This window comes from Methylobacterium sp. GXS13 (assembly GCF_001455965.1).
Lineage (GTDB): Bacteria > Pseudomonadota > Alphaproteobacteria > Rhizobiales > Beijerinckiaceae > Methylobacterium.
In genome coordinates this window covers 1-55228 of sequence record NZ_LKKO01000026.1, presented here as the reverse complement: position 1 = coordinate 55228, position 55228 = coordinate 1, and the positions used below count along the sequence as shown (strand labels likewise).

Annotated in this window: 58 protein-coding genes and 1 pseudogene (1 of these 59 cut by a window edge); 41 read left to right on the top strand and 18 right to left on the bottom strand. The window is 69.5% G+C overall.

Features of this window, described 5'->3' with window-relative positions; translation table 11 throughout:
• From AO398_RS09865 to AO398_RS09835, 7 genes are all read left to right on the top strand, one after another.
• On the top strand, positions 1-202 hold the end of the coding sequence (locus tag AO398_RS09865; RefSeq protein ID WP_058191883.1) for a CvpA family protein. Its footprint begins 407 nt before the window's first position; only the last 202 of its 609 coding nucleotides appear in the window; the start codon falls outside the window, past its left edge; it ends in the stop codon at positions 200-202.
• 132 nt (positions 203-334) lie between these two features.
• Entirely contained in the window at positions 335-1804 is a 1470-nt protein-coding gene (gene purF, locus AO398_RS09860) for an amidophosphoribosyltransferase (protein WP_058191882.1), read from the top strand.
• Positions 1805-1968: 164 nt separating this feature from the next.
• Positions 1969-2718, top strand: coding sequence for an SDR family NAD(P)-dependent oxidoreductase (locus tag AO398_RS09855; protein ID WP_058191881.1), 750 nt, complete (start codon positions 1969-1971; stop codon positions 2716-2718).
• Between the two features lie 63 nt (positions 2719-2781).
• Positions 2782-3192, top strand: coding sequence for a dihydrofolate reductase (locus AO398_RS09850; protein WP_058191880.1), 411 nt, complete (start codon positions 2782-2784; stop codon positions 3190-3192).
• Positions 3193-3233: 41 nt separating this feature from the next.
• Positions 3234-3482 carry a type II toxin-antitoxin system prevent-host-death family antitoxin gene (locus AO398_RS09845; RefSeq protein ID WP_058191879.1) on the top strand — a complete coding sequence of 83 codons (249 nt, stop codon included), beginning with the start codon at positions 3234-3236 and terminating at the stop codon, positions 3480-3482.
• A complete protein-coding gene (locus tag AO398_RS09840; RefSeq protein WP_058191909.1) occupies positions 3479-3901 on the top strand; it encodes a type II toxin-antitoxin system VapC family toxin in 423 nt (140 codons plus the stop codon). Before AO398_RS09845 ends, AO398_RS09840 begins: the two co-directional genes overlap by 4 nt.
• 69 nt (positions 3902-3970) lie before the next feature.
• Positions 3971-5089 carry a carboxylate-amine ligase gene (locus AO398_RS09835; protein WP_058191878.1) on the top strand — a complete coding sequence of 373 codons (1119 nt, stop codon included), beginning with the start codon at positions 3971-3973 and terminating at the stop codon, positions 5087-5089.
• A 134-nt stretch (positions 5090-5223) separates the two neighbouring features.
• Here AO398_RS09835 and der read toward each other — a convergent pair whose 3' ends face one another.
• The 3 genes from der to AO398_RS09820 all read right to left on the bottom strand — a co-directional run bounded on the left by der (position 5224) and on the right by AO398_RS09820 (position 8033).
• Entirely contained in the window at positions 5224-6573 is a 1350-nt protein-coding gene (gene der, locus AO398_RS09830) for a ribosome biogenesis GTPase Der (RefSeq protein WP_058191877.1), read from the bottom strand.
• A 31-nt stretch (positions 6574-6604) separates the two neighbouring features.
• Positions 6605-7315 (bottom strand): tetratricopeptide repeat protein, encoded by a 711-nt coding sequence (locus AO398_RS09825; RefSeq protein ID WP_058191908.1) that lies wholly within the window; start codon positions 7313-7315, stop codon positions 6605-6607.
• A gap of 109 nt (positions 7316-7424) precedes the next feature.
• Positions 7425-8033: an NnrU family protein gene (locus AO398_RS09820; RefSeq protein WP_058191876.1), complete on the bottom strand. Its 609-nt coding sequence runs from the start codon at positions 8031-8033 to the stop codon at positions 7425-7427.
• Positions 8034-8139: 106 nt separating this feature from the next.
• Between AO398_RS09820 and AO398_RS09815 the strand changes: the two genes are divergently transcribed.
• From AO398_RS09815 to AO398_RS09800, 4 genes are all read left to right on the top strand, one after another.
• Entirely contained in the window at positions 8140-9540 is a 1401-nt protein-coding gene (locus AO398_RS09815) for a hypothetical protein (RefSeq protein WP_244498714.1), read from the top strand.
• Positions 9541-9645: 105 nt separating this feature from the next.
• Positions 9646-10278: a pyridoxamine 5'-phosphate oxidase family protein gene (locus tag AO398_RS09810; RefSeq protein ID WP_058191875.1), complete on the top strand. Its 633-nt coding sequence runs from the start codon at positions 9646-9648 to the stop codon at positions 10276-10278.
• Between the two features lie 92 nt (positions 10279-10370).
• A complete protein-coding gene (locus AO398_RS09805; RefSeq protein WP_244498713.1) occupies positions 10371-10658 on the top strand; it encodes a hypothetical protein in 288 nt (95 codons plus the stop codon).
• Positions 10659-10781: 123 nt separating this feature from the next.
• Complete coding sequence (locus AO398_RS09800) at positions 10782-11042, top strand: hypothetical protein (RefSeq protein WP_058191874.1); 261 nt, start codon at positions 10782-10784, stop codon at positions 11040-11042.
• A 14-nt stretch (positions 11043-11056) separates the two neighbouring features.
• Here the strand turns inward: AO398_RS09800 and AO398_RS09795 are convergent, their stop codons facing one another.
• The 4 genes from AO398_RS09795 to AO398_RS09780 all read right to left on the bottom strand — a co-directional run bounded on the left by AO398_RS09795 (position 11057) and on the right by AO398_RS09780 (position 16131).
• The gene (locus AO398_RS09795) at positions 11057-11731 is read right to left on the bottom strand and encodes an SOS response-associated peptidase (RefSeq protein ID WP_058191873.1); all 675 of its coding nucleotides are present in this window, start codon (positions 11729-11731) and stop codon (positions 11057-11059) included.
• 79 nt (positions 11732-11810) lie between these two features.
• On the bottom strand, positions 11811-13289 hold the full coding sequence (locus tag AO398_RS09790) for a PAS domain-containing methyl-accepting chemotaxis protein (RefSeq protein WP_058191872.1): 1479 nt from the start codon (positions 13287-13289) through the stop codon (positions 11811-11813).
• 392 nt (positions 13290-13681) lie between these two features.
• Positions 13682-14863: an L-dopachrome tautomerase-related protein gene (locus AO398_RS09785; protein WP_058191871.1), complete on the bottom strand. Its 1182-nt coding sequence runs from the start codon at positions 14861-14863 to the stop codon at positions 13682-13684.
• A gap of 92 nt (positions 14864-14955) precedes the next feature.
• Positions 14956-16131 carry a zinc-dependent alcohol dehydrogenase gene (locus AO398_RS09780; RefSeq protein WP_058191870.1) on the bottom strand — a complete coding sequence of 392 codons (1176 nt, stop codon included), beginning with the start codon at positions 16129-16131 and terminating at the stop codon, positions 14956-14958.
• A gap of 346 nt (positions 16132-16477) precedes the next feature.
• Here AO398_RS09780 and AO398_RS09775 point away from each other — a divergent pair, with 346 nt between their 5' ends.
• Positions 16478-17590 carry an alkene reductase gene (locus tag AO398_RS09775; RefSeq protein ID WP_058191869.1) on the top strand — a complete coding sequence of 371 codons (1113 nt, stop codon included), beginning with the start codon at positions 16478-16480 and terminating at the stop codon, positions 17588-17590.
• 269 nt (positions 17591-17859) lie between these two features.
• On the opposite strand, the gene AO398_RS09770 is transcribed toward AO398_RS09775, so the two are convergent.
• A complete protein-coding gene (locus AO398_RS09770; RefSeq protein WP_058191868.1) occupies positions 17860-19188 on the bottom strand; it encodes a nucleotide disphospho-sugar-binding domain-containing protein in 1329 nt (442 codons plus the stop codon).
• 468 nt (positions 19189-19656) lie between these two features.
• On the opposite strand from AO398_RS09770, the gene AO398_RS28245 reads away from it, so the two are divergent.
• From AO398_RS28245 to AO398_RS09760, 3 genes are read left to right on the top strand one after another with little or no spacing between them, the layout of a single operon-like run.
• Complete coding sequence (locus tag AO398_RS28245; protein ID WP_152997477.1) at positions 19657-20235, top strand: hypothetical protein; 579 nt, start codon at positions 19657-19659, stop codon at positions 20233-20235.
• A gap of 8 nt (positions 20236-20243) precedes the next feature.
• Positions 20244-21134 carry an efflux RND transporter permease subunit gene (locus AO398_RS09765; protein WP_082643221.1) on the top strand — a complete coding sequence of 297 codons (891 nt, stop codon included), beginning with the start codon at positions 20244-20246 and terminating at the stop codon, positions 21132-21134.
• Positions 21110-21619: a hypothetical protein gene (locus AO398_RS09760; protein WP_058191867.1), complete on the top strand. Its 510-nt coding sequence runs from the start codon at positions 21110-21112 to the stop codon at positions 21617-21619. The genes AO398_RS09765 and AO398_RS09760 overlap by 25 nt, the downstream gene beginning before the upstream one ends.
• A gap of 39 nt (positions 21620-21658) precedes the next feature.
• Here the strand turns inward: AO398_RS09760 and AO398_RS09755 are convergent, their stop codons facing one another.
• Genes AO398_RS09755 through AO398_RS09745 form a run of 3 tightly spaced genes read right to left on the bottom strand, consistent with a single transcriptional unit; the run spans position 21659 to position 23738 of the window.
• Positions 21659-22291: a TPM domain-containing protein gene (locus AO398_RS09755; protein ID WP_058191866.1), complete on the bottom strand. Its 633-nt coding sequence runs from the start codon at positions 22289-22291 to the stop codon at positions 21659-21661.
• Entirely contained in the window at positions 22281-23102 is an 822-nt protein-coding gene (locus AO398_RS09750; RefSeq protein ID WP_058191865.1) for a TPM domain-containing protein, read from the bottom strand. The genes AO398_RS09755 and AO398_RS09750 overlap by 11 nt, the downstream gene beginning before the upstream one ends.
• Entirely contained in the window at positions 23103-23738 is a 636-nt protein-coding gene (locus tag AO398_RS09745) for a LemA family protein (RefSeq protein ID WP_058191864.1), read from the bottom strand.
• Between the two features lie 208 nt (positions 23739-23946).
• Here AO398_RS09745 and AO398_RS09740 point away from each other — a divergent pair, with 208 nt between their 5' ends.
• The 5 genes from AO398_RS09740 (at position 23947) to AO398_RS09720 (ending at position 29102) form a co-directional block, all read left to right on the top strand.
• Positions 23947-24357: a hypothetical protein gene (locus AO398_RS09740; protein WP_058191863.1), complete on the top strand. Its 411-nt coding sequence runs from the start codon at positions 23947-23949 to the stop codon at positions 24355-24357.
• Positions 24358-24359: 2 nt separating this feature from the next.
• Positions 24360-25280: a LysR family transcriptional regulator gene (locus AO398_RS09735; RefSeq protein ID WP_152997476.1), complete on the top strand. Its 921-nt coding sequence runs from the start codon at positions 24360-24362 to the stop codon at positions 25278-25280.
• 105 nt (positions 25281-25385) lie between these two features.
• Positions 25386-26579 (top strand): CaiB/BaiF CoA-transferase family protein, encoded by a 1194-nt coding sequence (locus tag AO398_RS09730; RefSeq protein ID WP_058191861.1) that lies wholly within the window; start codon positions 25386-25388, stop codon positions 26577-26579.
• Positions 26576-27499 (top strand): hydroxymethylglutaryl-CoA lyase, encoded by a 924-nt coding sequence (locus AO398_RS09725; protein WP_058191860.1) that lies wholly within the window; start codon positions 26576-26578, stop codon positions 27497-27499. Before AO398_RS09730 ends, AO398_RS09725 begins: the two co-directional genes overlap by 4 nt.
• A 277-nt stretch (positions 27500-27776) precedes the next feature.
• Entirely contained in the window at positions 27777-29102 is a 1326-nt protein-coding gene (locus AO398_RS09720) for an MFS transporter (RefSeq protein ID WP_058191859.1), read from the top strand.
• Positions 29103-29217: 115 nt separating this feature from the next.
• Here AO398_RS09720 and AO398_RS09715 read toward each other — a convergent pair whose 3' ends face one another.
• From AO398_RS09715 to AO398_RS27415, 3 genes are all read right to left on the bottom strand, one after another.
• Positions 29218-30114 carry a helix-turn-helix domain-containing protein gene (locus AO398_RS09715; RefSeq protein ID WP_348272355.1) on the bottom strand — a complete coding sequence of 299 codons (897 nt, stop codon included), beginning with the start codon at positions 30112-30114 and terminating at the stop codon, positions 29218-29220.
• A gap of 443 nt (positions 30115-30557) precedes the next feature.
• Positions 30558-31517, bottom strand: a complete 960-nt coding sequence (locus AO398_RS09710) for a helix-turn-helix domain-containing protein (protein WP_058191857.1) — start codon at positions 31515-31517, stop codon at positions 30558-30560.
• 38 nt (positions 31518-31555) lie between these two features.
• Entirely contained in the window at positions 31556-32131 is a 576-nt protein-coding gene (locus AO398_RS27415) for a helix-turn-helix transcriptional regulator (protein ID WP_082643220.1), read from the bottom strand.
• Positions 32132-32382: 251 nt separating this feature from the next.
• Here AO398_RS27415 and AO398_RS09700 point away from each other — a divergent pair, with 251 nt between their 5' ends.
• Both AO398_RS09700 and AO398_RS09695 read left to right on the top strand, forming a co-directional pair.
• Positions 32383-32796 carry a MucR family transcriptional regulator gene (locus tag AO398_RS09700; protein WP_058191904.1) on the top strand — a complete coding sequence of 138 codons (414 nt, stop codon included), beginning with the start codon at positions 32383-32385 and terminating at the stop codon, positions 32794-32796.
• Positions 32797-32811: 15 nt separating this feature from the next.
• Complete coding sequence (locus AO398_RS09695; protein ID WP_058191856.1) at positions 32812-33039, top strand: hypothetical protein; 228 nt, start codon at positions 32812-32814, stop codon at positions 33037-33039.
• A 105-nt stretch (positions 33040-33144) separates the two neighbouring features.
• On the opposite strand, the gene AO398_RS09690 is transcribed toward AO398_RS09695, so the two are convergent.
• Complete coding sequence (locus tag AO398_RS09690) at positions 33145-34692, bottom strand: inorganic phosphate transporter (protein WP_244498712.1); 1548 nt, start codon at positions 34690-34692, stop codon at positions 33145-33147.
• A gap of 614 nt (positions 34693-35306) precedes the next feature.
• Here AO398_RS09690 and AO398_RS09685 point away from each other — a divergent pair.
• The 4 genes from AO398_RS09685 (at position 35307) to AO398_RS09670 (ending at position 41103) form a co-directional block, all read left to right on the top strand.
• A complete protein-coding gene (locus tag AO398_RS09685; protein ID WP_244498718.1) occupies positions 35307-38456 on the top strand; it encodes an autotransporter domain-containing protein in 3150 nt (1049 codons plus the stop codon).
• 160 nt (positions 38457-38616) lie between these two features.
• Complete coding sequence (locus AO398_RS09680; protein WP_058191853.1) at positions 38617-39765, top strand: ceramide glucosyltransferase; 1149 nt, start codon at positions 38617-38619, stop codon at positions 39763-39765.
• 26 nt (positions 39766-39791) lie between these two features.
• Positions 39792-40478 carry a DUF1045 domain-containing protein gene (locus tag AO398_RS09675; protein WP_058191852.1) on the top strand — a complete coding sequence of 229 codons (687 nt, stop codon included), beginning with the start codon at positions 39792-39794 and terminating at the stop codon, positions 40476-40478.
• Complete coding sequence (locus AO398_RS09670) at positions 40471-41103, top strand: chloramphenicol acetyltransferase (protein ID WP_058191851.1); 633 nt, start codon at positions 40471-40473, stop codon at positions 41101-41103. The genes AO398_RS09675 and AO398_RS09670 overlap by 8 nt, the downstream gene beginning before the upstream one ends.
• 196 nt (positions 41104-41299) lie before the next feature.
• Here the strand turns inward: AO398_RS09670 and AO398_RS09665 are convergent, their stop codons facing one another.
• The gene (locus AO398_RS09665) at positions 41300-41674 is read right to left on the bottom strand and encodes a nuclear transport factor 2 family protein (protein ID WP_160329323.1); all 375 of its coding nucleotides are present in this window, start codon (positions 41672-41674) and stop codon (positions 41300-41302) included.
• A gap of 163 nt (positions 41675-41837) precedes the next feature.
• Here AO398_RS09665 and AO398_RS09660 point away from each other — a divergent pair, with 163 nt between their 5' ends.
• The 5 genes from AO398_RS09660 (at position 41838) to phnE (AO398_RS09640) (ending at position 46113) form a co-directional block, all read left to right on the top strand.
• Complete coding sequence (locus tag AO398_RS09660; RefSeq protein ID WP_058191849.1) at positions 41838-42191, top strand: helix-turn-helix domain-containing protein; 354 nt, start codon at positions 41838-41840, stop codon at positions 42189-42191.
• 236 nt (positions 42192-42427) lie between these two features.
• Complete coding sequence (phnC, locus tag AO398_RS09655; RefSeq protein WP_058191848.1) at positions 42428-43276, top strand: phosphonate ABC transporter ATP-binding protein; 849 nt, start codon at positions 42428-42430, stop codon at positions 43274-43276.
• A 134-nt stretch (positions 43277-43410) separates the two neighbouring features.
• Positions 43411-44340, top strand: a complete 930-nt coding sequence (gene phnD, locus AO398_RS09650) for a phosphonate ABC transporter substrate-binding protein (RefSeq protein WP_058191847.1) — start codon at positions 43411-43413, stop codon at positions 44338-44340.
• A 25-nt stretch (positions 44341-44365) separates the two neighbouring features.
• Positions 44366-45247, top strand: coding sequence for a phosphonate ABC transporter, permease protein PhnE (gene phnE / locus AO398_RS09645; RefSeq protein WP_058191846.1), 882 nt, complete (start codon positions 44366-44368; stop codon positions 45245-45247).
• Positions 45244-46113 carry a phosphonate ABC transporter, permease protein PhnE gene (gene phnE, locus AO398_RS09640; RefSeq protein ID WP_058191845.1) on the top strand — a complete coding sequence of 290 codons (870 nt, stop codon included), beginning with the start codon at positions 45244-45246 and terminating at the stop codon, positions 46111-46113. The genes phnE (AO398_RS09645) and phnE (AO398_RS09640) overlap by 4 nt, the downstream gene beginning before the upstream one ends.
• Before the next feature lie 39 nt (positions 46114-46152).
• On the opposite strand, the gene phnF is transcribed toward phnE (AO398_RS09640), so the two are convergent.
• Entirely contained in the window at positions 46153-46896 is a 744-nt protein-coding gene (gene phnF, locus AO398_RS09635) for a phosphonate metabolism transcriptional regulator PhnF (RefSeq protein ID WP_058191844.1), read from the bottom strand.
• A gap of 79 nt (positions 46897-46975) precedes the next feature.
• On the opposite strand from phnF, the gene phnG reads away from it, so the two are divergent.
• The 9 genes and pseudogenes from phnG (at position 46976) to phnN (ending at position 53764) form a co-directional block, all read left to right on the top strand.
• Positions 46976-47443, top strand: coding sequence for a phosphonate C-P lyase system protein PhnG (phnG, locus tag AO398_RS09630; protein WP_082643219.1), 468 nt, complete (start codon positions 46976-46978; stop codon positions 47441-47443).
• Between the two features lie 2 nt (positions 47444-47445).
• The gene (phnH, locus tag AO398_RS09625) at positions 47446-48033 is read left to right on the top strand and encodes a phosphonate C-P lyase system protein PhnH (RefSeq protein ID WP_058191843.1); all 588 of its coding nucleotides are present in this window, start codon (positions 47446-47448) and stop codon (positions 48031-48033) included.
• 3 nt (positions 48034-48036) lie between these two features.
• The gene (locus tag AO398_RS09620; RefSeq protein ID WP_058191842.1) at positions 48037-49137 is read left to right on the top strand and encodes a carbon-phosphorus lyase complex subunit PhnI; all 1101 of its coding nucleotides are present in this window, start codon (positions 48037-48039) and stop codon (positions 49135-49137) included.
• Positions 49138-49298: 161 nt separating this feature from the next.
• Positions 49299-50144 (top strand): annotated as a pseudogene (locus AO398_RS09615) (alpha-D-ribose 1-methylphosphonate 5-phosphate C-P-lyase PhnJ); the annotation flags it as partial.
• On the top strand, positions 50141-50617 hold the full coding sequence (locus tag AO398_RS09610; RefSeq protein WP_058191840.1) for a GNAT family N-acetyltransferase: 477 nt from the start codon (positions 50141-50143) through the stop codon (positions 50615-50617). The pseudogene AO398_RS09615 and the gene AO398_RS09610, both read left to right, overlap by 4 nt.
• On the top strand, positions 50614-51387 hold the full coding sequence (gene phnK / locus AO398_RS09605; RefSeq protein WP_058191839.1) for a phosphonate C-P lyase system protein PhnK: 774 nt from the start codon (positions 50614-50616) through the stop codon (positions 51385-51387). The genes AO398_RS09610 and phnK overlap by 4 nt, the downstream gene beginning before the upstream one ends.
• Positions 51384-52088, top strand: coding sequence for a phosphonate C-P lyase system protein PhnL (gene phnL / locus AO398_RS09600; RefSeq protein ID WP_058191838.1), 705 nt, complete (start codon positions 51384-51386; stop codon positions 52086-52088). Before phnK ends, phnL begins: the two co-directional genes overlap by 4 nt.
• A 9-nt stretch (positions 52089-52097) precedes the next feature.
• A complete protein-coding gene (locus AO398_RS09595) occupies positions 52098-53234 on the top strand; it encodes an alpha-D-ribose 1-methylphosphonate 5-triphosphate diphosphatase (protein ID WP_058191837.1) in 1137 nt (378 codons plus the stop codon).
• Entirely contained in the window at positions 53234-53764 is a 531-nt protein-coding gene (gene phnN, locus AO398_RS09590; protein ID WP_058191836.1) for a phosphonate metabolism protein/1,5-bisphosphokinase (PRPP-forming) PhnN, read from the top strand. The genes AO398_RS09595 and phnN overlap by 1 nt, the downstream gene beginning before the upstream one ends.
• Positions 53765-53926: 162 nt before the next feature.
• Here phnN and AO398_RS09585 read toward each other — a convergent pair whose 3' ends face one another.
• A complete protein-coding gene (locus AO398_RS09585) occupies positions 53927-54790 on the bottom strand; it encodes a porin family protein (protein WP_058191835.1) in 864 nt (287 codons plus the stop codon).
• Between the two features lie 311 nt (positions 54791-55101).
• On the opposite strand from AO398_RS09585, the gene AO398_RS27410 reads away from it, so the two are divergent.
• Positions 55102-55228 (top strand): GTP-binding protein (locus AO398_RS27410; RefSeq protein ID WP_244498717.1); only part of this gene is annotated, 127 nt, incomplete at its 3' end.

Genomic DNA, 55228 nt, shown 5'->3' with positions numbered 1-55228 from the left:
GCAGGCGCGCACGCGCCCGATGCTGGAGAAATCCGGCGACGCCCTGGTGGCCCAGCTGCCTGAGAATCCGGAGGGCTTCCTGAAGCAGTTCAAGAAGCCGAAGGCCGTCACGCCGCCCAACGAGGCGGCCGACGCGCCTGCCGAGACCGATCCGGCGCCCCAGCGCCGCACCGAGACCGCGCCGAGCCCGACGCGACGCTGATCTGCGGCACGCGCCGTTGGTCGGTCTACGCGGAGCGCCTAGATAGCGGTTCCGGAACCGATCGGATGATATCCGCGACGACCGGCGCGCGGGCCCGTCGCCGCCGGGACTCGTGAAGTGATCGATCGCAGCATGTCCCACTCCGACGCTTATGCCTCCGATTTCGACCTCGACGGCGATACGCTGCGCGAGGAGTGCGGCGTCTTCGGCATCTTCGGGCACCCGGAGGCTTCGGCCATCGTGGCGCTGGGCCTGCACGCCCTGCAGCATCGCGGGCAGGAGGCGGCCGGGATCGTCTCCTTCGACGGCTCGGTGTTCCACTCCGAGCGCCGCCCCGGTCTCGTGGGCGATTCCTTCTCGGACGGCGACACCATCGCCCGGCTGAAAGGTCGTGCCGCCATTGGGCACGTCCGCTACTCGACCACCGGCGGGACCATCCTGCGCAACGTGCAGCCGCTCTTCGCCGAGCTGGCCAGCGGCGGCCTCGCCGTCGCCCATAACGGCAACCTCACCAATGCCCTGTCGATCCGGCGCGACCTCGTGCGCGACGGCGCGATCACCCAGTCGACCTCCGACACCGAGGTGATCCTCCACCTGGCGGCCCGCTCGCGGAAGCCCCGGATCGTCGAGCGCTTCATCGACGCCCTGCAGGCGATCCAGGGCGCGTATGCGATCGTGGCGCTCACCAACAAGAAGCTGATCGGCGCCCGCGACCCTCTGGGCATCCGCCCGCTGGTGCTCGGCGAGCTCGACGGCCGCTACATGCTGGCCTCCGAGACCTGCGCCCTCGACATCATCGGCGCCCGCTACGTCCGCGACATCGAGAACGGCGAGGTCGTGGTGATCTCCGAGGAGGGCGTCGAGTCGATCCGCTTCGCCGATGCCGTGCCGATGCGCCCGTGCATCTTCGAGTACATCTATTTCGCACGGCCGGATTCCGTGGTGAACGGCAAAAGCGTCTACGCGGTGCGCAAGGCCATCGGCCACGAACTCGCCCGCGAGGCCGCCGTCGCGGCCGATATCGTCGTGCCGGTGCCGGATTCCGGCGTGCCCGCGGCGCTCGGCTTCGCGCAGGAGACCGGCATCCCCTTCGAGATGGGGATCATCCGCAACCACTATGTCGGCCGGACCTTCATCCAGCCGACCCAGTCGGTGCGCGAACTCGGCGTGCGGATGAAGCACTCGGCCAACCGCGCGGCGATCGAAGGCAAGAGCATCGTGCTGGTCGATGACAGCCTGGTGCGCGGCACGACCTCGGTGAAGATCGTCCGGATGATGCGCGAGGCCGGCGCCGCGGAGGTGCATTTCCGGATCGCCTCGCCGCCGATCACCTACCCGGACTTCTACGGGATCGACACGCCGGAGCGGGAGAAGCTGCTCGCCGCGACGCACGATCTCGAGGCGATGCGCAAGTATATCGGCGCGGACTCGCTCGCCTTCCTGTCGATCCCGGGCCTCTACCGGGCGATGGGCGAGGAGGAGCGGAATACGGCCTGCCCGCAATACACCGACCATTGCTTCACGGGCGACTACCCGACCGGCCTGACCGACCTCTCCATCGCCGGCCCGAAGCGCTTCGCGATGCTGGCCGAAGCGGACTGAGCTGGCACAGAGGGGGCTCCCAAAGGGCAAGCCCTTTGGCGGGGTCCAGGGGCGGCGCCCATGGGCCTTCGCAGGGCTCTGCCCTGCACCCGCAAAAGGTCACGGACCTTTTGAAACCGGAATTTTTGGATCCTCCTGGCGCGGAAATGCGCTAGGTCCTGATCATGGCTGATCCTCAGAGAAAGCTCGAAGGCCGCGTCGCGGTCGTCACCGGGGCGTCCCGCGGCATCGGGCGGGCTGCCGCCCTGGCCTTGGCCGAGGCCGGCGCCCACGTGGTCGCGGTGGCTCGCACGGTGGGCGCCCTGGAGGAGCTGGACGACGCCATCCGGGCGGCCGGATCCAGCGCCACCCTCGTGCCGTTCGACCTTGCGGATTACGACGCCATCGACCGGCTCGGCGCGGCGATCAACGAGCGCTGGAAGCGGCTCGACATCCTGGTCGGCAATGCCGGCATCCTCGGCGCGCTCATGCCGATCGGCCACATCACCCCGAAGGTCTGGGGGCAGGTGATGGACGTGAACGTCACCGCCAACTGGCGCCTGATCCGCTCGCTGGACCCGCTGCTGCGCATGTCCGATGCCGGCCGGGTGGTCTTCGTCTCGTCCGGGGCCGCCTCGAAATGCCGGGCCTATTGGGGGCCGTACTCCGTTTCGAAGGCGGCGCTCGAAGCGCTGGTGCGCACCTACGCGGCCGAGACCGAGACCACCGCCATCCGGGCGATGCTGCTCAACCCGGGGCCGCTGCGCACCGGCATGCGCCGCTCGGCCATGCCGGGGGAGGACCCCGAGACCCTCAAGACCCCCGAGGACCTCGCCCCCCACTTCGTGCGGCTCGCCGCGCCGGACTGGACCGAGACCGGCAAGCTCTACGATTTCCCCACCGATCGGGTGCTGCAGTTCCGCGCGCCTGAGTAGAGGGGTCCGGGGCCTGCGGCCCCGGCGGGTTGCGGGCGGAGCCCGCGGGGTTTGGGATTTACGATGATCGACGTCCGCTGCATCTGTGCGATCGGCCTGCGCGGCCAGCTCGGCCTGAACGGGCACCTGCCATGGGAGGGCAACACCGATCCGCTGTTCGTGGAGGACGTGACGCGCTTCTTCGCGCTCACCATGGGGCACGTGCTGATCGCCGGCCCGAAGACCGTGGCCTCGGTCCCGGACTTCGCCTTCAAGGATCGCACCATCGACGTGATCCGCAGCCACGAGGATCCGGAGCAGGTGCTCAAGCGCTATCCGGGCCGGCGGATCTTCGTGGGCGGCGGCATCGCGGTGTGGAACGTCTACGCCAGGTACATCCAGAACTGGGACATCACGCGCCTGCCCTATGACGGCGAGGCCGACCGCTGGTTCGACCCGGCCTGGCTGGTGGGCGGGGCGCTGCGCTCGGCGTAAGCCGCTGGACAGGTCGCCGGTGTGCTTCCTATCATCGGCTCATGAGCGAGCACAGCGTCCAGGACGCGGAGCGAAACCTCACCGGCCTGATCGACCGCGCGCTCGCGGGGGAGGGCGTCGTGATCACGCGCGACGGGCGACCGGTGGCGACGCTGAACCCGATCCGTCGGGCCGGGCGCCCGATCACCGCCGAAGACCTCGATTGGCTCGCCCTGCGGCGCGTGCCGATGCGGGCGCCCATGCAGGATGCCGGGCAACTGGTCCGCGCCCTGCGCGACGACGAGTGGTGAGAGCCTACCTCGACGCCAGTGTCCTGGTCGCCCTGCTGACGGACGACCCGCTGACGGCGCGGGCCGACGCCCTGTTCCGCGCCTTGGCGCCCATCCCCGTCGTCAGCGACTGCGCGGCGGCGGAATTCGCTTCGGCGCTCGGGCGCCGGGTGCGAACGGGCGAGCTCGCCGCCGAGCATGCGCGGATGGCCTTCGCCGACCTCGACCGTTGGAGTGAGGCGGTGGCCGAGCGTGTCGACCTCGGCCCCGGGGATGTCGCCGCAGCCGCGGGCTTCCTGCGCCGGCTCGACATCACGCTTCGAACGCCCGACGCCCTCAACATCGCCCTGTGCCAGCGCGTCTCGGCAACCTTGGCGACCTTCGACAACAAGATGGCTGCCGTCGCCGGCACCCTCGGACTTCCGGTCGCCACCGGATAGGTCGTCGCGCCACCGTCGAAACCCTTCCGGCCGCTGCTATGTGGTGGCGATGGCCCGCCGGAGACGCAGATGAGCGCCCATAGCTACCGCTTCGGCATCGAGGAAGAGTATTTCCTCGCCGATGCCGAGACCCGCGGCACGCCCCGGGGCGATCTGGCCGGCTTCCATGCCCGGGTGAAGGCGGAGCTGCTCGAGACCGGGCGCGAGTTGGTCGCCGCGCAGGTCGAAGTCTGCACGCCGCCCCTCGATGACGCGCAGGCCGCGCGAAGCAATCTCGGCGGCCAGCGAGGGCAGCTCGCCGGCATCGCGGCCAAGAGCGGGCTGAGCCTCTTGGCCTGCGGCACCCATCCACTCGCGCGCTGGTCCCGCCAGACCGCCACCGATGGCGAACGCTACAAGGGCATCCTGTCGGATGTCGGCATCGCGGCCAGGCGGGCGCTGATCTGCGGCATGCATGTCCATGTCGAGGTGCCCGACCCCGACGCGCGGGTCGACCTGATGAACCGGCTGCTGCCGTTCCAGCCGCTGCTGCTGGCGCTCTCGGCCTCCTCGCCGTTCTGGCAGGGCGAGGCGACCGGACTGATGGCCTACCGGCTCAGTGTCTTCGGCGAATTGCCCCGCACCGGCCTGCCCGAGCTCTTCGCCGATGCCGCCGCCCATGCGCGGTTCGTGGAGATCATGACCCGCTCCGGCGCCATCGCGGATGCGAGTTTTTTGTGGTGGTCCCTGCGCCCGTCGATCAAGTTCCCGACCCTGGAGCTGCGCATCGCCGATGCCTGCACCCGGCTCGACGATTCGCTGTGCGTCGCCGCCCTGTACCGCTGCCTGGTGCGCCTGTGCGTGCGCCGGCCCGACCTCAATGCCGGCCTCGACAGTGTCTCGCGGGCGCTCGCCTCGGAGAACCTGTGGCGGGCCCAGCACAGCGGCGTGCGTGCGACGCTGATCGACGAGGCGAAGGCCGAGGCGGTGCCGTTCGCCGAGGCGCTGGAGGCGGTCCTCGCCCTGGTGGCGGAGGATGCGGACGCGCTCGGCTGTGCGGCGGATGTCGCCCGCGCCCGGGCGATCGTCACCGAGGGTACCAGCGCGGACGGGCAGGTCGGGGCGTTCGAGGCGGCGCTCGCCGATGGAAAGGACGAGCGCGCCGCCTTGGCGTCTGCGGTGGACTGGATCGCCGACGCGTCCCGGTGATCACGTCCCTGTCACGTCGTCATCGCGAGCGCAGCGAAGCGACCCAGAAATGCGCCACATCCCAGGATCGCGCGCTGCCCTGGGTTGCTTCGCTGCGCTCGCAATGACGGCGCGATCTTTCGGTTGGAAACGCCTCAGCCCTTGTCGAACGGGTTCTGCGAGGTCCGCAGGCTCAGACGGATCGGCGTGCCGGGCAGCTCGAACGCCTCGCGCAGGCCGTTCACCAGGTAGCGAGTGTAGGATTTCGGCAGGGCGTTGAGCTGGTTGCCGAACAGCGCGAAATGCGGCGGCCGGCTCTTCACCTGGGTGGCGTAGCGGATCTTGATCCGCCGGCCCGACACCGCCGGGGGCGGGTTGCGGGAGGTCGCCTCGCTCAGCCAGTCGTTGATGCGCGAGGTGGAGATCCGCTTGTCCCAGACTTCGGAGGCCTGCACCACCGCCTGCATGAGCTTGTCGAGGCCCTCGCCGGCGAGCCCCGAGAGCGGCACCACCGCGACGCCGCGCACCTGCGGCAGCAGGCGGGTGCAATCCTCGCGCAGCTCCTTGAGCAGGCCCGGCTGGTCGGCGACGAGATCCCACTTGTTCAGGCCGATCACCACGGCCCGGCCCTCGCTCTCGACCAGGTCGATGATGGTCAGGTCCTGCTTCTCGAACGGGATCGTGGCGTCGAGCAGCACCACCACAACCTCGGCGAAGCGCACGGCGCGCAACCCGTCCGAGACCGCGAGTTTTTCCAATTTGTCGTCGATCCGGGCGCGGCGGCGCATCCCGGCCGTGTCGTGGAGCTTGATCTTCCGGCCCCGCCACTCCCAATCCAGGGAAATCGAATCGCGGGTGATGCCGGCCTCAGGGCCGACAAGCAGCCGATCCTCGCCGAGCATGCGGTTGATCAGCGTGGACTTGCCGGCATTCGGGCGGCCCACGATCGCGACCTTCAGGGAGCGGCCGCCGGGGGCCTCCTCGTCCTCGTCGTCCTCCGGATCGGGCTTGGGCAGGACGCCCTTGAGCGCCTCGTGCAGCTCGCCGAGGCCCTCGCCGTGCTCGGCCGAGAACGGGATCGGGTCGCCGAGACCGAGGGTGAAGGCCTCGTAGGCCCCGGCGAGCCCGGTGCCGCCCTCGGCCTTGTTGGCGATCAGGATGACCGGGCAGCCGGCCCGGCGCACCAGCTCGGCGAAGGGCTGGTCGGCCGGCAGCACGCCGGCGCGGGCGTCGATCACGAACAGCACCACGTCGGCGGCGAGGATGGCCGCCTCCGTCTGCATCCGCATCCGGCCCATAAGGGTCGCGGCGTCCGATTCCTCAAGCCCGGCGGTGTCGATCACCCGGAAGTGGAGGCCGCCGAACGCGACATCGCCCTCGCGCCGATCGCGGGTCACGCCGGGCCGGTCGTCCACGAGCGCGAGCTTCTTGCCCACGAGGCGGTTGAACAGGGGCGACTTGCCGACGTTCGGCCTCCCGACGATCGCGGCGGTCGGCATACCCATGGTCTGTCTGGAAAGGGTCGAAGAAAAAAAATCAGCGCGTGATCGGCGGGGGCGGGGCGGCGACCTCGGGCTTGGCCTCGGTCACGGTGACCGGGCCGCCCGCCACGAGCGCCGCGTAGACCTCGATCCGCTCACGCAGGTTCCGAGGGGTCTCGGGATCGGCGACCAGCTGGTCGAACCAGCGGCCGGCCTCCTCGAAATCGCCCTTCTTCAGGGCGGCGAGACCCAGCATTTCGCGGGCGGTGTGCCGGAACGGCGTACCGGCGGCGAGCCCCTGGAGGTTGGCCAGCGCCGGATCCGGATTCGCGCTGTCGAGGCGCAGCAGGGCGGCGCGCAGGCGCGCCAGATCGCGCAGGCCGTCGCCGAGGCTGGTGTCGCCGGCGAGGGTGTCGAATTCCTTCGCGCCCGCCTCCGGGTCGCGCTTGCTGGTCTCGGCCGCCGAGCGGAACCGGGCGAGCAGGCGGTAACCGGCCGGGCCCTGGACTTCCAGCGCGTCGAAGACCTTGTCGGCCTCCACAACCTTGCCTTCGCGCGCGAGGCGGTTGGCCTCGTCGAACTGCACCGACGCGGCGGCGGTGGCCACGCGCTGCTGGTTCTGCCAGTACCGCCAGCCGGCGACGCCCACCACCAGCAGCACGGCCAGCGCGATGATCACGCCGCTGTAGCGCTTCCAGATCTGAAGGATCCGGTCGCGGCGATAGTCCTCGTCGACTTCGCGGATGAACTCGTTGTTCTCGGCCATCATATCCCGGCCCGCGCCAATCGGCGGGCCACCTTGCACAGCTATCGAGCCCCGCGCCTAACACACGGGCGCCGGGTTGGCGACAGCGGGCGTGGGACGGCGGTGGCTCTCAGGCGGTTCCGGGCCAGACCGAAACGCCAATGAGCGGGTAATGCAGGTAGCGGGCGAAGACGAACCAGACCGCCGTCCCGATCACCAAAGCCAGGATGTCGTTGCGCCAGCCATGCGGGGCCGCGACGGCGCCGCCATGCTGGGCGACCACCGCTCCGGGCGCCAGCGCCCGACGCTTGGCGCTGATCCGCGCCGCCACCGCCCAGGCCAGGAAGCCGCCGAACAACAGGATCGAGCCGAGATCGCCGTTGGCCAGGAGGTGGGCGGTCGCCCAGATCTTCACGGCGAGCAGCATCGGATGCTTGGCCTTGGCCCGGATATGGCCCGGCAGGTAGGCGGCGGCGAGACACACGAAGGCGAGCCAGACGAGCGTCAGGGCGAGGTGGCGCGTCCAGACCGGCGGATCCCAGACCGGGATGTAGCCACTGAGCCGGTAATCGTGGAAGCCGACCCCGATCAGCACGAGTCCGAGCAGCGACAGGGCCGTGTAGCCGAGCTTGTACCGGCCTTCGCCGATCTGGCCGACGACCGTGGCGCGCTGAGAGCGGACCATCGAGAAGGCATGCGTGCCGAGGAACAGCACGAGCCCGAGGATCAGAAGGAGCATGAAGGACTTTCGGGCGACGGCCAGGCAGCAAGTACTCTGTAACGGTTCTCAAGCGAATCTGGCGTGCTTTGTCCAGGCGTAGCCGGGACGCACCCGGATTTCGTCCATGGGCTTGGCGTACAGGATGGCTGGTGCGACGTGCGATGCGCCGCCACTTCTCCCTCCCCCCTCTGTGGGGGAGGATGGGCCGGCCGTCAGGCCGGGTCGGCAGAGGGGAGCGACGCTTCCGGAGAGGTCGCGTCGCGTGCCACATCCTCCGGCGTCGCGCTGCCCCTCTCCCGACCCCCTTCGGGGGCCACCCTCCCCCGCAGGGGGGGGAGGGATCCGGCAGCGTTTCGCCCCACTCGCAGCCGCCCTCCTACCGCTCCTCCTCATCCCCCCGCCGGCCCGGGCCGCAGCCGAGCCGCCGCTATCCGCACTGACCCTCGTCGGGCCGCCCGCGATCGTCTTCAAGGCCGGGCGCGATGCCTGCGACGGCGCCGATGTCCCGGATGCGCCGGCCCGGGCGTTCCGGGATGCAACCGGGGCTGTGGCCCTGTTCGGCATGCATTACCGCAACCGCGCACTGCGCGGGCCGGATCTCGACCACCTCAAGCTCGACTGCACGATCGTGCTCGATTCCGGCGAAAAGGCCGATCCGGCGGCCTATGACGACCGGTCCTGGATCACCGCCACCTGGACCGAGGACGGCAAGCGCGTCGCCGCGCTGCTGCACCACGAGTACCAGGCCAACGAGCATCCCGGCCGCTGCCCGACCGGCTCCTACATGGCGTGCTGGTACAACACGATCACGGCGGCCGCCTCGACGGATGGCGGGCGCAGCGTCCTGCGGCGGAGCCCACCCGTCGTGGTGGCCGGCGCGCCGTTCCGGCAGGAGGTCGACCAGGGCCGGCACCGGGGCTTCTTCAACCCGTCGAACATCGTGGCGGACGGGCGCTGGCGCTATTTCCTGGCCTCGACCACGGGCTGGGACCGGCCCGGCAGCGACCAGGAGGCAGGTGTCTGCCTGTTCCGCAGCGACGACCCCGCCGACCCGGCCCGGTGGCGGGCCTGGACCGGCATCGGCTTCACCGCCGCCTTCCCGGACCCTTACCGCACCACCATCCAGCGGCCTGCCACCTGCCGGCCGGTTGGACCGTTCCCCGGTCCGGTCGGGGCTGTCGTCCGGCACCGCGCCACCGGTGCCTGGATCGCGGTGTTCATGGCCAAGGCCGGTGACGGCTTCGCCGAATCCGGTTTCTACTGGACGAGCTCACGCGACCTGATCGCGTGGGACGCACCCCGCCTGCTCCTCGCAGGCGCGACCCTGTATGACGATCCCTGCGTCGCGACCGCACCGCTGATCGCCTACCCGTCGCTCCTCGATCCGGGGGCGAAGGGGCGCAACTTCGACGATGTCGGCGATGGGGCGCTGCTGACCTATGCAAGCCTGCGCGTCGAGGGCTGCACCATCACCTCCGACCGGGACCTGCTGCGCCGCCCCGTGGCGATCCGGGTCTGGCCCTGATCGCTGGCCCATTCCGAAAGCCTCGGCCCGTCCGCCGGGACGATGCTGTGTCTTGACGGCTGAGCGCCCGCCGCGCGAAACCGGAACGGCTGCCGCGAGGACCTCATGGACGCAGATATCGGAGGTCTCTCGACGATCCACGACGCGGCTGAGCTGCAGGCGCAGTTCGGTGCCGTCGGCCCCCCCGCCGCCCGCAAGGTGCTCGACCACATCGATGCTTACGCCCGCCGGTTCATCGCGCTCGCGCCGTTTGTGGTGCTGGCGAGCGCCGACGCGGATGGCCAGGCCGATGCCAGCCCCCGCGGCGACGCGTCTGGCTTCGTGGCCGTTCCCGATGCCCGCACCCTGGTGATCCCCGACCGGCGCGGCAACAACCGCATCGACAGCTTCCGCAATATCCTCGAGTGCCCCGGCATCGGGGTGATCTTCTTCGTGCCGGGCATCGACGAGACCCTGCGGGTGAACGGCACCGCCGCGGTAACGCGGGACCGCGCCCTGCTCGAGCCGCTGGGCGCCCAGGGCATGGTGCCGACGATCGGGCTGATCGTGCGGGTGCGGGAGGCGTTCTTCCATTGCGGCAAGGCGCTGATGCGGGCGCAGCTCTGGGATCCGGCGCGCCACGTCGCGCGCGACACCTTTCCCAGCCTCGGGCGCATCCTGGCCGAGCAGACCGCCGCGTCCGACGTCCCGGAGGCCGAGGCCCGGATCGCGGACTCCTATCGGACGCGGCTCTACTGAAGGCTCTCGTCCGTCTTCGGGTCTCCGCGCCCAGCCTTGCCGCGCTTCGAAGGGAGGGCGATATCCGAGGTCTTGCGGCGAGAGGATCTGGGATGCCCGAGGAGAGGATGCGCCGCCCGGTCGAAGCTGGACCCGCTCCGTCCCGCCACACGGCCGCGCTCGGAGCGGGAGCCGTCGGAGCCGGTGCATTCGGGGCATCCGCGCTGGGAGCCCTGGCGATCGGGGCCGCGGCTTTCGGGGCGGTGGCGCTCGGCGCCTTCGCGATCGGCCGCCTTTCGGTCGGTCGTGCCCGGGTCGGGGCGCTGGAGGTGGCGTCCCTGACGGTGGGATCCCTGGAGATCGATACGCTGACGGTCCGGACGCGGCGCATGCCGGAGTGAGTGCGGAGCCCGGCTCGATTATCGTCGCGGATTGCGGCGGCCGGCACCCGAGGCTGGCCGGCGGGCATCCGATATCGTAGCCTTCCATTCATCAGACGGACATGCCCGCGAGGACAGCCCGCGATGAACGAGAAGACCAAGCCCTTTCGCCCCGGCGACGCGGTCGATGCCCTCGGCGAGACGGCGGGCGATTTTGTCCTGCCGCTCTGTCTACCGAAGCCCAGCCTGCTGATCGGCGAGGATCTCGCCATGATCGTCCTCGATACGATCCATGGCCAGCGGGTCGGGCTGCCCCTCAGTGCGCAAGGGGCGGCGGACCTTCACGCGGTGCTGGCCGAGGCCTTGCGGCTGCTGCAGGCGCGGGACGGCGGTTCGATCCAGTAAGGCCCGCACCGGCCTTACGTCTGGGGTTCGGCATCCGGCGCGGCGCCATCCGAGCGCGCGCCCCGGGCCACCTCCCGCATCGCCGAATCCGGCAGCGGGCGCTGCAGTGTGAGCGCCTCCGGGGTCGGCGCCTCCAGCCAGGCCGCCCATTCCTCCGGCTTGGTCAGCAGCACCGGCATCGCCTTCGGATGGACCGGGCCGACGATCCCGTTCGCCTCCGTGGTCAGGAACGAGAACAGGCGGTGCTCCTCCGCCACCCGGTCCGGGTTCTCGCGCTTGGTCCCGCGCACGCCGGTCCAGGGCCGCCAGATGCCCGCGAAGGCGAAGAGCGGCCGGTCCTCATCGAGCGCGAACCACACGGGCGTCTTGCGCGGCTTCGTGTCGGCGTACTCGCTGAAGGCGGTCACCGGCACGAGGCAGCGATGGGCCGGACCGAGCCAGGGGCGCCAATGCGGGCTCGCGGCGTTGCGCACGTTGGTGACGGGATGCTCGCCGAACGCCTTCGGGCCCGGGATGCCCCAGCGCATCAGGGCGAGTTCCCGGCCCTCCGCCCCGTTCCAGACCACCGGTGCCATCTGGTCGGGGAAGATCGCCGGCAGCACCGGCAGGTTTCCGGTGCGGTCGCGGACGGTTCCGAAAGCGCGGCGCAGCGCCGCCGGGCCGGTGCGCAGGCTGTAGAGGTTGCACATGGGGTGTCGGATCGTCCGGGATGCGGGAGCCCACCGGCAACGCCGGCGGATGACGGGGCGATCCGGGCCGGCCGCGCGCTCAGACGACGCTCTGGGCGGCGGCGCGTAACTGCTGGGTGGCGACATCCGCCTGTTCGGCGGACCGGGCAATGAGCCCGAGATTGGTGCTGATCGCGCCGACCCCCTGGGCGGCCGTCTGCATGCTGGCCGACATCTCCCGCGTGACGGCGGTTTGCTCTTCGACGGCGCTCGAGATCGCGGTCGCGACCTCGTTCAGCTTCACGATCGTACCCTGGATCGAGCCGATCGCCTCGACGGCGTCCCGGGTCGCCTCCTGGCTCCCGGTGATCTGCGTGCTGATCTGCTCGGTGGCCCGGGCGGTCTGGTTGGCCAGTTCCTTGACCTCGGCGGCGACCACGGCGAAGCCCCGTCCCGCCTCGCCGGCACGCGCGGCCTCAATGGTGGCGTTGAGCGCCAGCAGGTTGGTCTGGGCCGCGATGCTCTGGATCAGCGCGACGACCTCGCCGATCTGCGCGGCCGAGGCGCTGAGGCCGGCGATGATCCGGTGCGTCTCCCGGGCCTGGCCCACGGCCTGCCCGGACATCTCAGAGGCTTGCACCACCTGCGCGCTGATCTCGGCGACCGAGGCGGCCAGTTCCTCGGCGCCCGAGGCCACCGTGTGGATATCACCGGTGACATGCGTCGACGATTGGACCGCCTGTCCAGCCTGGTGCGAGACGCTGGAGGCAGCGTCCGCGATCGCGTCCAGGTCGCGCGCGAGGGCGCTCTGCAACGCGGCCCGCCGCTGGCGTTCCAGCACCGCTTCGGTGACGTCGGTGGCGAACTTGACGATCTTGATCGGGTGCCCGTCGCGGTCGAAGATCGGGTTGTAGCTGCCCAGGATGAACACCTCGCGCCCGTCCTTGGCGAGGCGCCTGTACTCGGCAGCCTGATACGCGCCGCGGCCCAAGCTGTCCCAGAAGTGGCGGTACTCCGCGCTGGCGCGCTCGGTCGCGTCGATGAACAGGCCGTGGTGACGGCCCTGGACCTCCTCCAGCCGGTACCCCAGGGTGGTGAGGAACTTCTCGTTCGCGGTCAGGATCGTTCCGTCGAGCGCGAACTCGATCACCGCCTGCGACCGGTTGATCGCGGCGATCTGGCCCTCGTACGCGATGGTGCGCAACACCTGCTCGGTGACGTCGCTGGCGAACTTGACCACTTTGATCGGCTTGCCGCCGCGGCCCAGGATCGGGTTGTAGGTCGCCTGGAGCCAGACCTCGCGGCCTTCCTTGCCGACGCGCTTGAACTCGCCGGCCTGGAATTCGCCCCGCCGGAGCGCCGACCAGAAATCGCTGTAGGCCTCGCTCGCGCCATAGGCCGGCGGGACCAGCATCGCGTGGGACTGGCCGCGGATCTCGTCCAGGCTGTAGCCGACCGCGTCGAGGAAGTTCTTGTTGGCGGACAGGATCGTACCGTCGAGAGCGAACTCGATGACCGCCTGGGACCGGTCCAAGGCCTCCAATTTCGATTGAAGGTCCCGCGAGAACAGTATGCCCATCGGCTGTCCAGTCTTCGTGTGATGTCCCGCGAGCCGCGAATCGGAAGTGAGGCGGTCGGAACGAGCATCCACGAAAGCGTGATAACTTTACTATCTCTAACGCAACGTTAATGTCGCCTGCTGGTCAGAGCGTATCTGTGCACCAAAATTTAAATTGAAGCCGGTGTGTATGGTTTTGCTCGATCGACAAAAACTATGTCATCAAACGCATTGATACAGGATCAGATGGAGATCGGAGAAGAAACTCCGCCCTTAGCGATGCCAGGCATTAAATGTCATGCCGATGAGGCAATCGCTCGACCCGTCGGACGGGGCCGCGCTCCGGCCCCATCGGGTCTCAGGAGGCCGGCATGCGCCACCGACTCTCCCAAGGCCACGCTTGCTGTTCGGCCTCAGCGCGAGGCCGCCGGCGGCTTGAAGCTCCACAGCTCGGTCGGCAGAGCGATCGGTGCACCTTCCTTGTAGAAGGCCGAATCCTGGATGTGCGAGGTCGTGACGTAGACCGTCCCGTCCGGGCCCTGGCTGAAGGTGTCGGGCCAGCGCAGGCGTGGGTCCTGCACCAGCGTGGTCAGGCCGGCATCCTTGGACGACAAGGTGCGCACCTTGATCGAATCGTCCTGCGGTGAGGTCACGTACATACGGCTGCCGTCGCGGTCGATGAGTAGCCCGTCGGCCGGCCCGTTCTCGCCGACCGTAACGATCTTGCCGGCGAGGCTCTTGTCGGCCAGCGTCTCCGGTACGAGGCTCGCCGAGACCCAGCCGGTGAGCGCGTCGGTGGGCAGGCTGTAAAGGGTCTTGCCCTTGATCGCCTGCCAGTAGAGCGTCTTGCCGTCCGGCGAGAGCGCGATGCCGTCGGCCGAAAACTCGACGCCGCGTCCGTCCGGCCGCCGCAGGGGCTTGCCGTCATAGGTCACGGTGACGGTGGTGTCGGGCATGGTGGCGGGCACGCCGGCGAGCAGGCGCTTGGCCTTGCCGGAATCGATGTCGACCACAACCAGCGCACCCTCGGCGCCGGAATCGGTCAGGTAGGCGGTCTTGCCGTCGGGCGAGATCCGCACGTCGTTCAGGTAGGAGCCCTGCGGGGCGACCGACGGATCGAACGCGATCGTCTTGGCGACCGTGTTGGTCTTCAGGTCGATCGCGACGAGCTTCGGGCCGTCCTTGACGACGGCCGCCATGGCGGGCGCGGCGGCATCGACCACCCAGAGCCGGCCGTGCCGGTCGGCGACGACGCTCTGCACGCAGACGAAGTGGGTCTTGGGATCGACCTCGTCCTTGCGGGCATTGCGCCAGCTATTCCATTCCACGTCGGGGTAGGGGACCGGCTTGCCATCCTTCAACTCCGCCACCGAAACCGGCGAATCCTCGGTCCAGCGCGGGAAGTTCACGAAGATCCGCCCGTCCTGCGCGACCGTCACCCCGGTGACCTGATGCTGGAAACGCGCGACTTGGGTCAGCGCGGATGATCCGGCGGGCGGCGGCGACGTCGCGGCAACGGGCTCCTGCGCCAGGGCCGGCCAAGCGAGGGTGGAGAGGAGGACAGGCAGCAGGGTACGGGCAACCGGCATCGTCATACGGGATCAATCCTGGGATACAGTGATGGTCGAAGCCCCGGTCCGCGGGGACCGGGGTTCTGTCGGCAGCGTTGAACGCGTGGTGCCGGGGCTCAGTTCGGGTGGAAGACCACCTTCACGCAGCCAGCGGCCTTGTCCCGGAAGGTCTTGTAGAGGTCCGGGCCATCCGCGAGGTTCGTCGAGCGGTGGGTGATCATCGACGTCATGTCGAACTTGCCCGCCTGGATCAGCTTGGTCAGCGTCTCCAGGTAGCGCTTGACGTGGGTCTGCCCGCTCTTGAGGGTCAGGCCCTTCTGCACGATCGAGCCCATATTGACCGGCACCGGGCCGCCATAGACGCCCGGCACCGAGACGATCCCGCAGGGCCGCACCGCCTTGATCGCCTCGGCCAGCGCGTAGGGCCGCTCGGTGGAGGTCAGCTTTTCCTGCAAGGTCGAGAGCACGCCGGTGAGGCCGCCATGGCCGGCGCTCGCCTCCATGCCGACGCAGTCGATCACGCCGTCGGCGCCCTGGCCCTTGCTGATTTCCTTGATCCGCTCGAACACGTCCTCGTTCATGAAGTCGATGATGTCGGTGGCACCGGATTTTTTCGCCAGGGCGAGCCGCTCGGGCACGGTGTCGATGGCGATGATGCGCCCGGCGCCCATGATCTTGGCCGACTGGATCGCGAACAGGCCGACCGGCCCGGCGCCCCAGATCGCGATGATCTCGCCCCCCTGGATCTCACAATGCTCGGCGCCCTGCCAGCCGGTCGGCAGGATGTCGGTGAGGAACAGGACCGACTCGTCGTCCATGCCGTCCGGCACTTTCATGGGTGCCACGTCGGCCATGGGGACGCGCACGTATTCGGCCTGGCCGCCGGCATAGCCGCCAGTGAGGTGCGAGTAGCCGAACAGGCCGGCGGTCGGGTAGCCGAACTGCGCGGCCGCCATCTCGCCGTTGCGGTTCGAACGCTCGCAGACCGACCAGTTGCCCAGCTTGCACTGGCGACAGGCGCCGCAATTGATGTTGAACGGCACGACGATCCGGTCGCCCTTCCGGAACTTGGTGAAGCCCTGCCCGACTTCGACGACCTCGCCCATGAACTCGTGGCCGAGCACGTCACCGGATTTCATGGCCGGCATCTGGCCGTCCATCAGATGGAGGTCCGAGCCGCAGATCGCGCAGCTCGTCACCTTGATGATCACGTCGCGGGCGTCCTCGATCACCGGATCCGGGACCGTGTCGCAGCGGATGTCGTTCTTGCCGTGCCAGCACAGGGCCTTCATCGCGTCGATTCTCCAAGCTTGGGGAGCAGAGCCGCAGGACGCAGCCTCGCAGGGGCAAGTGCTCAGCCGCCCGGTCAAGTTCCGGTGAGGCGATGCGCTGGGCCCAGCCGCTCGCGACGTCGCCTGTCAGGCAAGACATGCCTGATGCTCCGGTTCCCGCGGCATTCCGCACTTCGGGCTCATGCCTGAGACGGTCCCGGGGGGCGAAGCCCATCCGGGGAACCGAGGCTGGACCTCGACCAGTTGTTGACCATCCCGAGCGGGCCCACGCCGCAATGCCGACCCTCCGATGGCCGGCCCCAGGCGGTGCCGCTCGTCCCGTCAAGCATGCCGTATCCGAGGTTTCATGCCGATCAGCCCGATCCTTCAGCCCGTCACCATCGGTGACCTGACCCTCAAGAACCGGGTGGTGATGGCGCCACTCACCCGTAGCCGCTCCGACAACGCGGGCGTGCCGCCGGATTTCGCGGCCGATTATTATGGGCAGCGGGCCAATGCCGGCCTGATCATCTCTGAGGCGACGAACATCTCACCCCAAGGCGTCGGCTACGCCTACACGCCGGGAATCTGGTCCGACGCGCAGGTCGAGAGCTGGTCCCGGATCGTGAAGACCATCCATGCCAATGACGGGCTGATCTTCCTGCAGCTCTGGCATACCGGCCGGATCTCGCATCCCGAGCTACAGCCCAATGGCGGGCTTCCGGTCTCGGCCTCCGCGATCAAGCCCGAGGGCACCGCGTTCACCCAGGACGGCATGAAGCCCCACGTGACGCCCCGGGCGCTCGAAACCGACGAGATTCCGGGGATCGTCGACGATTATCGGCGGGCTGCGGAGAACGCCAAGCGGGCGGGTTTCGACGGCGTCGAGATCCACTCGGCCAACAATTACCTGCTGGAGCAGTTCGTCCGCGACTCTACCAACACGCGCACCGACCGCTACGGCGGCTCGATCGAGAACCGCCTCCGCTTCCCCCTGGACGTGGTCCGTGCCGTCACCGAAGTCTGGGGTGGCGGTGCCCGGGTCGGCATTCGTCTGTCTCCCGCAACCACGCAGCCCGGAGAGACGCCTCTCGATTCCGATCCGCACGTCACATATGGCGCCTATGTCGATGCCCTGAATGGCTTCGGTCTGCTCTATGTCCACACCATCGAGGGCGTGACCCAGCAGACCCGCGACGTGCCGGACGGGGTCGATTTCCTCGACCTGCGCCGCCGTTTCAAGGGCGCCTATATCGGCAACAACCAGATCACCCTCGATCTCGCAGAGAAGGAACTGGCCGAGGGGCGGGCCGACCTGTTCAGCTTCGGCCGGCCCTACATCGCCAATCCCGATCTGGTTCAGCGCCTGGCGAGCGAGGCGCCCCTGGCCGAGGCGCCGAAGCCCTATTGGTACGGCGGCGGCTCCAACGGCTATTCCGACTGGCCGGGCATGAGCGGGCCGGTGGCCATTCGGCGCTGATCAGACTGGAAGGCCGCCTTCGAGGGACACTCAGGTCCCAGGGAGGCGGTCGAGCCGAATCTGAAAATGTTTCACGGGAAACATTTTCAGATTCACGGTTTCGCAATCCGTTTGGAGTCTGCCCACGCTGCCCGACGATAGGACGGTCTCGGCATCCGAAGAGGACGGGGCAGGCAACCCCGTCAGACAGGACCACATGGTCCCGCCTCGCCAGGGGGGCCGACCTCGCGGCGATGCGATCTTCGGCATCGACCGCTTGGTAGCCGGCTTCAGGCCGATCGCGCCAACGGTACGGCCGCGCTCGCGCCACCGCGGAGCACGGAGCCGGTGCGAGCGAGGTCGTCGATCGCCCCGAGGATGCCGGTCATCGCATCCCGCGCTGCGAAGGCGTCCCGCAGCGCCGCAGCCTGTTGCCGGAAGCTCGGCTCGTCGAGCACCCGCGTCACCGCCACGCGCAGCGCATCGGCACTCGGCGTGTTGGTGGCCAAGTTGATGCCGGCACCCGACCAGCCGATACGGGCATTCACCTCGGCCTTGTCCTCGGTGAGGCCCGCCGACACGATGGGCACGCCATTCGCCAGAGCCTGCGAGACGCTGCCGTAGCCGCCATTGGTGATGAGAACGCTGACCCGCGGCAGCAATTCCCGGAACGGCAGGAAGCGCGCGACCCGGGTGTTGGCGGGGATCGGTCCCCGCAGCGCCTCGATCGGTCGGCCGCCTGTGGTGGCCAGAACAAGGAGGTCGTCCCGGTCGGCGAGGGCGGTGAGCGTCGGCTCCACCAGCGCACCGAAATCCGCGTTGGCGAGGGTGCCTTGCGTAACCAAAGCCACGGGCTTGCCCTCCGCGTTGGCCCGCTCCAGCTCCGGCCACCAATCCGGCAGATCCGCAGCCGGCGTCGGAGGCTGAAGCAGGCCGATGAAGCGGACGCTTTGGGGCAGGGGGCCGTAATCGTACTCGAAGCCCGGTACGGTCGGCTGAAGGAACAGATCCGGCAGCACGACGACGGAGTGCGGCAGCGAGGCCGGCAAGGGGGGCACGCCCAAGCGGGCAAGCTGGGCATCCGCATAAGCCCGGACGGGGTTGGTGAAAGCCGCATCCATGCCGGCCTTCAGGGCGGCGTAGCGGGCCAGCTCGGTCCGGTCGCGGGCGGGCGGCAGGCCGAGACCGACCGGAGCATGATCGGGCCGGTCAAGGAACAGGAAGCTGATATTGGCGGTGATGATCGGTGGCCGCGGTGCTGTGTCGAGGAGCAGCGGCAACACGCCGAGGAACATGCTGCCGGCCACGATCACGTCCGGCGCGTTCGCGGCGATCAGCGCCTTCAGAGCGGCTGTCTGGACCGGCATGGGATCGATGAACCGCCGTTGGAATTCGTGGCGGAACCGTTCCGGGCCGGCAGGCAACGTTGTCTCGAGGAAGCTGGCGGAGCCGTTGTCCGCGTAGGGCGCAAAGTTCAGGCCGGCCGCCTCGACCTTCGCCTGGAACGCCGGATCGGTGAGCACGATCACGTCGTCGCCCCGGGCGGCGGCGGCGCGGCCGATCGCGAGCATCGGATTGACGTGGCCGGTCAGCGGCGTCGCGGCGATCAGGATCTTCATAGCGGTCTCCTCGGGCGGTGCCGGTATCGCTCCGTTGTCTGGAACCGGCATCCCGCGGGCGGACGCGTCGGACGCGGTCACACCCATGCGGTCTGTAAGAGAGAATCGCCGGTGAGCTGGCCAAGTTACCGGTGTCGGCCGGGCCCCGTGCGGCAGCGCACAAATCGCACCCCTCCGGCACGTCGCGGAAATGGAACCTGCGTCCCGGCAGCGGACGAAACGTCAGTCTTGGGCATCTCAACGCCGGCGCTTCAGGCTTGCGGGCGGAGGGCGTTCACAAGCAAGTTCGAATGGTTAATTGGGTCGGTCAAACAAGTATCAGTAGAAAGCCGCCATTGACCTCTAAATTAATCGCCCGACATATCCGCTTATATTGATGCTCAAAAGAACTTAGTTAACGACGATCAATATGGGGCTGCATACCCGTGATCCGCGTATCGTGACGCCAGAATTCGGGGTGGAGGGGTAATGAAGGAGCGCCTGTCGCGTACGGCCGTTGTCGCCGTTCTATGCTTGGCAGGTCGGATCACTCCTGCATATGCAGAGCCTGTCGACCTGAAATGGGATGTCGTCTGCCCGTCGCGTGCGTTTCGCCAGACGGGTGCGGCGTCGCCCATTTCCACCGTCGGTCTGCACCGTTCCAGAATCGGCACGGGCCTGGACGCCCTCCTCAGGGGGGATCCATTCGCTGGCTTAGTAACCTGCTTCGGGGGAGGGGCGGCCTTCTCGGGGCTCCTGTCGCCCCCAACCATCGGCTACGCCACGGCCGATTCGTCGTCTGCGCTCAACGGCTCCGCGGCCGGCGGGGCGGGCGGCGGCTCGCGTGCGGGCGGGCGCATGGCCGCCGGCCTCGGTGACGCATTCCCGGACAGGGCCGACGGAGCCATGGCCGGCCTCTTCGCCCTCGACGCCGGTTTCGGCGATAGCTCCGGGGGCGCTTCCGGCGGTGCCCCTGCGCCTGAGATCAACGCGATGCTGGGTCTCGCGCTGGCGGCCGGCACCGTGGCCTTCCTCCGTCGCAAACGTCGCGCGCCGGCCGCTGCGTGAGCGCCCGAATGGCCGAGCTTCTGACAGGGTGCCGCGGAGGTGGGCCGGCCAAGGCACCGCACGCGCATGCCGCGAACCTGCCCGTCCGAGCCGCTCGCGGGAATCTGCTGGTCTTCGGGTGCGGCACGGCCATCTCGGCTGCGCTGCAGCGCCTGCTGCTCGATCCCGATCCGGGCATCCAGCGCCTCACCGAACTCAATTTCGGCGAGGTCTTCGCCACCCTCGCCACCATGGCGGTCCTGTTCGGCGACCGGCACGTCCGCCTCGCGCTGACGCGGGCCGACCGCGCCGTCCTGGTCGCCTGCGCGCTGACCTGGTTCCTGCCCGAGCCGCACGCGGTCTATGCCGGCATGACGCTGGCCGCCGCCTGGCTCCTCGCCCGTCGCTCCCAGGATCGCGTGCTGGCCGATATCGGGCAGGTCTGGCTCGCCCTGTCGCTCTGCGAGCTGTGGAGCAAGCTCGTCTTCAAGCTGTTCTACCACGCCATCGAACCGGTCGAGGTCGCCCTGATGGCCTGGGTCGGGCGCTTCGCCTTTCCCGGCCTGCAGGCGAGCGGCGTCTATCTCAGCGCGCGGTCCGACTGGTCGATCGTCATGCTGGAGGGATGTTCGGCGTTCCACAACCTGTCGCTGGCGGCTCTGATCTGGCTGTGCGTGCTCAAGATCGCCGGCCGATCGATCCGCCGCGAAGCGCTCGGCGCCCTGGCGGTGAGCGCAATCTTGGTGGTGGCGATCAACATCGCCCGGATCCTGGCGATGCTGCCCTCCGCCGAGGCTTACCGCTACTGGCACGACGGGGCCGGCTCGGTCACCGTGGCGCTGGTCTCCGTGGCGGCGTCGCTGCTGCCGATCGTGCTCCATGTCGAGAGGGCGCCGTGCCGGCTCGCGCGACCCGCCTGATCAATGCCGACCGGGCAGGGCTGGTCGCCCTGTGCCTGTTGCTCGCCCTCTCGGCATCGATGCGGGTCCAGGCCTATGCGAACCCGACGCCCCCGGACTGGGCCGACGCGGTTGCTGTCGATCTCGGGAAGGGCGTATTTCTGCCGCGCGCCGAGGCCGTGCGCCGGCTGGTCTGGACCAGCGCCTGCGCGCTGCCGGTGAGGGCCGACTTCGTCGAGCCCTTGCCCCACGGCACCGACACCTCTCTCGCGCCGTTGCGCGATCCCAACGACCGGGTCGCCTACGTCTATCGGGGCCGGACCCTGGATGGTCCCCGGGCCGCGATACAGCTGAGCATCCTGTCCGTCCTGCACCGGGCCGGCGCGGTTCTCGGTATGAACGGCGCCGCGACGCGGCATGAGCTGGCCGTGAAGCTGGTCGTGCCGGCAGGCTGCGACGCCGCGCCTGAGGAGGCCATGGCCGCATTGCGGCAAGCCCGGGGCTAGGCTCGGGTTTCGGACGCGCGCGCGGAAAGCCGGCCGGCGCTAATCCGCGACGATCACCCGATTCGGCAATTCGTCCGGATCGTGCGGGCCGGCCGGGAGATGCTCGGCCAGGCAGGCGCCGATCCGCTCGACCGCCACGGTGAGGCCGCCCTCGATGTCGCCCCGCGCCAGGGCACGGGTGAGATCGGCCAGGATTCGGTCCCAGGATTGCGCCGGAATGCGCTGCAGCACGCCGAGATCCGTGACGATCTCGGCATGGCGCTCGGCCAGCGACAGGTAGAGCAGCACGCCGGTGCGGGACCGGGTGCGGCTCAGGCCCCGGGACCAGAAGGCCCGCTGCCCGGCCTCGCGGGCCCGGGCGCTGCGCAGCCGGCGCGGCACGAGGGCCAGCCGCAGCCGTTCGTTCTGGCTCGCTGCCAGGATGGCGGCCACCAGCGCGGCCTGCGCCAGCAGGATCGCGGTGGCGCTCCAGCCAGTCAGCGCGATCAGCGGCCAGGGCAGGATCAGCGCGGTAATCAGGGCCGCGAGCAGCACCACGGAGCGGTAGGCACCCGCCCGCCGGCTGATCATCACGACAATCTCGCCGGACGTGTCGGCTTCGGCCCGGGCGACCGCCTCGCCCAGGCCCTCGCAGGCCTCCTGGGGAAGAATGTCGGCGATCCTACCAGTCACCCGAGGATCCCCCACCACCCGACGAGCCGCCCCCGCCGGAGAACCCGCCGCCGAAGCCGCCCGACGCGCCTCCATCCGAGAAGCCGCCGCTCCATCCGCCCGAGCCGGAGCCCGGCAGGAACACGATGCCGCCGCCGCGCCCGGCCGAGCGACCCCCACGGCCGCCGCCCCCGCGGCTCATGCGCCAGGCTACGAACAGCACGACCAGGAACAGGATCACGAAGACCGCGACCTGACCGGGGTCGACCTCGTCGGCGCGGACCTGCGGCTTGCGCTGCCATTCCTGCGCGTCCCCCGACAGGATTCCCAGGATTCCGTCGATGCCGGCATCGATCCCGCCGTAATAATCACCGGTCTTGAAGCGCGGCGTGATCGCGCTGGCGATGATCACCCGCGACAGCGCGTCGGTGAGCGCGCCTTCGAGCCCGTAGCCGACCTCGATCCGCACCTTGCGCTCGCTCGGCGCCACCAGCAGCAGCGCGCCGTTGTTGGTCTTGGCCTGCCCGAGCTTCCAGTCCCGAAACAGGCGGTTGGCGAAGTCCTCGATGGTGGTGCCCTGGAGGTTGGGCACGGTCGCCACAACGACCTGGTCCGAGGTCTTGTCCTCGTGCGCCTTCAGCTTGGCCTCCAGGGCCGTGCGCTGATCCGGTGTCAGGATGCCGGCGCCGTCGACCACGCGGCCGGTGAGCGGCGGGAAGGTCAGGTCGGCGGCGAGCGCCCCGACCGCGTAGACCGCCAGACATGCGAACAGGACGACCAGCGCGAGGAAGAGCCGCACCAGCGTCCCGGTGCTCAAGCCCATGAGACGCATCTAGAACTTCACGTTCGGCGGCCGGTCGGCATTCGGGGTTGCCGAGAACGTCTCCATCGGCTTGGCTTCGGGATACAGGATCGCGGCGATCCAGCGGCCCGGGATGGTGCGCAACTCGGTGTTGTAGGCCTGGACCGAGCCGATGTAGTCGCGCCGCGCCACGGCGATGCGGTTCTCGGTGCCTTCGAGCTGCGATTGCAAGGCCAGGAAGTTCTGGTTCGACTTCAGGTCGGGGTACTTCTCCACCGTGACCAGCAGGCGCCCGAGCGCCCCGGAGAGCTGGTTCTGGGCGTCCTGGAATTCCTTGAATTTCTGCGGATCGCTCACCGTCGAGGCGTCGACCTTCACGCTCGACGCCTTGGCGCGGGCTTCGGTGACGCCGATCAGCACGTCCTTTTCCTGCTGGGCATAGCCCTTCACGGTCTCGACGAGATTCGGGATCAGGTCGGCTCGGCGCTGGTACTGGTTCTGCACCTCGCTCCAGGACGACTTGGCCTGTTCCTCCAGGGTCGGCACGCGATTGATCGCACCGCAGCCTGAGAGTCCGATGGCAACCAGGAGGATCGTGAGCGCGCTCAGCAGGCGCGCCGCCGCGGAGGTTGGGCGCAAGGCGCCGGCATTCAGCATCGAAACCATTCAGGGTAACTCCCGTCCGGGCGAGGCCCGGTACACCGATCACAGTTCCGCGAGATAAGCGCTCGCGTTGTCAAGGTCATGGCCCCGGCAACGGGCGGGACGGGCGCGCGTTCGAGACATCATGCGCGCGCATCGTCCCGAAGGTGGTTGCCGGCTTTCGGGAACGGACGATGCCTGATCAATGCGTGAGACCGCACGGAGACTCGGGATGGATGCAGAACTCGCCGACCATGTCAGGGCCGCCGCCGCAGCGGCGCGGCGCCACGCGCTGGCCTTCCGGGCGCCTGTGGACAAGGACGCGCTGCCCTGGTCGGTGATCGAGGCCTTCGACGCGAAAGTCCGCGGCCATGTCGAGCGCGATCGGCGGATCGAGGAGGAACGCGACCGGGTGCTGATCGCCGCGGTGAACCTCGCCGAGACCCCCGTCGAGGAGGGGGAGGACGCGATCGCGGCGGCCCGCGCCCATCTCGTCGATGCGATCGCCTACCTGGAGCAGGCGGTCCTGCGCTTCGGCCTGGTCAACCGACAGGGCGCGAAGCTCGGCCACGGCGCATACGGCCAGCCGGTCGGCGCGCGGGACTGGCGCGGCCCCCAGGAGACCGCTAAGAAAGGATCCTGAGCATTCCCGACACGCTCCCCACTGCGGCCACCCTGAGCCGCCTCGATCTCAAGACGCTGCGCCTGTTCGCGGCGATCTGCGAGGCGGGGACGCTCAACGGCGCGGCGCGGCGGGCCGCCATCGCCCCCTCGGCGGTGAGCAAGCGGCTGGCCGAGCTGGAGCGCGCCCTGGGCTGCACGCTGCTCACTCGCGAACCGCGGGGGATGCGCCTGACACCGGCCGGCGAGACCCTGCTGCACCACACCCGCCGGATGCTGGCGAGCGCCGAGCAGATGGCGCTCGAACTCGCCGAGCACGTGCACGGGGTGCGCGGCTTCGTGCGGATGCTCGCCAACCTGTCGGCCATCGTGCAGTTCCTGCCCGAGGATCTTCAGGTCTTCCTGGCCGCGCAGGAGCGGATCCGCGTGGACCTGGCGGAGCGGCCGAGTGGCGGCGTGGTGCTGGGCGTCGAAGAGGGCGTGGCCGATCTCGGGATCTGCGCCGGCGGCACCGATACCCGCTCGCTCGCCGCCTACCCGTATCGCGGCGACCGGCTGGTCCTGGTCATGCCCGCCGACCATCCTCTGAGCGGTCGCGCCGCAATCGCCCTCGCCGACACCCTCGACTACGATCATGTCGGCCTACACGTCGAGAGCTCGATCTACGCGGCCCTGCGCGACGAGGCCCGGCGCCTCGGGCGCCCGCTGCGCCTGCGGATCCACGTGCCGAGCTTCGACGGGATCTGCCGGATGGCCCAGGCCGGGATGGGGCTCGGCACGATCCCCGAGGGGGTCTATGCCCTGCTCGGGCCGCAGATGCGGCTCGCCGCGGTGCCGCTGACCGACCCGTGGGCCACGCGGACGCTCACCCTGGTGGTCCGGCCCGGCGCCCTGCCGCCCGCCGCCGCCCTGCTCCTCGATCACCTGCGCACGACCGGGGGTTAGGGCAAGCCTGCGTTCTCCTGAGGCGAACGCAGGCTCGTGCATCGCGTTTGGACATCGCCCGCGTGACGGTCCTATCCTGTCCGCAAAGACAGGGAGAGAACGACGGTGTCAGGTCCGCTCAGCGGGATCCGTGTGCTGGAACTCGGCCAGCTCATCGCCGCACCCTTCGCCACCAAGCTCCTGGCCGAGTTCGGTGCCGAGGTGATCAAGGTCGAGGCGCCGGAAGGCGGCGACCCCCTGCGCACCTGGCGCAAGATGCACGGCGATACCTCGCTGTGGTGGTATCTCCAGTCGCGCAACAAGAAGTCGATCGCGGTCAACCTGAAGACGCCCGACGGGCTCGACATCGTCAAGCGCCTCGCCGCGAGCGCCGACGTGGTGGTCGAGAATTTCCGCCCCGGCGGCCTGGAGAAGCTGGGTCTCGGCTGGGACGTGCTCTCGGCCCTCAACCCCAATCTCACGATGGTCCGCATCTCCGGCTACGGCCAGACCGGGCCGTATCGCGACCGGCCGGGCTTCGGCGCCATCGGCGAGGCCATGGGCGGGTTGCGCTACACCACCGGCTCTCCGGACAGCCCCCCGGCCCGGGTTGGGGTCAGCATCGGCGACACCTTGGCCTCGCTCCACGGCGTGATCGGCGCGCTGATGTCGATCCTGAACGTCAAGGTGAACGGCGGCGCCGGGCAGGTGGTCGACGTCTCGCTGGTGGAGAGCGTCTTCAACGTGATGGAGAGCCTGGTCCCCGAATACGACCTGCTCGGCGAGATCCGCACCCGCACCGGCGGCGCGCTGCCCGGCATCACCCCGTCCAACACCTACCCGACCCAGGATGGCGGCTACGTCGTGATCGCCGGCAACAGCGATCCGATCTTCCGCCGCCTGATGAAGGCGATCGGCCGCCCCGACCTCGCCGAGGATCCGCGGATGCGCTCGAATGACGGCCGCTCGCAGCACGCCGCCATGCTCGACGGCGTGATCGGGGACTGGTCGAAGGCCCGAAGCGTCGACGACGCCCTGGCTGCCCTCGACGCCGCGGACGTGCCGGCCGGCCGGATCTACTCGGTGGCCGACATCGTCGCCGACCCGCACTACCAGGCCCGCGACATGATCCTCGAAGCGGAACTGCCCGGCGGCACGCAGGTGAAGATGCCCGGCATCGTGCCGAAGCTCTCGGGCACCCCCGGGGCGGTGCGCTGGCAGGGGCCGGCGCTCGGCGCCCATACCGATGCGGTTCTGGCCGATCTCGGCCTCGACGCGACCGCGATCCAGACGCTGCGCGACGCGGGAGCCGTCAAATGAGCGACGCCATGATGCTGGTCCAGGAGGTCGCCCCCCGCGACGGCCTCCAGATCGAGGCGGCCTGGGTCGAGACCGCCGAGAAAATCGCCCTGGTGAACGCGCTCTCGGAGGCGGGTTTTTCCCGGATCGAGGTTTCGTCCTTCGTCTCGCCCAAGGCGGTGCCGGCCCTGCGCGACGCCGCCGACGTGTTCGCCGGGATCCGCCGCCGGCCCGGCACGGTCTACGTGGCACTGGTCCCGAACCCGAAGGGCGCCGAGCGCGCGCTCGCGGACGGCGTCGACGAGATCAACCTCGTCGCTTCGGTGAGCGAGACCCACAACCGCGCCAATATGGGCATGAGCCCGGACGACTCGATCGCCGGGTTCTCCCGGATCATGGAGACCGTGAAGGGCGCGTCGGTCCTGACTAACGCCACGGTCGCGACCGCCTTCGGCTGCCCGTTCGAGGGCGACCAGCCCGTCGACAAGGTCGTCGCGCAGGTCGAGCGCTATCGCGCGCTCGGCATCACCGGCGTGACGCTGGCCGACACCACCGGCATGGCCAACCCGCGCCAGGTCGAGCGGCTCGTCGCCCGGGCCCTGGAGATCGTCCCCGCCGAGCACCTGACGCTGCATTTTCACAACACCCGCGGCGTCGGCCTCGCCAACGTGCTGGCCGCCTGGCAGGCGGGGGCACGCCGTTTCGATGCGGCGCTCGGCGGTCTCGGCGGCTGCCCGTTCGCGCCGGGCGCCACCGGCAACATCTGCACCGAGGATCTGGTCAGCATGGCCCACGAGATGGGCATCCGCACCGGCCTCGACCTGCCGGCCCTGATCGGCCTGTCCCAGGACCTGCCGCGGCTGGTCGGCCACGCGGTGCCCGGCCAGGTCGCCAAGGCTGGCCGGCCCTGCGATCTCCACCCGGTCCCCCGGGCCGCCTGAGCGAACGGCGGGCTTAAAGCATCATCCCGAAAGGTGGTTTCCGGCTTTTGGAAAAGATGATGCAAAATCAAAAGCCTAGAGCATCGTCTCGGTTCCGATTCCCGGGACGATGCTCTAGCCGGATGCATCGGGGGCTCCGCCCCCTGACCCCGCCAAAGGGCTCGCCCTTTGGGAACCCCTGACTTGAGAGACGGCGCGAGGAAACCGCCCATCCGAAGGCGGTCCCGCGCATCTGAACCCGTCTTCGACGGGCGGACCTAATCGAGGGAGGAACACGATGGCCATCGCGGTGACCGGCGCGCCCGCGCGCCCAGAAGACGTGACCGAGGCCGGCATCGTCCGGAAGGTGGCATGGCGGCTGATGCCGCTGATCATGGTCTGCTACCTGTTCGCGTTCTTCGACCGGATCAACATCAGCTTCGCCAAGTTCCAGCTGCAGAGCGACCTCGGCTTCAGCAACGTCGCCTACGGGCTCGGCGCCAGCATGTTCGTGGTCGGCTACGTCATCTTCGAGGTGCCGTCGAACCTGTTCCTGTACCGGGTCGGCGCGCGCCGCTGGATCGCCCGGATCATGATCTCCTGGGGGATCGCCACGGCGCTGATGATCTTCATCCGCACCGAATGGCACTTCTACACCCTGCGCTTCATCATCGGCGCCATGGAGGCGGGCTTCGCGCCCGGCATCCTGTACTACCTGACCCTGTGGTTCCCGGCCTCGCATCGCGGGCGGATCACCTCGTTCCTGTTCGTGGCGTCCGCCTTCTCAGGCATCGTCGGGGCGCCGGTCGCCGGCCTGATCCTCGGCGGCCTCAACGGCGTCGCCGGGCTCGCCGGCTGGCAATGGCTGTTCCGGGTCGGCGGCCTGCCCTGCCTCGTGCTCGGCGCCCTGGTCCTGATGCGCCTCGACGACCGGATCTCCGACGCACGCTGGCTCTCGGAGCCGGAGAAGGCGCTGCTGTCGGCCCGGATCGCCCACCACAACCGCGAGATCGGCGACCATTCGCTCCTCGGGGCGATCCGCCAGCCGGGCTTCCTGATGATCGGGCTCGTCTACTTCCTCCTCCAGATCGGCTCCTATGGGCTGAACTTCTGGGGGCCGGACCTGATCAAGACCGCGAGCGGCAGCAGCGCGGCCTATGTCGGCTTCCTGACGTCGGTCCCGTATATCTGCGGTGCGATCAGCATGGTGGTGGTCGGACGCCTGTCCGACGCCTCCGGCGAGCGGCCGAAATTCGTCGCCGGGCTGGCGATCGCCGCCGCCATCGGGTTCTTCACCGCCGGCCTGTTCGACCGGCAGATCGTGCCGTTGATGTTCGCGCTGGCGCTGCTGGGGGCCGGGATCGTCGCTTCGATCCCGACCTTCTGGACCCTGCCGGCCAAGCTCGTCACCGGCGTCGGCGCGGCGGGCGGCATCGCACTGATCAACACCCTGGGGCAGCTCGGCGGCATCGTCAGCCCGGTGATGGTCGGCTGGGTCAAGGACCTGACCGGATCCACCACGCCAGCCCTCTACGTCATCGGGTCCCTCTGCCTGGTGGCCGCCGTCCTCCTGCTGTTCGCGATGCCGGCAAGCCTGCGCCGGAGCGACCGCGGCCCTGAATAGGTGCGGCGGGCTGCTAGAGCCATTCCCGATCGCGCTGCGACCGGGAATGGTTCCAGGTCTTTGATCTGACGCGCTCGTTTACGCCGAACCGGTATCCACTTCGGCGACGAGCGCTCTAGTGCCCGGCCAGTCCGACGGCGTGCCGGAACTCGCCGGGCGCTAGGCCGAACCGGTCCTTGAACCGGCGGGAGAAATGGGTGCGGCTGCTGAAGCCGCAGCCGCCGGCCAGGGTGCCGACGGTGATGTGGGCGCAGGCCGGGTCGGCGAGGCGATCCGCTGCGACCTCCAGCCGGCGCTGCCAGATCCAATCCGAGACGTGCTGGCCGTGCGTGCGGAACAGGTCCCGGAGCCGGTGCAGCGACACGCCGAGTGCGGCTGCGACCTGGGGCGGGTCGAGGGTCGGGTCGCCGAGGTTGGCCTCGACATGCGCCTTGGCCCGCTGGACCAGAACGGAGTCGCTGAGCGGCAGGGGCACGTCCCGGGCCATCCGTTCCGCGATGCTGGCCACGATCAGGTCCACACCGATCGATCCCATGCGGACCGCCGTCGCGGGATCGAGTTGGTGATGCATGCGGCTCAGTTCCACGAAGAAGCTCATCGCCAGGGTCGCGGTGGCCAGCTCCGAGCCTATGGTCAGGGCCGCGTAGTGTCGGGCCGGGCCGAGCGCGCTCTCCAGACGTTCGCGGGGCATCTTCAGGTACAGGGACTGATTGCCCGGGCTCGTCGTCATCACCGTCGGCTGATGCTCGATCACCACCAGATCGCCCTGACGCTGGGCCGTTGCCCGATCCCGCTGCTGGACTTTCGTTATGCCGGCCAGCGTGAAGCCCACGCTGATGCAGCCCTCGTCACCGAGACGGCGGATCGCGCTCGGCGTCGCCTCGCTGCGCAGCGGGCCCTCCGACACCCGAGTCATCGTCAGGGGACCCAGCGTGGCGATCTCGAGCTTGGCCTCGAAGGGCGCGGCGTCGAGTTGCTCCTGCTCGAGCGGAAGGCGTTGCTCCTCAAGCATCTCGAGCCAGCGCTCGAACCTTGATTTGATCGGCAGCCTCTCGGTCGAAAACAATAATTTCATAAATATTATTCCATTCTTGTTGGTCGATCTCGCGAAATGAATTTGCGATGCGCTTTCGCAGAATGATCTATGGCTTTTGATTTTTTGTCGATTTTTTCTGGATAAGAACGAAATATCTGCTCTGAAAGGCGGCGTTTTTATTTGGTTGATTCCGCGTCTTCATATCAAAAACGACCTGGATTATGCAATACGGCACCGCAGGCACCTGCGGCTCCGGGTCTGGCAGATGGAGCCTGCCACGCTCATTCTCGCCCTGTCCGGGACGGGCCGCGGTTGGGAAGGCTGCGCTGGAGCAGGCGAAGTGCTCGCGCGGCGTCGATGGCACTTCTGCCGGTGTCCCAATGTCCTCAACGACTTTGGCGCAGCCGAACCACAGCCCCTCAAGCCGTGCGCAAAAGGGCCGCGTGTCGGTATTCGCTGGGCGGCATGCCGTAGCGTTCCCGGAAGCGGCGGGAGAAATGCGCCTGGCTGGCAAAACCGCAGCCGAAGGCCACCGCACCGATCTGTACGTGCGCGCCGCTCGGGTCGGCCAGCCGTTTGGACGCCGCCTCCAGCCGACGCTGCCAGATCCAGTCGGAAATGTGCTGGCCGCGCTCGTGGAACAGCTCCTGAAGCCGACGCAGCGACACACCCACTGCCGCGGCGAGTTGCGGCGGATCGAGGGTCGCCGCGCCGAGATTGGCCTCGACGAACGCCTTGGCACGCTGGACCACGACGGTGCCGTGGAGCGGCTGCGGCACGTCCTTGGCCATCCGCTCGGCGATGCAGGCCACGATCAGATCGACGCCGATCGTCGACATCCGTTCCGCCGCGTCGGGATCGAGCCGGTGGCGCATCTGGATCAGCTCGCGGAAGAAGGCCGATGCCAGGCTGCTCGAAGCCAGCTCCGCGCCCATCGACAGCGCCGTATAGAGCCGGGTCGGGCCGAGCATGCTCTCCAGGCGCTCGCGCGGCAGCTCCAGGAACAGGGATTGGCTGCCGGGGCCGGTCGTCACCACGGCGGGCCGATGGTCGAGCACGACGATGTCGCCGGGTCGCTGCACCGAGTCTCGGCCGTCCTGAAGGCAGGACGACGCGCCGGCGAGCTTGAACACCACGACCGCCATGCCGGCCCTGTCGTGCTGGCGCGCGGCCTGGGGCGTCGTCTCGCTGCGCAGGGCGCCCTGCGTGACGCGGCTCATGTTGAGGGAGCCGACATTGGCGACCTCGATCCTGCCGGCGAACGGCCGGTCGTCCAGCCGCTCCATCTTGATCGGCACGAGCCGTTCGAACAGCACCTCCCGCCAGATCTTGAAGCTGTTCTGCGGGTGGAGGCCGTCGGTCGAAAAAACGGGTTGCACGGGTCCTGTTCCCTGGCGATGCCGGGTAGCGCGGTGGCCTACGGGATGCTTTCAAATGCGGCGTGGCGATACTCGCGGGGAGTGCTGCCGTAGCGCTCTTTGAAGCGGCGGGAGAAACGGGCCTGGCTGGCGAAGCCGCAGCCGAAGGCCAGCGTGCCGATCGGCAGGTGGGCGCTGCCCGGGTCGACCAGGCGCTTGGCCGCGACCTCCAGTCGGCGCTGCCAGATCCAGTCGGAGATGTGCTGGCCGCGCGCGTGGAACAATTCCTGGAGCCGGCGCAGGGAGACGCCCACCGCCGCGGGGAGCTGCGGCGCGTCGAGGGTCGGGTCGCCGAGACGGGACTCGACATGCGCCTTGGCGCGCTGGACCACGACGGTGCCGTCCTTGCCGTTGCGCTGGATCAGCCCGCGCGTCGCCTCGCTGCGCATCGCGCCATGCGAAACGCGGGTGAGCAGCAGCAGCGGGCCGACGCCGGCCGCTTCCAGCTTGGCGGCGAACGGACCGTCATCGAGGCGCGCCTGCTCGAGGGGGACACCACGCCCGACCAGCGTTTCCCGCCACCGCCGAAAGCTCTGCGAGGGGTTAAGCCCGTCGGTCGAAAACAGTGCTTTCATAAGTAAATTTTTTTATCGACCGGCGTTTCGCGCGGCGGGGACAAGGGATCCGCGTCTTCAGACAAGCGCCGCCGGACACATATTGTATATTGTTTCCAGCCTCAAGGGATGCACTGAAGCAACTTGAGGTTTCCGTGGCAACCCGGCCGCGGCGGGCCATCCTGCGGCGATCGATCACTGGGGCGGACCTTCGGGCCGTCGATCGATCACCAGGGGTATTCATAGCGAAATTTTGAACAGTGACCTCCGACATGATCAACCCGTCCGAACCCCGCTCATCCTTCCTGCTTGAGAAAGTCGGCGCGATCGTCGCCGCCTACGTGTCGCGAAACCCCGTTGGGGCTGGGGAATTGCCGGTGCTGATCGACCAAGTTCATGCGGCGATCGCGGTGCTTCACAAGAACCCAGCCGGATCCGCCACGGCCTGGAACGGCCCGTCCGCCGCACAGATCGAGGCCTCGATCGGTCAAGACGGCCTGATCAGCTTCATCGACGGCCGGTCGTACAAGACGCTCAAGCGCCACCTCACCGCCAACGGCCTGACGCCCGAGCGCTACCGGGCCAAGTTCGGCCTGCCCGCCGATTATCCGATGGTCGCTCCGGGCTACGCCGCGCGGCGCTCCGAGATTGCCCGGGCGATCCAGCTCGGCAACCAGGTCGGTTGAGCGACGGCCTGCGCCATGACCCGGCCTGTCCATGGGCTTTCCGAGATGGACCGCTCCGCGGCGATCCTGGACCGCATCGCCGATACGCTCCACCTGCCGGTCGCCGCATTCTTCCCGGACGAGCCGGAACCGAGTGAGATCGTGGTCCAGGCGGCGGACCTCGTGACGGCCTTCATGGCGATCGAGACCGTCGCCGCACGCCGGACCTGTCTGGCCTATGTGCGCGCCATGGCGCGCCCCTGAGACGTCCCGAATAGCCGGGACTGAAAGCGACAGGGCCGCTTCCGCCGATCGCGGAAACGGCCCTGCCTGTCTGAACGCCCGCCCGGGGAGGGCGGGATTGCTGCGTCAGAACACGTAGCGCAGGATGTAGAACAGCACCGCCGCCAGCGTGATGGCGGCCGGCAGGGTCAGCACCCAGGCGAGCGCCATGTTGCGCACCGTGGCCATCTGCAGGCCCGAGCCGTTGGCCGCCATGGTGCCGGCGACGCCCGACGACAGGATATGCGTGGTCGAGACCGGCAGGCCGTACAACTCGGCGAGCCCGATCGTGCCCGCGGCCACGATCTCGGCCGACGCGCCCTGGGCGTAGGTGAGGTGGGTCTTGCCGATCCGCTCGCCCACCGTCACGACGATGCGCTTCCAGCCCACCATCGTGCCGAGGCCGAGCGCCAGCGCGACGCAGACCTTCACCCAGCCCGGAATATAGCGGGTGCCGTCGTTGAGCAGCCCGGTATAGCTCTTCAGGGTCGCCTTCTCGGCCTCCGACAGATCGGCCCCGGCGGCCGGCAGCAGCCGCACCGCGTCGGCGGCGAGGTACATGTCGCTGCGCATGTTCTCCGTCTGGGCGGCCGGTACCGTGCGGATCGCGCCGTAGTTCTTCACGCTGGTGGCGATGCCGGTCGAGAGCGCGGCGAGCGCGGCGTAGACCGACGGCTTGTTCAGATCCTTGGACTTCAGCGCGTCCGTCACCGTGTCGCGGGCCTGCGCGACTTCCGGCAGGACCGCCTCGCCGGCCCGGGTGGAGAAGACTTGGCTCGCCGCCATCGAGGTCTGGATGAAGGCCGGGGTCGTGGAATCCGACATGGTCCGGTTGAGCGCGTAGGCCGTCGGGGCGGCGCCGATCAGGATCAGCATGATCAGGCCCATGCCCTTCTGCCCGTCATTGCCGCCGTGGAAGAACGACACCAGGGTGCAGGTCAGGATCAGGATGCCGCGGATCCACACCGGCGGCGGCGCCTCGCTCTGGGGGGCCTCGTAGAGGTCCTTGCGCCGCACCGCGAATTTCAGCGCGAGCAGCAGCAGCGCCGCGAGCACGAAGCCACAGACGGGCGAGAACAGCAGGGCCTTGAAGACGTTGAGCACCTGGTTCCAATCCACCCCGGCGGTGCGGGTGCCGCCGTTCATCAGCTGGTTGGCGAGGCCGACGCCGATCACCGAGCCGATCAGCGCGTGCGACGAGGAATTGGGCAGGCCGAAGGCCCAGGTCCCGAGATTCCAGATGATGGCGGCGAGCAGCAGCGCGAAGATCATCGCGTAGCCGGCCCCCGAGCCGACATGCAGGATCAGCTCCACCGGCAGCAGGGTGACGATGGCGTAGGCCACCGCGCCGGAGGACAGCATCACCCCCAGGAAGTTGAAGAAGCCCGACCAGACCACCGCCACCAGGGGCGGCATCGAATGGGTGTAGATCACCGTCGCCACCGCGTTGGCGGTGTCGTGGAATCCGTTCACGAACTCGAAGGCGAGGGCGATCAGAAGGGCCAGCCCGAGCAGCGCGAAGGCTCCGTAGGCCAGGGGCGCTTCGCCGACCGCGTTCATGTCGGTGACGAGGCTCACCACCGCGTAGCCGAGGCCGGCCACCAGCACCGACAGGAAGGCGATCACGCCGGCCATCGGCGTCCCGGATTCGAGGCGCGGACCGCCTTCGGGCCTGACTCTCGTTATGGGCGGCGACATTACGGCGGAATCGGACATGGGCCCTCGCGTTGACTCGTCTTCGGAAGCGAGGCGGGATTAGGATTGCGGGATGACGGTTCAGTGACGTTTTACAGACCGGATTCGAGGAAGCATTATATTCGTTCGTCTTCTGCAAATGATCCGAAGATATCAATTGGGGCGAGGTCTAGTCCGTCTTCCCAAAGCCTTGGGCCCAGGTATTTACTGATCGGGCGCCGGCCAGTCCGTATGCCGAAATCAGACATCCAGCCGCGGATCGTGCGAGCCTGAAACGAAGGATTCGCGTTGCGCCGGGCGCTGCGGGGGAAGATTTTTCGGACGGATTTCAGGTCGATGCTCAGCGTATCGCCGATAAGAGTCACAACAGATTTATGCCGGCTAAGATATGGATCTGTTGCAAGTGGGATACAATTGACGATTCAAGTTATTATGACTTAATTATGACGCATGCGACCGTGTCGTTTCCGCTAAATCACCCGTCGCAGGCCGAATGGCCGCAGGCTTGGGGGCCGGGAATGAAACTTTGCTACGGGGTCTCGATCGCGACCTTGATGGTCGCTGCATATAGTTCGGGTGTGCAGGCGCAGACCGCCAACACGACTGCGTCGGATGTCAATGTCCTCAATCTGCTGGCCCCGTTCCTGTCGCTCAACGCGACGGCGGCCGGGCAGGCGACGCTGGACTTGAACCTGGCGCAGACAGCCGCGCTGAATAACGGCGCCGGGCTCGCCCGGCAGCAATTGGCGATCAGCGACAAGAACCTCCTGGCGTCGGCAAGCAACAACCTGTCCTCGGTAGGGCTCGGCACTTATGGCGTTGCCGCCAATATCGGCGGCGGCCTCCCCGGCCAGAATCCGATCAACGGCCGCATCCCGCAGCAGCGCATCGGCGGTCTCGGCCCGCAGCTCGGGCCGATCTTCCAGCGTGGCCTCGCCCAGGGCACCAACGGCGCGCTCGGCAGCGTGATCAATCTGCTGGTCGATGCCAACACGTTCACGGGCAACAACCTGGGCGTCGCCAAGAACTACTTTGCCAACGGCGCGGCCAACAACCCGAGCGTGACCCCGGCCAACTACGTGGCGACGCCCGCCGTTGCGCCGGCGGGCTATAGCCTGCCCAGAGCCAACGGCCTGCCCGACACCATCAACAGCGTCTACGACCTCGGCTACGGCGTCACGAACACGCAAGCCGGCCAGGACGTCTATGGATCCTCCCGGCCCGTCCAGGTCGCGCCGAGCCGCTTCAATGCCTTCGACCCGACGGCGCTCAACGGCATCGCCACCAACCCGTCCTTCCCGAGCGGGCACACCACCTACGCGTATACGAGCGGCTATCTGCTGGCGATGCTGGTGCCGCAGCAATACCAGAGCCTGCTGCTGCGCGCGTCCGAGTACGGCGAGAGCCGTATCGTCCTCGGCGTGCACTACCCGCTCGACGTGATCGGCAGCCGCGCGCTCGCCGCCTACGACCTCGCGCAAGCCTTCACCAACCCGGCCTACATCAACAACGCGGCGATGACCGGCCGGGCGATCAACCTGCCGAGCCAGTTCGTCCAGGCCCAGGGCCAGCTTCAGGCCTACCTCGCCGCCCAGTGCGGCAACACCGTCGCGGCCTGCGCCGGCAGCGCCGCCAACATGGCCGGCAATCCCTATGTCCCCTCTGCCGCCAACCAGGCCGCCTACCAGGCCCGCCTGACCTACGGCCTGCCGACCCTCACCTTCGCCCAGGCCCCGCGCGAGGCCGGCGCCGAGGGCGGGCCGGACGCGTCGATTCTGCTCGCGCCCCTCTACGGCGGATCGACTTCGGTCGCCCGCACGCTCGCGCCGAACGGCGGCCTCTACGGCCAGCTCGCGACCGAGACGATCAACCAGATCGTGGTCAACACCGAGACCAACGCGCTCGCCGCCTTCTACGGCAGCCCGCTGAGCTACTGGAGCCGCATCGACCTGTATTCCGCCGCCGGATATTTCGGGAACGTCACCGGTACCCTGCGGATGGACACGAGCGACCGCCTCGGCATCGATGTCGGCATCGGCCAGGGCGGCGCGCTCTACGCCAACGGCACCATCGCCGGCACCGTCTCGGTCAATGCCGGCGGTCTGCTCGGCGGTTCGGGCTCCGTCGGTGGGATCGCGGCGCTGTCGGGCGGCACCGTGGCGCCGGGCAACTCGATCGGCACTTTGACTGTGGCAGGCTCGGCCGCCTTCGCGCCGGGCTCGGTCTACCGGGTCGAGGCCAACGCCGCCGGACAGGCCGACCGGATCGCGGCCGGGGGCGCCGCGACGCTCGCCGGCGGCACCGTGCAGGTGCTGGCGGCCCCGGGGGCGTACAACCCGCGCACCACCTACGCGATCCTGACCGCCGCAGGCGGCGTCTCCGGCCGGTTCGACGGGGTGACGGCCAACCTCGCCTTCCTGTCGCCGGGGCTGCGCTACCTGCCCGACGCGGTCGACCTGACGCTTACCCGCAACGACGTGCCGCTGGCCGCCAGCGCCACCGGCCGCAACGGCATCGCGGCGGCCAACGCGCTCCAGGCGGCGGGGTCCGGCCGGGCCTACGACGCCGCCCTGGCCTTCACCACGAGCGAGGCCGCCGATGGATTCCGGGCGCTGTCGGGCGACATCCATGCCGGCACGGTCTCGGCCGCCTACGAGACGGCGTTCTTCGTGCGCGAGGCGGTGCTCGACCGGCTGCGCTGGGGCGGCACGGCCGCAAGCCTGGACGGCGCCCGCGTGCCGGCGGCCTACGCCGCCGACCTGCCGGGCCGGGCGCCGGTGGTGGCGAGCGTGCCGGTCCAGACGCTGGACCCGCGGGTGTTCGGCCTCTGGGGCCAGGGGTTCGGCGCCTTCGGCACGGCGGGCGGGGGCGGCAACGCCTTCGACCTCGACCGGCAGATCGCCGGCTTCGCCCTCGGCGCCGACATCCGGCTGCCGAGCGGGCTGCGGCTCGGCCTGGTCGGCGGCTACACCGAGGCCAATCTCGACAGCGCCGGCCGGCAGGGCGGCGGGGCCCGGACGGAGAGCGCGACGCTCAAGAGCGGTTTCGGCGGCGTCTACGGCGACTATGCGTTCGGGCCGGTCTCGGTCCGGCTCGGCGCGCTCTACGCAGACACCGACACCCGCACCCGGCGCAGCGTGCTCTACGGTCTGTCGGACAGCCCGACCGGGCATGGCGGCGGCCACACGGTCCAGGGTTTCGGCGAGATCGGCTATCGCTTCACGCTCAGCGCGCCGTCGGCCCTGGCGGCGCCGGACGGCCCGGCGCTGCAGCAGGCCTCGACCTATATCGAGCCGTTCGTCGGCGGGGCCTATATCGGCATCCGGCGGGACGGCTTCGCGGAGACCGGTGGCGCGGCGGCGCTGGTGAGCTACGCGCGCGATTACGATCTCGGCGCGGTGACCGCGGGGGTGCGGGCGCAGACCAGCCTGGATCTGGGCCTCGGGCTTCCGGTGAAGGCCTACGGTCTGATCGGCTACCGGCGGGCGTTCGGGGACGTGGTCCCGACGGCGCTGCTGAGCTTCGGCACCGGCCCGGCCTTCCTCAGCGCGGGCGTGCCGATCGACCGGGACGCGCTGGTGGCGAGTGTGGGTCTCGACCTGCGGGTGGCGCCGAACGCGACGCTGGGCGTGGCCTATACCGGCCAGGTCGGCGCCCGCGCCCAGGACCAGGCCGTGAAGGGCAATTTCACCCTCCGGTTCTGACGAACGCTTTCCGGGCCGCCGCGGCGGCCCGGGATCTGTCACACGACTGACGCCGTCCGGCCGCTAGAGCCGCGCCCGACCAGGCGCGGCTCTAAGTCGTTGATGCGACGTGCGCGCGCCGGCGAGCCGGGCCGATCACGCGCGTGAACGAGGCATCCGCATGCTTGACCCTACGGTGTCGGCCCTGTCCCTCGGCGCGCTCCTGGTCCTCGTCCAGATCGCCAGCATCGCGATCGCGGGGCGGCGCATCGGCAAGGTCCACGGGACATCCACCTTCCCGGCCGGGGCCCCCGTGTCCCTGGTCCGCCCGCTCCACGGGATCGAGGCGTTCAGCGACGAGATGCTGGCCCGCAGCTTCGCTCTCGCTTATCCGGCCTACGAACTGATCTTCTGCGTGGCCGACCCGGACGATCCGATCGTGCCGCGGGTGCAGGGCCTGATCGCAGACCACCCGCAGGTGCCGGCCCGGCTGATCCTCGGCGACGAGCGCGTCAGCGACAACCCGAAGCTGAACAACTGCCTGCGCGGCTGGCGCGCCGCCGCGCATGACTGGGTCGTGCTCGCCGATTCCAACGTGGCCATGCCGCCGGACTACCTCCAGCGGCTCCAGGCGGCTTGGCGGGACGAGACCGGCTTGGTCTGCTCGACCCCGGCGGGCGCCCGGCCCGGCAGTTTCATGGCCGAGGTCGAATGCGCCTTCCTCAACACCCTGCAGGCGCGCTGGCAATACGCCGCCGAGGCGTTCGGGCTGGGCTTCGCCCAGGGCAAGAGCATGCTCTGGCACAAGCCGTTCCTCGAGGCCCGCGGTGGCCTGCAGGCCCTGGCCTCCGAGATCGCCGAGGACGCCGCCGCCACCAAGCTGGTGCGCGCAGCGGGCAAGCGCGTCCACCTCGTGGCGCGCCCGTTCGAGCAACCGCTCGGGCCGCGGGGGTTTCGCGAGGTCTGGGCGCGGCAGCGGGGCCGGGCCCGGCTGCGGCGGGTGACGTTCCCACTGTTCTTTGCGCCGGAGATCGGCAGCGGCGTCCTGCTGCCGGCGCTCCTCGTGGCGCTCTGGTCCGGCAGCCCCGTCGGGTTCGCGGGCGCTGCCGTCCTCGCGGCGCTGTGCTATGCCGCGGAATACCGGCTCGCGATCCGCGCGGGCTGGCATCGGGCACCGCGCATGCTGGCGGCGTTCCTGGTGCGCGACGCCCTGATCCCGGCGATCTGGCTGGGGGCCTGGGTGCAGAGCGCCATCGTCTGGCGCGGCAACGCCATGGATGTGCGCCCGCGCCGGACGGGCGTCGACCGCGCCTGCGCGCCGACGGCGTGACCGCGCCGGGAGCCGGAGACCGGGACATGACGCGCCGCTACGCCCTCTACTGGCTCCCCGCGCCCGGCTCGGGCCTCGCGGCCTTCGGCAACGCCGTGCTCGGCTACGACAATGCCGCCGGTGCCCCTGTCCCGCATCCGGACGGGCTCGGCGATCTCGCCGCCGTCACGGCGGGCGCCCGGATCTACGGCTTCCACGCGACCCTCAAGGCGCCGCTGCGCCTCGCCCCGGCGGCCGAGGAGGCCGACCTTCTCGCCATGGCCCGGGACCTTGCGGCCGGGCACCCGCCGGTGGCGCTGGGCCCGCTGGTTGTCGCCGCGCTCGGGCCGTTCCTCGCCCTGGTGCCCGAAGCCCCGCCGCCGGAACTCGGCCTGCTGGCCGCCGAATGCGTCGCCGCCCTCGAACCGCTGCGGGCGCCGCTCTCGGAGGCCGAGCGCGCCAAGCGTCGCCCCGAGCGCCTCGATCCCCGCGGCCGCGCGCTACTGGCCCGCTGGGGTTATCCGTATGTCTTCGAAGCCTTCCGGTTCCACATGACGCTGACCGACGCCCTGCCGGAGCCCGACCGCGCCGTCTGGCTCAGACGCCTGACCGAAGCCTACGCGGCCTCGAGGCCGGCGCCCGCGGTGATCGATGCCGTGTGCCTCCTGTCCCAGGACGGGTCCGCGCCGTTCCGGCTCCTCGCGCGCCTGCCCTTCGGGGGCGACCATGGCTGAGCGGCATCTCGGCCTCGCTCCCGCAATTGATCCGAGCGCCCGGATCGTCGAGTGCCATCTCGGCCGCTACACCGAGATCGGCCCGCGCACGCGCCTGACCGAAAGCGTCCTCGACGATTATTCCTACATCGCCCAGGATGGCGAGGTGATCTACACCACCATCGGCAAGTTCTGCTCGATTGCCGCCAGCGTGCGGATCAACCCGGGCAACCACCCGATGGAGCGCGCAAGCCAAGCGCATTTCACCTACCGCGCCCATGCCTACTGGCCCGAGGAGGCCGATGAGGATGCCTTCTTCGCGCGCCGCCGGGCGAGCCCGGTGACCATCGGCCATGACGTCTGGATCGGCCACGGCGTGGTGGTCCTGCCAGGCCGAACCATCGGCACCGGCGCGGTGGTGGGGGCGGGGGCGATCGTCACGCGGGATGTCCCGGCCTACACGATCGTCGTCGGCAATCCGGCCCGGCCGGTGCGCCGCCGCTTTCCCGAGCCGATCGCCGAGCGGCTGGAGCGTCTCGCCTGGTGGGATTGGGACCACGAGCGCCTGCGCCGGGCGCTTCCGGACTTCCGCGCGCTTCCCATCGAAGAATTTCTGGAGCGGTACGCGAGCTGGGCGGGAGCGTAGCGCTCCGCCATGTCGAGCGTACGCCAAGGCGACGCACGGTCTGTCCTCGAGGCGGAACGCACGAGCGGCAGCGGACTTTGAAAACCCGTCTCGGTCTTCGGCTGATCGTTCCCATCCGTGCATCTTCCGGAGCGATCGGGAGCCGATCATCCAGGGGTTCGATGCGAGCCACGCCCAAGATCAGGACGCTCCGACATCAGCATCCTCCTGAGCGCGCATTGATCGCGGCGGTGTCCGCGATCTGCCGGAATGCCACGAGGGCTGCGTCGCGGACCGTCCAAACATGCGCGAAATCCGCTTCGCCAGGAACGCCGGACGGGCTGGAAATGCGATAGTGGCCGGTCGTGATGACGGTTTCGCCGTCGGCCATGAAGGTCTTCGGATGTGTTTCGTAGGCGCTGAAATGCGCCTTCACGGATGGAAAGAAGCGACCGATGACGTCGTCCCGCCCACGATAGATCCCGCCCGCAGGAAAGCTCTCCAGCACCCGCCATTCGATGTCCGGCGACAACAGATCGGGATTTCCGGTCCGGTACCAGTCCTGCACGATTCTCAGTGCGCCGCTGTCCATCGTCATCTCCAGTCTTGCCGTCGATGGCTTCCGCAGCGGAAGCCTGACAGCACGCGGGACGCGTCCTGTTGTTCGACTTGCTGAATGACAGACAGGATAGGTATCGTGCCGTCCTGCGCAAGAACGCACATGTACAGCAGATAGTGTCGATAAGGATACCACTATGGCGCGCACTCGTCATTCGCGTCTGGATTGCGGGCCCGGCTGCCCGGTCGAAGCGACACTTCAGTTGATCGACGGAAAATGGAAGGGCGTGATCCTCTTTCATTTGCTGGCGGGTCCGATGCGCTTCGGTGCGTTGCGACGGATCTTGCAAAACTGCACGCAGCGGATGCTCACCAACCAGCTCCGGGATTTGGAGGCGGACGGGCTCGTCGATCGGACAATCTATCCTCAGGTCCCGCCCAAGGTTGAGTACAGCCTGACCGCCCGCGGCCGGACGCTCGGGCCCGTGATCATGGCGCTCAAGACTTGGGGTGAAATCCACGGGGTTGCGTCGGTACCGGACGCCGCCTGAGGGGACGCGGGCGCGAGGTCCCTGCGGGGCTCCGTGGACGGCCCCGACACAGATGCAGCGTTTGGCTGCGCAAGCTCTCTCGGATCGTCGTGACGGAAGACACTGTCGCCCGGCCGGTTGTCCAGGCGCCACGACACCAGATTTGTGCGCCGACTAAATAAAAGGAATTGTATTCGTCATCCAATTGTCGCCGAAGAGGCGTTTAGCTGCGCCCATTCCGCAGCGGACCGATATTTATGCTCGTCGTCGAAGACCTGACGCGTCAATACAGCGGCCGCCGTGCCGTCGACGGCGTTTCACTGAAGATCGAGCGGGGCAGCTTCGTCGGCGTCATCGGTCGGTCTGGAGCCGGCAAATCGACCTTGTTGCGTCTGATCAACCGCCTGGCCGACCCGAGTTCCGGACGCATCCTCTATGACGGGCGCGATGTCACCGGCCTGACGGGCCGGCCCCTGCGGGAATGGCGCACCCGCTGCGCCATGATCTTCCAGCAGTTCAACCTGGTCGGCCGCCTCGACGTGATGACCAACGTGCTGATGGGCCGCCTCAGCCACGTGCCGACCCACCGCGCCCTGCTCCGGATGTGGTCGGACGAGGACCGGGCCATGGCGCTCGCCGCCCTGGAAAGCTTCGATATGGGCGAGTTCGCCGGCCAGCGGGCCGATGGCCTGTCGGGTGGCCAGCAGCAGCGCGTCGCCATCGCCCGGGCGCTCGTGCAGGAGCCCGAGATCCTGCTGGCCGACGAGCCGGTGGCCTCACTGGACCCGCGCAACACCCGCCTGGTGATGGATGCCCTGGCCGCCGTGAACCGGCGCTACGGCATCACCGTGCTGTGCAACCTGCACTCCCTGGACCTCGCCCGCGCCTATTGCGACCGCCTCGTCGGGCACGCCGCCGGCCGGGTGGTGTTCGAGGGCGGCCCGTTCGACCTTACCGAGGACGTGGCCCGCCGCCTCTACGGTCTGGAGGCCGGTGAGGTGCTCGACGATTCCGCGGCGCGCGAGGCGGAGCAGCGGGCCGCCATGCCAGGGCTGCCCGGCCTCGTCCCGGCTCAGCCCATCCGCGAGGCTGCCATCGGCGCCTGAGCCATTGGCGCCGGTCACCGGTGCGCTGTGCTTGAGGCTCCCAACAACAACGGACGGAAACGCCTGACCGGATCGGATGCGCCGAATGCGCGGCCGGCCGATTCCGCGCCCGAGACCACTTTGAGGACCACACGATGATCACCCGACGCACCCTTGCCGCCGCCGCTGCGGCGTTCACCCTGTTCGGCCTGCCGGCCACCGCCCAGGACTGGAAGGCAAAGTATCCCGAGCTGACCCTGGCGGTCATCCCGATGGAGAACGCCAGCGGCACCAACGACCGCTATGCCCCCCTGGCGGATTACCTGACCAGGACGATCGGCGTGCCGGTGAAGCTGCGGGTCGCCAGCGACTACGCCGCGGTGATCGAGGGCCAGCGGGCCGGCAACATCCAGATCGCGTTCTACGGGCCGGCTTCCTTCGCCCGGGCCGTGATGACCGGCGTGAAGGTCGATCCGATGGTGAACCCGCAGCACGAGACCGGCGCCTCGGGCTATTACTCGGTGATCTACACGCTGGCCTCCAGCCCGTACAAGACGATCGAGGACCTCAAGGGCAAGAACCTCGCCTTGGTCGATCCGAACTCCACCTCCGGCAACCAGGCCCCGCGCTTCTTCCTGAAGCGGGCCGGCTTCGACGTGGACAAGCATTTCGCCAAGGCGGTGTTTGCCGGCAGCCACGAGAATGCCGTCCTGGCCCTGACCCAGGGCACCGTCGACGCCGCCGCCAACCTGTGGAACTCCGAGACCGACTCGATCGTGACCCGCATGATCACGAAGGGCATGCTGAAGAAGCCCGACGGCACGCCGATGCAGAAGTCGGACTTCCGGGTGGTGTTCAAGTCCGACTTCCTGCCGGAAGGCCCCTACGCCGTGCTGGCGAGCCTGCCGGACGACCTGAAGGCCAAGATCCGCCAGGCCTTCCTCGACGTGCCGAAGGCCGACAAGGCGGCATTCGACAAGCTATCCGACGGCAAGGATCTCAGCCTCACCCCGGTGACGCTCAAGGATTACCAGCCGATCATCGACATGCTGAAGGCCAACGACGAGCAGCGCAAGAAATCCTGATCGCAATCTTGATCGGACGCCTGCCTTGCGCGGCCTGACACCCCTGCCGCCGGAGCGGGAAGCCGCCCTCTCCGGCCTGTACGCGGCGGCAAGCGGCGCCGCGCCGGGCCGCACGCTCGCGAGCTTCGCGGTCGTCGCGGTGCTGGCGCTGCTCGCCGGGCTCGCCGCCGAGGTGCGCCCGCTGGTCTTTGCGGAGAATATCGGCAAATTCACCGCCTATCTCGCGCAAATCTGGCCGCCGGTCGGCCTCGAACATCCGCTGGAGGACGTGCGCGCCTGGTACTGGGGCCTGCCCAAATGGCTCGCCCTGCTCGGCGAGACCGTGCTGATCGCCTATCTCGGCACCCTGCTCGGCGGCCTCGCGGGCTTCACCCTCAGCTTCGTGGCCGCCGCCAACCTGGTGCGGTCGCCCGTGGTGCGGTTCGTGGCCAAGCGCTTCCTGGAAGTGTGCCGCACGATTCCGGACGTGGTCTTCGCATTGCTGTTCGTGATCGCCTTCGGCCTCGGCCCGATGGTCGGCGTGCTGGCCCTGGCGGTCCACACGACGGGGGCGCTCGGCAAGCTGTTCTCCGAGGTGGTCGAGAACATCGACATGCGCCCGGTCGAGGGCCTCTCGGCTTCGGGCGCCAGCTGGATCGAGACCGTGCGCTTCGCGGTCCTCCCGCAGGTCCTGTCGAACTTCGCCTCCTATGCGCTGCTGCGCTTCGAGATCAACGTCCGGGGGGCGGCGGTGCTGGGCTTCGTCGGCGCGGGCGGCATCGGCCAGGAATTCCTGGCTGCGATCCGCAACTTCTACTACGCGGATGTCAGCGCGATCCTCGGGCTGATCATCCTCACCGTCATCTGCATCGACCTCGCCACCGAGCAGGTCCGGCACCGGCTGACCGGCAGCGAGGAAGCCCGATGAGCGCCGCCCGCTCCGAGACCCTGCGGGCCGAGGCCCGGGCCGATCTCGCGCGCCTGCGCGCCCGCTATCCGGCGCAGTTCCGGACGGACCGGGCCGCACGGCTGCGCGTGGTGGTGATCGTCTGCGCCGTGATCGGGCTGGCCGGCTTCGGAGCCTGGCAGTTCGAGATGTCGCCCGCGCGAATCTTCAACGGCCTCGGACGACTCGGCACCTTCGCGGTGCTGATGCTGCCGCCGTCGCCGGAGGGTCAGTTCTGGACCTTCCTGCACGCCCTGGGCGAAACCCTGGGCATCGCTTTCCTGGGGACCCTGACGGCGGCGATCCTTGCCTTCCCGGTGGCGCTGCTCGCCGCCCGCAACGTCGTGCCCAACCCGTTCGCGCATTTCGCCGTGCGCCGGGGGCTCGACGTGATGCGCTCCGTGGACGTGCTGATCTGGGCGCTGATCTGGATCAACGTCGTCGGCCTCGGCCCCTTCGCGGGCATGCTCGCCATCGCGTGCTCGGATTTCGGGGCGTTCGGCAAGCTGTTCTCGGAGGCGATCGAGACCTGCGACCGAAAACCCGGCGAGGGCGTCGTCGCCTCGGGTGGCTCGGCCCTGCACCGCATCCGGTTCGGGCTGATCCCCGGGGTGCTGCCGGTGCTGGCGAGCCAGGTGTTGTACTTCTTCGAATCGAACACCCGCTCGGCCACGATCATCGGCATCGTCGGGGCGGGCGGCATCGGCCAGTACCTGACCGAGCTGATCCGCGTGCTGGAGCTGAAGCAGGTCGCGTTCCTGGTGCTGATGATCCTCGCCACCGTGGCGGCGATCGACTGGGTCTCGACCCGCCTGCGCCGGGCGATCATCGGTCCGGCGGCGCGCTGAGCGACGCCAAGTCCTCGATCCGATTCGGCTGCGCGCGCTCTAGCCGCCGATCACCAGCTCGACCCGGTCGGCGGCGAACAGGGTGCGGTTCGCCTGGATCGGCAGACCCGCGGAGTCGATGTTGACGCTCGACACCACCATGACGACCCGCCCGGGGGCGATGTCGAGGCGTTCCGCCTCCTGGGCGTCGGCCGGCCGGGCGCGGATCCGCGTCGAGAGCCGGGTGTAGTCGTGGACCCCGCAGGCCGCGAACGCCCGGGTGATCGAGCCGCGCTCGGCATAGGCCGCGGCGAAGCCGGAGAAGCGTGGCAGGGGCAGCCAGGTCTGCGCGGTCGAGATCGGGGCATCGTCCGCCCGGTGGGTCGTCAGCAGTTCGACGATCGGCGCGCCCGGCTCGATCGCCAGCGCCGCCGCCTGCTTGGGGCCGGCCGGGACGGTGGCGGAGGCGAGGAGGTCGCCCCAGGCCTCGCGCCCCGCCCCGGTGACGATCTCGGAGAAGCGGGTGCGCGGGCCGATCGGGTAGGCGAGCGGCGCCTCCTCCACGAAGGTGCCGCGCCCCTGGCTGGCGCGCACCAGGCCGCCCTCCGCCAGGGCGGCGAGCGCGCGCCGGACCGTGTGCCGGTTGACCGCGAAGCGCGCGGCCAAAGCCGCCTCGGTCGGCATCTGCTGGCCCGGCACGTAGCGCCCGCCGGCGATGTCGGCCGTCAGCGCGTCGGCGATCTGCCGCCATGCCGTCAGTCCCTCGCCCCGGACGAGGCTGGGCGCCTGTTCCTGTGCATCCATGCTGTCATCCAAACTTCATTTGCGCCCGGCACGCTAGTTGTCTACACGACTAGACAACAACTCGACAGAGGGATTCGCGATGGCGACGCGCCCACTTCAACCGGATCCCGAGGAGATCGCGGCACGGCAGGCCGTGATGGCGCTGTGCGCCGACGCCAACCGCGACGACCTAGACGCCGCGGTGAAGGCCCTCGCACCGCCTGCCGTCGAGGATCTGCGTCCGCCGGAGACCGGGCTGGTGATGGCCACGGGCCGGATCGGCGGCGACGGGCGGCCGTTCAACCTCGGTGAGGTCAGCGTGACGCGGGCGGCGATCCGGCTGCCCGACGGGGCCAGCGGCTTCGCCTACCATCTCGGCCGCGACCGCACGAAGGCGCGGCTCGCCGCGACCCTCGACGCGCTCTGGCAGGATCCGGCTCGGCGCGCCCGGGTCGAGGCGGCGCTGGAACCCGCAGCCCGGCGGGCCGACGCCGATCGTCGGCAGGCGGCACGGCGCACCGCCGCCACCCGGGTCGAGTTTCTGACCGTCGCCCGCGGGGAGGATTGACCATGCTCGCACCCGGCTTCGCCGATCCCGTCCACGGCGCGCAGGGCACGTTCCGCGCCGTGATGGATGCGCTCGCCCGCCCCGGCCTGCTCCAACCTCTCGACGCCGGGCTGAAACCCCCGGCGCCCCTGACCCCGGAACTCGCCGCCCTCGCGCTGGCGCTCACCGATGCGGACACGCCGGTCTGGCTCGATGCCGGCCTCGCGGATTCACCCGAGGTCGCCGCCTATCTGCGCTTCCACACCGGGGCGCCGCTCACCGACGATCCGGCCCGGGCGGCCTTCGCGTTCATCCGCGATCCGGCGCGCTGCCCGCCGCTCGCCCGGTTCGCGCAAGGCACCCCGGCCTATCCCGACAGTTCGACCACCCTGGTGCTCGCCCTCGACATGATCGCGAACGGGGAGAGGCTGCACCTCGCCGGCCCCGGCATCAAAGGTCCGACGCGGATCGCGCTCACGCCCCTGCCGGAAGGGTTCGTCGCGCAGCTCGCCGAGAACCGCGCGGGCTTCCCGCTCGGGGTCGACGTGATCCTCACCGCGCCCGGGCGCGTCGCCGGCCTGCCGCGCTCCACCGCCGTCACGGAAAGCTGACCGATGTATGTGGCCGTGAAGGGCGGCGAGGCCGCCATCGACAATGCCCACCGGCTGCTGGCCGAGGCCCGCCGGGGCGACCCGGCCGTGCCGGAGCTCACCGTCGCGCAGATCCGCGCGCAGATGGCGCTGCTGGTCGACCGGGTGATGGCCGAGGGCTCGCTCTACGATCCCGATCTCGCGGCGCTGGCCCTCAAGCAGGCCCGCGGCGACGTGGTCGAGGCGGTCTTCCTGGTCCGCGCCTACCGGACGACGCTGCCCCGGTTCGGTGCCTCGACCCCGGTCGATACCGGCGCCATGGCGGTGGCACGCCGGATTTCGGCGACCTTCAAGGATCTGCCGGGCGGCCAGGTGCTCGGCCCGACCTTCGACTACACCCACCGGCTGATCGATTTCGCCCTGGCCGCCGAGGGCACGGTCGAGCCCGCCGCCGAAGCCGAGCCCCGCGACGATGCCGACACCTGCCCGCGGGTCACCGATCTGCTGACCCAGGATGGCCTGATCGAGCCCTCGCCCCCGGATGACGGGGCCCCCGCGGGCGACCTCACCCGGGAGCCGGTGGATTACCCGGCCGACCGGGCTCTGCGCCTCCAGGCCCTGGCCCGGGGCGATGAGGGCTTCGTCCTCGGCCTCGGCTACTCGACCCAGCGCGGCTACGGCCGCACCCACCCGTTCGTGGGTGAGATCCGGGTCGGCGACGTGGCGGTGGAATTCGTGCCCGAGGAGCTGGGCTTCGCGGTGCCGCTGGGCCGGATCCGGCTCACCGAGTGCCAGATGGTCACCCAGTTCAAGGGCTCGGGCGCGGCCCCGCCGCAATTCACCCGGGGCTACGGGCTCACGTTCGGGCAGAGCGAGCGCAAGGCGATGGCGATGTCCCTGGTCGACCGGGCGCTCCGGGCGGAAGAGCTCGGCGAGCCGGTGACGAGCCCGGCCCAGGACCAGGAATTCGTGCTCGCCCATTGCGACAGCCTCCAGGCGACCGGCTTCGTCGAGCACCTGAAGCTGCCCCACTACGTCGACTTCCAGGCGGAGCTGGAGCTGGTCCGGCGCCTGCGCGCGGAGTTTTTCCGGGACTCAGACAGCATGCAGGAGGCGGCCGAGTGAGCGCGATGGGTATGCTTCCGCAGACGGAGTCTTCCCCCTCCCCCTTGCGGGGAGGGGTCAGGGGTGGGGGTGGTGCAGAAGGCACCGCTCAGCCTCTTCCGGCACCGCCCCCACCTCCGGCTCCTCCCCGCAAGGGGGAGGAGAGTTCTTCCGAAGCTGGCTACAACTTCGCCTATCTGGACGAGGGCACCAAGCGGATGATCCGCCGGGCCATCCTCAAGGCGATCGCGGTGCCGGGCTACCAGGTGCCGTTCGCCTCCCGGGAGATGCCGATGCCCTACGGCTGGGGCACCGGCGGCGTGCAGGTGACCGCCGCGATCCTGGGCCGGGCCGACGTGCTCAAGGTGATCGACCAGGGCGCCGACGACACCACCAACGCGGTCTCGATCCGGCGCTTCTTCGCCCGCACCTCCGGAATCGCCACAACCACCCGGACCACCGAGGCGACGATCATCCAGACCCGCCACCGCATCCCGGAGACGCCGCTGCGGGAGGGCCAGACCCTCGTCTACCAGGTGCCGATTCCCGAGCCCCTGCGCTTCCTCGAACCGCGCGAGACCGAGACGCGCCAGCTCCATGCGCTCGCCGAGTACGGGGCCATGCACGTCAAGCTCTACGAGGACATCAGCCGCCACGGGCATATCGCCACCACCTATGCCTACCCGGTGGAGGTCGCGGGCCGCTACGTGATGGACCCGTCGCCGACGCCGAAATTCGACAACCCCAAGATGGACCAGAGCCCGGCCCTTCAGCTGTTCGGGGCCGGGCGCGAGCGGCGCATCTACGCGGTGCCGCCCTACACCTCCGTGCGCAGCCTCGACTTCGAGGACCATCCGTTCCGGGTGCAGCAGTTCGACCAGCCCTGCGCCCTGTGCGGCGCCGAGGGCGTCTATCTCGACGAGATGCTGCTCGACGATGCCGGCCGGCGGATGTTCGTCTGCTCGGACACCGACCATTGCGAGGGGCGCCGCGCGGACGGCCATGTCGGCACGGGAGACGCGGTATGACCGGCCTCACGGTCCGCCGGGCCGAAAAGCCAGATCTCCCCGCGATCCTTCTCCTCTACGCCGAGCTGAACGGCGGGCGGGTGGCGACCCGCGATCGGGCCGAGGCGCTCCTCGACCGGATCGTCACGGCCTACCCGGATTACGGGGTCTACGCGGCCGAGGTCGACGGCGCGATCGTCGGCACCTTCTGTCTCGTCATCCTCGACAACATCGCCCATTGGGGCATGCCGTCGGCCCTCGTCGAGAGCGTCGTGGTCGCCTCCGGGCATCGCGGCGGCGGTCTCGGCCGGGCGATGATGCGCGAGGCGTTCCGCATCGCCCAGGCCCGGGGCTGCTACAAGCTCGCCCTGTCCTCGAATGTCGACGCCAAGCCGGCGCACGCCTTCTACGAGAGCCTCGGCTTCGAGCGCTACGGCTACAGCTTCCGTCTCGATCCGCCCTTCGTGCCAGACGCCGCAGAGGTGACCCGATGAGCGCGCCCCTGCTTCAGGTCCGCGGCCTGACCAAGCGCTACGGCGCCCGCCTCGGCTGCGCCGACGTGTCGTTCGACATCGATCCCGGCGAAGTGCTGGCGATCGTGGGCGAGTCCGGCTCGGGCAAGTCGACGCTGCTTTCCCTCGTCGCCACCGAGCTCGCCCCGGATGCCGGGACGGTCTCCTACCGGATGCGCGACGGCGTGCTGCGGGACCTCGCCGGCCTGAGCGAGGCCGAGCGCCGGGCGTTGATGCGCACCGACTGGGGCTTCGTGCGCCAGGACGCGGCCCAGGGCCTGCGCATGGCGGTCTCGGCCGGCGGCAATGTCGGCGAGCGGCTGATGGGGCTCGGCGAACGCCATTACGGCCGCATCCGCGGGACGGCGCTCGACTGGCTCGGCCGGGTCGAGATCGCCGCCGACCGGATCGACGATCCGCCCACGCGCTTCTCCGGCGGCATGCGCCAGCGCCTGCAGATCGCCCGCAACCTCGTCACCAGCCCGCGCCTCGTGCTGATGGACGAGCCGACCTCCGGGCTCGACGTCTCGGTCCAGGCCCGCCTGCTCGACCTGATCCGGCGCCTCGCGGCCGCGCTCGGGCTGGCGGTGATCATCGTCACCCACGACCTCGCGGTGGCCCGCCTCCTCTCGCACCGGATCATGGTCATGCGCGCCGGCCGGGTGATCGAGACCGGCCTGACCGACCGGGTGCTCGACGACCCCGAGCACGCCTACACCCAGCTCCTCGTCTCCTCGGTGCTCGCCGCATGACCGCGCTTCTGACCTTCCAGGATGTCGCCAAGAGCTTCACCCTGCACCTGCGCGGCGGCGTCGTGCTGCCCGTGGTGGGCGGCGTCAGCCTCTCTGTGTCGCCGGGCGAATGCGTGGTGCTCGGCGGCCCCTCGGGAGCGGGCAAGTCCTCGCTCCTCAAGATGGCCTACGGCAATTACCGCTGCGATGCCGGCGCCATCCTGGTCCGCGACGGCGAGACCGTGATCGATGTCGCCCGGGCCGACCCGCGGGTCATGCTGTCCCTGCGGGCCCGGGTCATCGCCTACGTGTCGCAGTTCCTACGTGTGATCCCCCGGGTCTCGGCCCTCGACGTGGTCGAGGCCGCCGGCCGCGAGGGCGGGTTGTCCGAGGATGAGGCCCGCGCGCGGGCAAAAAATCTGCTGGCCCGGCTCAACCTGCCCGAGCGGCTCTGGAGCCTGCCGCCCGCGACCTTCTCGGGAGGCGAGCAGCAGCGGGTGAACATCGCCCGGGGGCTGATTGCCGACCGGCCGCTGCTCCTGCTCGACGAGCCCACCGCGTCGCTCGACGCCAGCAACCGCGCCGTGGTGGCCGAGCTCGTCCGCGAGAAGCTGGCCGCCGGGGCCGGCGTGCTCGGCATCTTCCACGACGGCGAGATGCGCGACGCCGTGGCGACCCGAATCGTCGACGTGACGCGCTTCGCGCAAGCCCGTGCAGCCTGAGGAGTTCCGATGAGTGACCTGATCCTCGAGAACGCGATCCTGGTCCTGCCGGACCGGGTCGAGCACGGCTGGCTCGCCGTGACCGATGGCCTCATCGCGGAGATCGGCACTGGGCGCGCGCCCGAGCGCGGCCTCGACCTCGGCGGCGACCACCTGATCCCCGGGCTGATCGAGCTGCACACCGACCATCTCGAGAGCCATTTCGCGCCCCGGCCCAAGGTCCGCTGGCATCCCCTCGGCGCGGTTCTGGCCTACGACGCGCAGATCACCGCCTCGGGTATCACCACGGTGTTCGATTCCCTGCGCGCCGGCAGCGATCCCGACGGCAGCGGCCTCGGCTCCGAGCTGAAGCAACTCGCCGGGGCGATCGAGACCGCGCGCGCCGGCAACCTGTTCCGGGCGGAGCACTTCACGCATCTGCGCTGCGAATTGCCCTCGGCGGACGTGCTCGACACGGTGGCGGAGTTCAACGCGCACTACCCGATCGGGCTGATCTCGCTGATGGACCACACGCCGGGCCAGCGCCAGTTCCGCGACATGGAGAAGTACTACACCTACGCCACGCGGGGCGGCCGCACCCTGGAGGAGATCCAGCTCAACACCGAGCGCAAGATCCGGGACGGGCAGGCGCTGAACGGCCGCAACCGTCCGGCCCTGGTCCAGTTCGCGCAGGAGATGGGCATCCCCCTGGCGAGCCACGACGACACCACCCTGGCCGATGTCGAGCTCGCCGCCGAGGCCGGGGTGGCGCTGGCCGAGTTCCCGACCACGCTGGAGGCCGCCGAGGCCGCCCACGGGCGCGGGATCACCGTGATGATGGGCGCGCCGAACCTGATCCGCGGCGGCTCGCATTCCGGCAACGTCGCCGCCCTGGCGCTGGCCGAGGCCGGCCATCTTGACATCCTGTCGTCGGATTACGTGCCGGCGAGCCTGCTGATGGCGGCCTTCCTGCTGCCCGAGCAGGCGCCCGCGATCACGCTGCCGCAGGCGCTGGCCACCGTCACGGCCAATCCCGCCCGCGCCACCGGCCTCATCGATCGCGGCGCCCTGCAGCCGGGCCTGCGGGCCGACCTCGTGCGGGTCCAGCGCGCCGAAGGGGTACCGGTGGTCCGGGAGGTCTGGCGCGCCGGCTCGCGGGTCGCCTGATGGCGGGCTGCCTGGTTCTGGTGGTCGGCCCGAGCGGGGCCGGCAAGGACACGCTGATAAGGCTGGCCCGGGCGGCGCTCGCGGGCGATCCGCGCTACGTCTTTCCCCGTCGCCTGGTCACCCGGCCGCCCTCCGGCGACGAGGACAACGACGAGATCGACCCGGCCGCCTTCGACCGCGGCTGCGCGGCCGGCGCCTTCACCCTGCAGTGGCGTGCCCACGGGCTCGGCTACGCGATTCCGGCGCAGGCCGCCGATCGCGTCGCCGGCGGGCATGTGGTCGTCTGCAACGTGTCCCGCCGGATCGTCGAGGAGGCCCGGGAACGCGGCCTGCCGGTCAGCGTGGTCGAGGTGACGGCACCGCCGAAGATCCTGGCGCGCCGCATCGCCGCCCGGGGCCGGCCGGAGGACGGCGACCTCGCCGCGCGCCTCGCCCGGGAGGCCAGGGTCCGGGCCGACCTGACCATCCTCAACACCGGAACGCCGGAGGACGCGGCGGCCCGGCTCACCGCGCATCTGCGCGCCTGCTAGGCTTCCGCCCGGGGGCGGGAGGACGGGCCGAGGGGGCTGCCGAGGGGGCCTGCCGAGGCGCGATCGGCACGCCAAAACGAAAAGGGCGCGCGCCGATCACGGCACGCGCCCTGGGCAGTCAGCCCGGAGGATGAACCCCCGGGCTGCCTCTGCCGGTCAGTCCTAGAAGCCGCCGAACTTGTAGTTGAAGCCGGCGCGGACGATGCTGCCCTCGGTCCGGAAGCGCGAGATGTACGAGCCGGTGCCGACGCCCGGGATGGCGGCGACGAGCACGTTCTGGTTGCCGAGATCGTAGTGCACGTACTCGGCCTTGATGGTCACGGCGTCGTACTTGATGCCGAGATACCGGCCGATCGCGAAGGTGTTCAGGAAGCTGTCGGTCGGGATCGCGAACTCGATGCCGCCGCCATAGGCGAAGCCGGTCTTGAAGTCGTCGTAGCGGCCGGCGAACTGCAGGGCGCCGCCCGGGGTGTAGAAGTTCGCATCGTGGAACACGTTGCCGTAGGCGAGACCGCCCATGCCGTAGACCATGACCCGGTCGAACGCGTAGCCGACGCGGCCCGTGAGCGTGCCGAGCCAATCGACGCTCTGGCGGAACTGGCTGAGGTTCGGCGGGCCGCCGGCGACGTTGCCGGTGCCGAGGACGACCCGGTTCTTGGTGATGTCCGTCCAGTCGATGCTGTTGGCGACACCGACCACGAAGCCGGAGCCCGGCGTGAACTGGTAGTTGTAGCCGGCGGTGCCGCCGATGTTGGCGATGCCGTCCTGCGAGGTCGAGGTCAGGAACGGACGGCGGCCCAGCGCCACGTTGGTGGCATTGCCCGGCAGGACGCCGACCGTGGTGATGCGCTCGCGGTCGGTGAAGGTGTAGGCCGACTCGAGACCCGCGTAGAAGCCCGTCCAGCTGAAGACCGGCACCGGGGTGAAGACCGGCGGCGGCGCAGCGCGGCGCGGCAGGTCGGCGGCGACGGCGGCCGTCGAGACCAGGGCCGTCGCGGCGCTGGCGAGGAGGAGCTTCTTCATCATGTTTGCGAGACCCGGAGTGACCAGTGGTTGTCCCCACTTAAGCTCGGCCGCGTCGGCTCCGCTATGCCCTGCAAGCCACACTGTGTCTCGAAAGTGTCCACCGGAATCGCCGAGGATCAATATCCATGCAGTCTAGCGTGGCCGTCCGGTGCTTGACAGGACGCGTCGCGCCGGGGCCGTCCCGGCTGCCGCACCTTGATCGCGGGCGGCCGACCCTCTAAGCGGACCGCGTTTTTCGCCCCGCTTCCGCGTTCGGGGCGGCCGACCAGGATCCGGGGAACAGCGTGGTCCCCGCCGCAGGAATGGGAATCATGGGCAAGGAAAAGTTCTCCCGCACCAAGCCGCACTGCAACATCGGCACGATCGGTCACGTCGACCACGGCAAGACGTCGCTGACGGCGGCGATCACGAAGGTTTTGGCGGAGACGGGCGGGGCGA

Coding starts and splice junctions, on each gene's coding strand:
- phnD (WP_058191847.1), top strand. CDS start 43,411: ATGATCACCCGACGCACCCTTGCCGCCGCCGCTGCGGCGTTCACCCTG.
- AO398_RS09750 (WP_058191865.1), bottom strand. CDS start 23,102: ATGCGTCTCATGGGCTTGAGCACCGGGACGCTGGTGCGGCTCTTCCTC.
- AO398_RS09780 (WP_058191870.1), bottom strand. CDS start 16,131: ATGAAGGCCCTGTGCTGGCACGGCAAGAACGACATCCGCTGCGACACG.
- purF (WP_058191882.1), top strand. CDS start 335: ATGTCCCACTCCGACGCTTATGCCTCCGATTTCGACCTCGACGGCGAT.
- phnN (WP_058191836.1), top strand. CDS start 53,234: ATGGCGGGCTGCCTGGTTCTGGTGGTCGGCCCGAGCGGGGCCGGCAAG.
- AO398_RS09795 (WP_058191873.1), bottom strand. CDS start 11,731: ATGTGCAACCTCTACAGCCTGCGCACCGGCCCGGCGGCGCTGCGCCGC.
- AO398_RS09695 (WP_058191856.1), top strand. CDS start 32,812: ATGACCCGGCCTGTCCATGGGCTTTCCGAGATGGACCGCTCCGCGGCG.
- phnH (WP_058191843.1), top strand. CDS start 47,446: ATGCTCGCACCCGGCTTCGCCGATCCCGTCCACGGCGCGCAGGGCACG.
- AO398_RS09675 (WP_058191852.1), top strand. CDS start 39,792: ATGACGCGCCGCTACGCCCTCTACTGGCTCCCCGCGCCCGGCTCGGGC.
- AO398_RS28245 (WP_152997477.1), top strand. CDS start 19,657: ATGAAGGAGCGCCTGTCGCGTACGGCCGTTGTCGCCGTTCTATGCTTG.
- AO398_RS09745 (WP_058191864.1), bottom strand. CDS start 23,738: ATGGTTTCGATGCTGAATGCCGGCGCCTTGCGCCCAACCTCCGCGGCG.
- phnK (WP_058191839.1), top strand. CDS start 50,614: ATGAGCGCGCCCCTGCTTCAGGTCCGCGGCCTGACCAAGCGCTACGGC.
- AO398_RS09835 (WP_058191878.1), top strand. CDS start 3,971: ATGAGCGCCCATAGCTACCGCTTCGGCATCGAGGAAGAGTATTTCCTC.
- AO398_RS09595 (WP_058191837.1), top strand. CDS start 52,098: ATGAGTGACCTGATCCTCGAGAACGCGATCCTGGTCCTGCCGGACCGG.
- der (WP_058191877.1), bottom strand. CDS start 6,573: ATGGGTATGCCGACCGCCGCGATCGTCGGGAGGCCGAACGTCGGCAAG.
- AO398_RS09855 (WP_058191881.1), top strand. CDS start 1,969: ATGGCTGATCCTCAGAGAAAGCTCGAAGGCCGCGTCGCGGTCGTCACC.
- AO398_RS09715 (WP_348272355.1), bottom strand. CDS start 30,114: ATGCTTGAGGAGCAACGCCTTCCGCTCGAGCAGGAGCAACTCGACGCC.
- AO398_RS09690 (WP_244498712.1), bottom strand. CDS start 34,692: ATGGCCGGCGTGATCGCCTTCCTGTCGGTGCTGGTGGCCGGCCTCGGC.
- AO398_RS09700 (WP_058191904.1), top strand. CDS start 32,383: ATGATCAACCCGTCCGAACCCCGCTCATCCTTCCTGCTTGAGAAAGTC.
- AO398_RS09680 (WP_058191853.1), top strand. CDS start 38,617: ATGCTTGACCCTACGGTGTCGGCCCTGTCCCTCGGCGCGCTCCTGGTC.
- AO398_RS09810 (WP_058191875.1), top strand. CDS start 9,646: ATGGACGCAGATATCGGAGGTCTCTCGACGATCCACGACGCGGCTGAG.
- AO398_RS09785 (WP_058191871.1), bottom strand. CDS start 14,863: ATGACGATGCCGGTTGCCCGTACCCTGCTGCCTGTCCTCCTCTCCACC.
- AO398_RS09620 (WP_058191842.1), top strand. CDS start 48,037: ATGTATGTGGCCGTGAAGGGCGGCGAGGCCGCCATCGACAATGCCCAC.
- phnC (WP_058191848.1), top strand. CDS start 42,428: ATGCTCGTCGTCGAAGACCTGACGCGTCAATACAGCGGCCGCCGTGCC.
- AO398_RS09725 (WP_058191860.1), top strand. CDS start 26,576: ATGAGCGACGCCATGATGCTGGTCCAGGAGGTCGCCCCCCGCGACGGC.
- AO398_RS09660 (WP_058191849.1), top strand. CDS start 41,838: ATGGCGCGCACTCGTCATTCGCGTCTGGATTGCGGGCCCGGCTGCCCG.
- AO398_RS09845 (WP_058191879.1), top strand. CDS start 3,234: ATGAGCGAGCACAGCGTCCAGGACGCGGAGCGAAACCTCACCGGCCTG.
- AO398_RS09770 (WP_058191868.1), bottom strand. CDS start 19,188: ATGAAGATCCTGATCGCCGCGACGCCGCTGACCGGCCACGTCAATCCG.
- AO398_RS09820 (WP_058191876.1), bottom strand. CDS start 8,033: ATGCTCCTTCTGATCCTCGGGCTCGTGCTGTTCCTCGGCACGCATGCC.
- AO398_RS09790 (WP_058191872.1), bottom strand. CDS start 13,289: ATGGGCATACTGTTCTCGCGGGACCTTCAATCGAAATTGGAGGCCTTG.
- AO398_RS09800 (WP_058191874.1), top strand. CDS start 10,782: ATGAACGAGAAGACCAAGCCCTTTCGCCCCGGCGACGCGGTCGATGCC.
- AO398_RS09805 (WP_244498713.1), top strand. CDS start 10,371: ATGCCCGAGGAGAGGATGCGCCGCCCGGTCGAAGCTGGACCCGCTCCG.
- phnL (WP_058191838.1), top strand. CDS start 51,384: ATGACCGCGCTTCTGACCTTCCAGGATGTCGCCAAGAGCTTCACCCTG.
- phnF (WP_058191844.1), bottom strand. CDS start 46,896: ATGGATGCACAGGAACAGGCGCCCAGCCTCGTCCGGGGCGAGGGACTG.
- AO398_RS09765 (WP_082643221.1), top strand. CDS start 20,244: ATGGCCGAGCTTCTGACAGGGTGCCGCGGAGGTGGGCCGGCCAAGGCA.
- AO398_RS09685 (WP_244498718.1), top strand. CDS start 35,307: ATGGTCGCTGCATATAGTTCGGGTGTGCAGGCGCAGACCGCCAACACG.
- AO398_RS09720 (WP_058191859.1), top strand. CDS start 27,777: ATGGCCATCGCGGTGACCGGCGCGCCCGCGCGCCCAGAAGACGTGACC.
- AO398_RS09740 (WP_058191863.1), top strand. CDS start 23,947: ATGGATGCAGAACTCGCCGACCATGTCAGGGCCGCCGCCGCAGCGGCG.
- AO398_RS09775 (WP_058191869.1), top strand. CDS start 16,478: ATGCCGATCAGCCCGATCCTTCAGCCCGTCACCATCGGTGACCTGACC.
- AO398_RS09585 (WP_058191835.1), bottom strand. CDS start 54,790: ATGATGAAGAAGCTCCTCCTCGCCAGCGCCGCGACGGCCCTGGTCTCG.
- AO398_RS09665 (WP_160329323.1), bottom strand. CDS start 41,674: ATGGACAGCGGCGCACTGAGAATCGTGCAGGACTGGTACCGGACCGGA.
- AO398_RS09610 (WP_058191840.1), top strand. CDS start 50,141: ATGACCGGCCTCACGGTCCGCCGGGCCGAAAAGCCAGATCTCCCCGCG.
- AO398_RS09815 (WP_244498714.1), top strand. CDS start 8,140: ATGGGCTTGGCGTACAGGATGGCTGGTGCGACGTGCGATGCGCCGCCA.
- AO398_RS09825 (WP_058191908.1), bottom strand. CDS start 7,315: ATGGCCGAGAACAACGAGTTCATCCGCGAAGTCGACGAGGACTATCGC.
- AO398_RS09670 (WP_058191851.1), top strand. CDS start 40,471: ATGGCTGAGCGGCATCTCGGCCTCGCTCCCGCAATTGATCCGAGCGCC.
- phnG (WP_082643219.1), top strand. CDS start 46,976: ATGGCGACGCGCCCACTTCAACCGGATCCCGAGGAGATCGCGGCACGG.
- AO398_RS27415 (WP_082643220.1), bottom strand. CDS start 32,131: ATGAAAGCACTGTTTTCGACCGACGGGCTTAACCCCTCGCAGAGCTTT.
- AO398_RS09850 (WP_058191880.1), top strand. CDS start 2,782: ATGATCGACGTCCGCTGCATCTGTGCGATCGGCCTGCGCGGCCAGCTC.
- phnE (WP_058191845.1), top strand. CDS start 45,244: ATGAGCGCCGCCCGCTCCGAGACCCTGCGGGCCGAGGCCCGGGCCGAT.